We start from the raw sequence: 55603 nt of genomic DNA, 5'->3' as shown, positions 1-55603 counted from the left end.
GCAGCCCCAACCGGCCAAAGTGTCCCCATTCTCCGCGTCACCACCGAGCCCACTGAGGAAGAACGCGGCAGTGCCGCCGGTGCAACAGAGCAGGAGCAGCATTCCGGTCACGATCGTGGTGATCACCCCGATCCGCAGGCGCCGGCGCAGAGGGGGCGCGCCACCGCCGACGGTCATTGCCGTTCCCAATCCAGCACGTCGACCAGCCAGCCGTCGACGGCGATGACCAACTCCAGCCGAAGCCGACCGGTGTCGAGGGGCAGCAGCACCTCGACGAACGTCTGAGTACGCGCCCGCACCTCCGGTGGCCCGGTGATCTGCTCGGCCGGAACCCCGCCGGGGTCGGCGCCGGACAGCTTCTCGGTCAACGCCGCTGTCGACAACGGACGTAGACCGGCCTGCCACTGATCGGCGGCAATCCCGGGCCGGCCGAGCCAGGCCTTGGCGAACCGGTCGGCGGTCTGCTCCGGTGTGCGGGCACCCGCCGGAGTGACCGGTGATGGCGGAGCCTCGGTGGACATCACACCATCGTCACCGGACGTCGGGTCCACAGTGGTAATCGGTCGATCCGGCCGGTTGCTCAGTCCGTCCGCCGGACCGGGCGGACCGGAGACCAGGCGGGCGGCCCCGATCACGCCGAAGATGAGCACTGCGATCACCAGCGCCACCCCCAGTCGGGACCGCAGCGCCCGGGTGAAGAGGAACTCCAGGGCCCGTCGCATCGCCGTCACCGGGCCTCTGAGCGCACCCGAGGTCCGGTACGGTCCGGCGCGCGCTCAGAGGAGCCCGGTCGGTAGACCACGAACGACGGGTTCTCGGCTGGCACGTCGGGTTCGGTCCAGGTCGCCGGCTGCCGCCGCCGAGGCTGGGGTGGGACCTTACGGCCCCGGCCGCCGGTCTCCTCCCTCGTGGCCTCGTCGGCGCGCTCCTGACCGTCCGGTCGCACGTCGCCGGTGCGTTGGGCGCCGACCGGAGCGGTCGGCGTCGGTACCGGGTCCTCCCTGCGCGCCTCCGGGCGCAGCCGAGTCTGCTCGGCGACCGGCGACCGGCGACGTCCACCCACCGGCTCCGCCGTGCCGCCGGGCTCCACCACATCGAGCCGCGCAGCCACCCGCATGTCCCGGAAGAACCGACGGTGCCAGGAGCCGGCCGAGCTGACCGCCTCGCTGCTGTCCTTGCCGCCGAGCTGGGTTATCCGCCGGTACGGGCGCAGCAACAGCCAGCCGACCACCCCGCAGAGCCAGACCAGCACCACCTGAAGCCAACCGGGCAGGGTGGGCGTGCTCATGATCAAATCGACAGCAAACAGGTAGATGGCGGCTCCGGTGCCGAAGATCGCGATGTTGAAGACCGCGGCGACAACAGCGTTCGCCAAGCGTCGCAGCCCGGCACTGGCCGGCCGAAGCAGGCCGACCGTGCCCAGAATCGGTGCCGCGATCACCGCCCACCGGAAGATCAGGAAGCCCAGCAGGACCAGCAGCGAAGCGGTCAGGTCGAACATCGCGAAGAGCACCGAGGCCAGCACGGCAATGAACCCGGCGCCGACCCGGTCCATGTCCCGCACTCCCTGAAGGTATTCGTAGGCCTCCGGGTCCTCGGACTTGATTTGCTCGGCCACCCGTGCCCACTGCTGCTGCTTGGCCTTAATAGTCGGTTCGCGAGTGGCCGGATTGGCACGCAGCTTCTCGACCTCGTCCCAGGACAGCGCTTTGGCGTCATACAGTGCCGGGCCATATTTCCGAGCGGTTTCACTGTCGGCCGAACCGAGTATCCCTCGCACCCAGTTCCGATAAAGCATGCTCTCGGTCGCGGTGTCGCTGGCTCGGACGGCAGGGGTCCTAAGATCTTTGCAACGATCGGGATCGATGCACCTTCCTGGGTCGGGTTCCCTTGCCTGCGGGCCGACTGCGTCGTGCACCACCCCGAGACTCGTGACAAGAGCGCCATCGGCGACATTGGCTGACTTGACTGGCCACGCGGCCAACGCCGTGACCGCGACCATCACCAGCAAAGCCCACCCGGCGGTGGTCATCGCATTGCTCATGTCCGACTGGCGGGACCGCCATAGGAGGTAGAGCCCTACTACGCACAGGGTGACGATTCCGAAGACGCTGAATACCTTCTCGTACACGGCCTTCGTCGCTTGCTCCACCAGCGGGTCAGCCCAACCCCACATCGAGCCGGGATCCCAGGCGCGCTCTCTGAGCGCGTTCGACGCGCCGATGATGGCCGTCGCGGCCATGAACTCGCCGTTCGCGATCGTTGTGGTGAACTTGTAGTCCGGGTGTAGCACGCTCGATGCGCAGCCACCGTCGATGTCGTAGGTGTTGTAGCTGTAGCCCGCATATCCGTAGAGGCTGTAACGACCAGCTACTCCGCTCGCAGCATCTGTCGGTGGCGCGGCGGCGAACCAGCCGGCGAGTCCGGAATCCGGCGTGCCCGGGGTCGGCGCGTTACGGCACTTGACCTCGTCCTCGCTGACCGCTTGCAACTTCGCCACGCAGGTACGGAAGTCGGCCTGCCACTCCTTGGTCGTGCAGAGGTCGGCGCGGGCCTGAGCGGCGGGCGGTGCGGCCGCGGCCTCCGCGCCGATCAGCGGCCAGGTGACGGTGGCCCCGGCCAGTACGCCGAGGGCGAGCAGGAACGACGCGATCCTTGCCCAGGCCCTCGCCATGTCACGCCTCCAGATCCGGCAGGGAGATGCTCGGTAGCACGCCGGCCGCCGCGGCGATCGCGGCGGGCGTGGTGTCGAGGTGGTCCAGCAGCCCTTCGACGTAGGAGACGTCGACGCGGACCTTCTGCACTCGCCCGTCGACGTCGCGCATCACGAACTCGCGGAAGCCGAGGCGGGTGGCCGAGCTGGTGTCGGCGGCGGAGAGGGAGGCGAGCGTGGCTTCGTATCCGTCGTTGACCGGCACCCGTAGCAGGCGCAGCGCTTCGGAGGCGATCTCGGCGTCTTCGGCGATCCGGCCGACGAAGACGGTGGAGACCAGGTTCTGCACGTCGAGGCCGAGGATGTCGCGGGGGTTCTGCGAGGCGACCAGGGCTGCGAGGTTCCATTTGCGGGAGTCCCGGGCGAGCCGGACCAGGAACGAACGGCCGGACCGCCACCCCTCCATGAAGTGCGCCTCGTCGAGGCCGACCAGCTTGCGTGACGACATCGACCCGCCGTAGCAGCGGCGGACGGCGAGCCGGTGGGCGGTGTGCAGCATCGGCAGGGCCAGCGCCTCTTCGGCGGACCAGTACTCCCGTTCGATCTTGAGGTCGGGCAATCGCAGCCCGGCCATGGTGATCACGGTGAGTGCGGCGTCGGCACCGAGCAGCCCTTCCGGTGGCCGGCCGAAGAAGAGCATCGCCAGCGGCATCTCGGCGGTGTCCAGCAGGAGGTTGGCCAGCTCCTTGCCGGCGTCGTCGTCGAGCCGCCCGAGGCAGCTCACCACGTCGTCCAGGCTGGACGTCTCCTCGGCGGGGACCTGCCGGACCGCGTGCCGGAACAGGGTGGCGGTCGACGCCTCGCGGGCCACCTGCGGCGGAACGAGCATCATGCAGATGTCCTGGACGAGCATCCGCCGCTCGGCCCGGGCGTTGGAGACCGCGATCTCGAACTCCCGGTCGCCAGCCGCGCCGGCAGCGAACTCGCTACGCAGTGGGGTGGGAATGAGTGAGTACGGCGCCAGGGTGCCGTGCTCCGAGCCGGTCAGGTTCAACACCCGGGAGTACGGGCGCAACTCGGGCATCGCGCAGAGGCGGGCCAGCGGGCCGGACGGGTCGAGCAGGGTCACCTGGACACCTCGGCGGGCGGCCAGGTAGCCCAGCGCGCCGAGCAGTGTCGACTTGCCACCTCCCGGTTCGGCGACGAAGACCGCCAGTCCGGAGCGTTCCCGGACCTCCATGGGGAAGTGCAGGTCGAGGAAGACCGGCCGGCGGCAGGTGCCGGCGGTCCGCCCGATCAGATCGCCCCGCCGGTCGCCCACGTTCGAGGCGGCCTGGGGGAGCGCGGCGGCGAGCAACGGCACCGGCATGCGGCGTACGTAGCCGGTGTTGGCGATCGGCTCGCCGGGGATGAACTCGCGGGCCAGCCAGTCCTGGTTCTTCGGGTGTTGCAGGGAGATGCGCAACTCGCGGGAGTAGAGCTGGATGAGCCGGCGGGCGCGTTCCAGGCATTCCTCCCTGGTCCGGCCGCCGACGGCGATCCGGTGCCAGCCGTGTGCACGGGCCGAGTCGACCGGCAGGCCGGTGGTCATCTCGTCGCCGATCACCAGCGCGCGCTTGGCCAGTCGCTCCAGCTCCGGGGGCGCGTCGATGCCGTGCTCGGCGTAGTCGAGCTGCTGCGAGCGGATCATCCGCAGCCGGTGTTCGAGATTGCGGAAGGAGTCACCGGAGCCGAGGATGTCGACCCGGGTGGAGATCTCCATCGGCCACGGCAGCCGCTCGTGGAAGTGCAGCCAGGGCTCGTGCCGCTCGGGGATCTCCAGTGGCTCCATCCGGCCGACGGCGAGCACGGCGACGTGTCGTTCCTCGCCGGTCATCCGGTTGACGAGTTTCACGGTCGAGCCGTACGGGGTGCGGTAGCGCTCCACCTGTTCGGTAAGGGCGAGCAGGTCTCCGCGTTCCCAGCGCCCGTCGGTGACCGGGGAGAGGGTGCCGGGCGGGGACATGCACAGCGCCACCGAGCGGTAGAGCAGCCACTCCAACTCCTGGGCGGTGACCCGCCGGCCGCGCATGCCGAACGCGCCGAGCACCTCGTCGAACTGCTCCACCGTGCGGCCCAGCTTGCGTCGTTCGCCCTCGGCGGTGCCCCGGCCGAAGGTGCGCAGCACCCGCTCGGTGAGCGAGTCGCCGAGGGAGCGGCGGGCGAAGGTGACGCCCAGGTAGGTCTGCCCCTCGGCGTGGTTGACGGCCATCAGGTGCCGCTGGGCGGCGACCAGGTGATCGGCCCAACCGGTGGTGCCGGCCACGTCGGCGAGCGGTGCGGGGGTGTGTGCGTCGATGGTGCGCGCCCACTCGTCGGCGGGGAACGGCCGGGTGGTGCGGCGCAGGTGCAGCCGGAAGCCCGCCAGGCCGGCGTACTGCTCGGAGATGGCTGACAACAGCGCTTCGCGTTCGGCGTCCGGCCGGAATGCCCAGCGGACCTCGGGCAGCCAGTACCAGGCGGTCACGGTGTTGGGGGTGAAGGTCAGGTGACCGGCGATCTCGGTGATGGCCAGCTCGACCGACGGGTCCCGATCCCCGAATTTGATCTTCGGGGCGCGGACCCGGGTCGGTTTGGTCGGTCGGTCCGGTCGGCTCGCGGCACGCTGTCGGGAAGGGGCGATCTCCCGGCCGGTCGGCTCGGTACCCGAGCTCTCGGGCCGATGATCCGGGTCGGCGGCGCGCTGCGGCGCGCGCTCCAGCGCCGGCCGATCCGTCGGGCCGGTGCTGGCCGGCTGCTCGGCGGGGGCCGTCGGCCGGGCCGTCTGAGCTGCCGGTCGGCCTGCCGGCGTCGCTGGGCGACGCTCCGGGGTGGCCGTCGGACGGCGTCCCGCCGTGGTGCCTGTTGGTCCGCCGACGGGACCGGTGCCTGCCGGTGGTGTGGTGGGAGTCCGGTTGGGCTCAGCCGACGGGCGGAGCATCGGCAGCCGATCGCCGGCCTGGTGCGGCACCCGGGACTCGCTGGTCGGGTGGCCACCGCCGGGGCGTGCCTCGACGGACCGGCGGCCGCCGCGGGGCTGGTCGTCGGGCGTCCATGGTGGTTCCAGCTCGGGAACCGGACGGCCCGGCGCCGGGCCGACCTGCGGCGGCGCCTGCGGTGGGATCGCCTGCTGCTCCTGGGTGCTCGGACCGGCCGAAACAGCTCGCGCGGCACCGGGCCGTGCCCCACCGAAGAGGTCCAGGAAGGGGGAGTCGATGTCGGCGTTCTCGCCGGCCGACACCGCGCTGGGCTCGGCGGGTGGCGTTCGGCGGGGGATCGGCCGGGGCGCCTGGAACACGCCCACCGCGCCGGGCGACGTCACCAGCGCAGGATCGAGCGCCACCTCGTCCTCGTCTTCGGCGTAGTCGAATGATTGCGCACGGTGACCGGCAGGCACGGCCGGGTGGCCGGCCGGAGAGCCCGGCGTGGACGAGCGACTCATGCGACCGCCTTCGGGAAGGGCAGCAGGCTCCCACCCGCGTCGTGGAACGAACCGATCGACGTACGCCCGGTCATGCCAGCTCCTCCCGGATCCTGATCCGGCTGCCGACCAGGCGCGGGTCGCGCTGCTCGATCGCCGGCTCCCGGGTGCGTCGCCAGTCGGTCAGCGCGGTGCGGATGACCACCCGCGCCGGCCGATCGGGGTCGACGTGCCGGAAGATGAACGACGTGGTCACGATGGCGAGCGCGATCTCCCAGGCCGGAAAGAGCTCGACGGTGAACGTGAACAGCCAGTGGATGAACATGTAGAGGGGGACCAGCAGCATGAAGAGCCCGTACTGGGCGTAGGGCAGGTGGACCGGAAGGGTGTAACCGGGCGGCCCGAGGTAGACCAGGCGGGCCCGGTAGATGTCGTCGTCGGTGCGCAGCCGCATCTGGTAACGCGCCTATTCGAAGATCAGGTCGATCAGGTAATCGCCGACGAAGAAGAGTGTTGCCGCGCCGGCGATGAAGGCGAGCCCGACGATCGCGATCGCGGAGCTGGTCAGCACCTTGGAGATCTCGCCTCGGCTGGCTCGGCCGATGAAGATGACGCCCAGGACGGCGAGCAGGATCGGCGCGATCTTGCTGGCGAAGAAGGTGACCACACTGTTGGTGTCGATCCCCTTCGGTGCCGGCTCCGCGAGCGGAGTCGACGCCAGGGTGGAGAGCGCGTGGGCGACGCCGGACGACGCCGTCTCCATGAGCTCGAAGGCGATCACTGGAACCTCCCCATAGCGCGGCCGGCGGTGCCGCGGCGGTGCGATAGGCAAGCCGGACGGGAAATCTGCCTCGCAGGGCATGGCGTTCTTGACCCTGCGTTCGTTACTCACCACGGAGGGTGGCGAGGTTTGGGCGGATTTTCCCCGCTTCGGCCCTCCCTCCAAGCTTCGCCATCTCGATGCTGGCCAATTCCAAAGCGTACGGCCCGCCCCGGATTGCGACAAGCCGCGAAGGGACGGCCTGATACTGCCCGGATGACCGATCGTACACCTGTTCTAACTAGCACGTCAGGGGTGGTCGGTTGAGCTGACCCGGGTCGGTTGGCGCCGCGGCCGCGACCGGTACCGTCTAGTCGTGACCGATCTGGTGCGGGCCTCGGGCCCGGTGGTGATGGGCGTCCTCAACGTCACGCCGGACTCCTTCTCCGACGGCGGACGGTACGCCGACCTCGACTCGGCCGTCGGACACGGCGTCCGTCTGCGCGACGCCGGTGCGGACCTGATCGACATCGGCGGCGAGTCGACCCGGCCGGGCGCTGAACGGATCGATGCCGCCACCGAGGCCGCCCGGGTGTTGCCGGTCATCCGCGAGCTGACGGCCGCCGGCGTGGCGGTCAGCATCGACACCAGTCGCGCCCGGGTGGCGGAGGCCGCCCTGTCGGCCGGGGCGGCGGTGGTCAACGACGTCTCCGGCGGGCTGGCCGACCCGGACATGGCCCGCGTGGTTCGCGATGCGCGCTGCCCCTGGGTGTTGATGCACTGGCGTGGCCACTCCCGCGCGATGCGCGAACTGGCCAGCTACGGCGACGTGGTGGCCGACGTCCGGGCCGAGCTGGCCCAACGGATCGACGCGGCGCTGGCCGCCGGGGTGGCCGCCGACCGCCTCATCGTCGACCCCGGGCTCGGCTTCGCCAAGACGGCCGCGCACAACTGGGAACTCAGCGCGCGTCTGCCGGAGCTGCTGGATCTCGGCTGTCCGCTGCTCTTCGGTGCCAGCCGCAAGTCGTACCTCGGCAGGTTGCTCGCCGCCCCGGACGGCACTCCACGACCGACCGCCGAGCGGGAGGCGGCCACGGTGGCCACCAGCCTGCTGGCGGTCGCCGCGGGCGCCTGGGGCGTCCGCGTGCACGACGTGCGGGCCACGGTCGACGCCCTGGCCGTCTGGGTCGCGACCGGCAGGCCGCGCCTGGCCATGCCGTCGCACGACCGGGAGCGGACACCACACGATCACGAGCATGGGGTACGGCGATGACGACCGACCGGATCCACCTGACTGGCCTGCGGGCGCACGGCCGGCACGGGGTGTACGACTTCGAACGTGAACAGGGGCAGGACTTCGTGGTCGACGCCGTCCTGGAGCTGGACCTCGGCCCAGCCGCCGCCAGCGACGACGTCGCCGACACCGTCCACTACGGCGAGTTGGCCGAACGCCTGGTCGCGGTGGTGACCGGCGAGCCGGTGAACCTGATCGAGACCCTCGCCGATCGGCTCCTCACGGTCTGCCTGACCGACGAGCGGGTGCGCACCGCCACCATCACCGTCCACAAACCGGAGGCCCCGGTGCCGCACACCTTCACCGACGTGGCCGTCACCATGACCCGGACGCGGGACCGGTGACCAGGGCCGTGCTGTCGCTCGGCAGCAACCTGGGCGACCGCCTGGAGCACCTGCGCACGGCCGTCGCCACGTTCGGCGACGCCGTACTCGTGCTCTCCGGGGTGTACGAGACTCCACCGTGGGGTGACCCCGACCAGCCCGCGTACCTCAATGCGGTGTTGCTCGCCCAGGACGCGAGCGCGACCCCCCGCGACTGGCTGGAGCGGGCTCGCGACGCGGAGCGGGCGGCCGGCCGGGTCCGTGACCCGCGGCGGCGGTTCGGGCCGCGCACGCTGGACGTGGACGTGATCGCGGTCTGGGGCGACGACGACGAGCCGGTGTTCAGCGACGAGGAGGAGCTGACCCTGCCGCACCCCCGGGCGCACCTGCGGGCCTTCGTGCTGCGGCCGTGGATCGACATCCAGCCCTACGGTCGGTTGCCCGGCCACGGCTGGTTGACCGACCTGCTCACCACCGGGCCGGCGGCGGACGACGCGCTGGAACTGCGTCCCCGGCCGGAGTTGGCGTTAGAGTCGACGGCATGACCGAGCGGAGCCGGCCGGCATGACCCAGGCGAAGTCCCCACCACCGGGCGGGTCCGACCCGGACCGGTCCCGGATGGGCCCCACCCGGATTTCGACACTGGTCGTGGCCGCGCTGGCCGCGGCGGCGGTGGCCTGGCTGCTGATCAGCAGCCTCTACTACAGCGGCGTCCCCCGGTTGCCCTGGCTGCCGGTGGTGACGCTGGCCGGGCTCGCCGTGCTCGAGGGGTACGCCGCGATCAACACCCGGGGTCGGATCGAACGCAAGCCCGGCCGGGACGCGGTCGATCCACTGCTGGTCGCCCGCCTCGTGGTGCTCGCCAAGGCGTCGGCGCTGGCCGGAGCCATCTTCGCCGGCTTCTACGCGGGGCTCACCGGCTGGCTGTTCCTGGAGACCACCCGCGCGGCCCTGGACGATCGACCGGCCGCGGGCGGGGGTCTGCTCGCCTCGCTGGCTCTGGTCGGCGCCGCGCTGTGGCTGGAGCGCTCCTGCCGGGTGCCGGAACGCCCGGACGACGAACAAGAGCAGGACCCGCGGGAGAGCCGCCCCGGCCAGCGCTGAGCAGGGGGTTACGCCCGGCTCCGAGCGCGGGTACGGTGCCTGCGATCGGAGAGCAAGGGCCGCCCAGCGTCCGTCCGCGCGCCGGACCGGGGACGGCCGGCCACTGGGGAGGCGGCGTGATGGGTTACGAAGAAGCGGGCCGGGACCGCTCGGCCGAGCCCTCGTCCGGGGTGCCGGCCGCCGTTCTGGAGAACGTCTTCGACGACCCCACCCACGGTGAGCCCGGCCGGGATCGGATCGGCGTGCAGGTGGGCTGGGAGCTTCTGCTGCTGGCCGCGGTGGCGGCGGTGGGTTGGCTGCTCTGGCAGGAGGACCAGGGCGCCCTGCGCGCCGACAACCTGCGCACGCTTCTCGTCGACGCGGTCGGGTTGGGGTTGCTCGCCCTGGCCGCCGGGCTGAGCCTGCGGACGGCGGCACCGAACCTGGCCGTCGGGCCGGTCGCGGTCGCCACCGCCCTGCACTACGCCGAGCAGGGTGATCGGGGCCTGCCCGCGTCGGTCGGCCCGGCCGTGGCGGTCGCCGCGCTGGGCGGGCTCGCGCTGGCGCTGGCCGTGGTGGTGCTGCACGTGCCGGGCTGGGCTGCCAGCCTGGCCGGCGCCGCCGGCGTGGTGGTGTTCATCGAACGCCGTTCCGCGCCCGTGCTGGTGCAGGGTGACTACGACCCGGGGCGCAGCGCCGGATACCTGTTCGCCGGCTTCGCGGCGGTGGCCGCCCTCGGCGGGTTGTTCGGCGCGATCCGGGCGATCCGCCGGATGGTCGGCAGGTACCGGCCGATCGCCGACCCGGCTCGACGGCGGGGCGCGGTGGCTGCCGTGGTCACCGCGGTCGCGCTGGTCTGCTCCACGGTGCTGGCCGCCCTCGCCGGTGTCCTGGTCGCCGCCAACCATTCCGGGTCGGTCGCGGAGCCCAGGTCGGTCGCACCCACCTCGGGGCTGGACTGGACGGTCCTGGCGATCGGGGTGGCCCTGCTCGCCGGCACCAGCGCGTACGGGCGGCGCGGCGGTGTGCTCGGCACCGTACTGGCGGTCAGCCTGGTCACCGTCTTCCAGGCGTACGCGCCGGAGCGTGGTTGGACGCTGAGCACCTGGGCGGTTGGTGGCGCCGCGCTCGGCGTCGGGTTGCTGGTCACCCGGCTGGTCGAGACGTTCGGTAGGCCCCGACCGGGCAACACCGAACCACCCGAACCGGTCACCGACGGCACGATCAGCACGGGTTGGACCATGCCGCAGTCACAGTCGGTGGACAACTGGCCGCCGACGCTCCCGACGCCGGCCGCGCCGCAACCGGTCGACCCGTGGCGGGATCCGCGCTGGGAGGACAGCCCGCGTCGGTGGGACGCCGACGAGCGGTGATCAGGGTGGCGTCCACCGAGCCGGAGCTGATCTCGACCGTTAGGCTCGGCGACATGACCGACACACCTGCCGCCACCCCCGGCGGAACCTCGTTCGCCGAGCTTGACGCGCTGTCCACCGAGGAGTTGCGGGAGCGGGCGTTCGCCCTGGCCCGGGAGCGTCGCGACGTCAAGTTCTACTGGTCGGTGCTGCGGCGCCTGCCGAACGCGGACGAGGCCACGGTGCTGGACGGCGCACCGAACTCGATCGGCCCGACCATCGACGAGGCCAACGCGCTGTGGCGGGAGCTGACCGGTCATGGTTACGAGGAGTCCGCGCCGCTGCTGCGGGCCGCCTTCATCGACTACCTGATGAAGCACTGAACCGCTCGGGGCAGCCCAGGTCCGCTCGAACGACCGGTTCGGGGCCTGGGCGGATGGCGTCGATCTTCCACCGCTCCGGTCCGGTCAGCCGCTACGGCACGGCCGCCGGCACCGGCGCGCTCGCCGTGTTGTTGCTGGTCGGGATCTGTGGCAGTCCGGCGTACACCGGTTGGGCCGCAACCCAGACCGACCCGGAGTCGGCCGGCGCCTTCTATCTGCGCCTGCTCGCGTGGCCGGCCTGGCGGCTCGACGCGGACGGGCAGGCCGGGGGTCTGTTCGCCGCCGACCTGCGGGCCGTGCTCCTGGTGGTCCTCGCGGTCGCCCTGCTCTACCTGTTGCCCGCCGCGCAGGTGGCCCGGGTGCCCGGCTCGGTCAGCCAGTTCCTCTCCGGCTGGGCCGCCTATGTGCTCGCCGGCGGGCTCGCCGCCGTGCTGGCGGCCCTGCTCAGCCCGGATCCGTCGCTGCTGGGTGCCCTGCGGGACGCCAGCACCGGCGCCGGCTACGGCTTCCTCACCGGGTGGATCATCGGCACCGCCAGCCTCGGCGGTCGCGCCTGACCTGGTCCGACGCTGTCGCGCCTGACCTGGTCCGGCGCTGTCGTTTGGGGGCGGCCGGGAGCGGGCCGCCGACGGCGGCAGCCCGGTCGCCGTCCGGTCAGTTCGCCGGTCGGCCGAGGTCGAGCAGGCGGTGTCGGCTGAGCGCACCCACCGGTCGGCCGGCGTCGGTCACCACGAGCTGGTCCCGTCCCGAGGTGAGCAGCACCGCCAGCGCGTCGTAGGCGGTGCCGTCCAGTGCCACGGTGGGCAGGTCCGCGGCGGCGTCACCGGGTACGGGCTCCAGCGAATCCCGGTCGAGTGGGGTCACCGCCAGCCGGCGGATGCCCCGGTCGGCTCCGACGAACTCGCGGACGAACGGGGTGGCGGGTGCGCCGAGCAGTGCGGCCGGTGTGTCGTACTGCTCCAGGTGCCCACCCTCGGAGAGCACCGCGATCCGGTCGCCGAGCCGGACCGCCTCGTCGAGGTCGTGGGTGACCAGTACCGTCGTCTTGCGGACCTCGGCCTGAAGGCGCAGGAACTCCTCCTGTAGGCGGGTACGGACGATCGGGTCGACGGCCGAGAACGGTTCGTCCATCAGCAGCACCACCGGGTCGGCGGCGAGCGCGCGGGCCACCCCGACCCGTTGCCGCTGGCCACCGGAGAGCTCGTGCGGGTAGCGGCCGCCGAACTGGGCCGGGTCCAGGCCGACCAGGTCGAGCAACTCGTCGACCCGGTCCCGGGTCTGGCGCTTGGGCCACCGCAGCAGTCCCGGCACGGTGGCCACGTTGGCCCGGACCGTCTGGTGTGGAAACAGGCCGACGTTCTGGATCACGTAACCGATGCGGCGGCGCAGCCGGACCGGGTCGACGTCGGTGACGTCCTCGTCGCCGAGCGTGATCCGGCCGGCGGTCGGCTCGATCAGGCGGTTGATCATGCGCAGTACCGTCGACTTGCCGCAGCCGGACGGGCCGATCAGCACCACCAGCTCGCCGGCCCGGACGTCCAGGCTGAGCTCCCGGACGGCCTCGGTGCCGTTCGGGTAGCGCTTCTGGATGCCCTGTAGGGAGATCGACGCCGCGCGAGGGGATCGGGCCGCGTCGGCAGCCTTCGGGGTAACGTCCACGTATGTCCTTCCGCCTGAGCTACCGGGCCGACCCGGGTAACCCCTGGTTCTCCTGGCAGTACGTGCGGGACAACTCTGACACGATCCTCGCCGCCGTGCGCGAACACGCCTCCCTCACCGGGCGGGCGGTGCTGCTCGCGGTGTTGATCGCGCTGCCGTTGTCCGTGTTGGCGTACTGGTTCCGGCCGCTCGCCGGGCCGATCCTGGCCGTCAGCGGGATCGTCTACACCATCCCGTCGTTGGCGCTCTTCGCGTTCGTCGCGCCCTACCTGGGCACCGGGACCACCACCGTACTTGTCGGGCTGGTCCTCTACGCGCTGCTGCTGATCGTGCGCAACGTGGTGGCCGGCCTCAACCAGGTGCCCCCGGAGGTCGGTGAGGCCGCCGAGGGGATGGGGTACGGCCGCTGGGGGCGGTTGTTCCGGATCGACCTGCCGCTGGCGCTCCCGGGCATCGTGACCGGCGTACGGCTGGCGACCGTCTCGACGGTGGCGTTGGTCACAGTCGGCGTGCTCGTCGGGCATGGCGGCCTCGGGCAGTTGATCTTCGCAGGCTTCCAGAACAACCTCTACAAGGCCGAGATCATGACCGCCGCGCTGCTCTGTGTGGCCCTCGCGCTCGTGCTCGACCTCCTGCTCGTCCTGGTCGCCCGGCTGGTGACCCCCTGGTCCGCCCGGAGGGCACGGTGACCGTCGAGGCGAACCCGATCGGCCAGGCGATCACCTGGATCAACGACCCACTCAACTGGACCAACCCCGGCGGCATGCTGGACCGGCTCGGTGAACACCTGACGATCTCGGCCCTGGCGGTGGCGCTCGGCTGCCTGGTGGCCTGGCCGCTCGGGCTCTGGCTGGGGCACCTCGGCCGGGGCGGTGGCCTGGTGGTGCTGGTGTCCAACGCGACCCTGGCCATCCCCACCCTGGCGCTTCTCACCATCCTGCCGGTGGCCTTCGCCAGCGGCTTCGGGCGGACGCCGGTGGTGGTGGCGCTCGCCGTCTTCGCCGTGCCGCCGCTGCTGGCCAACGCGTACACCGGGGTGCGGCAGGTGGACCCGGAGGCCCGCGACGCGGCCCGGGGGATGGGCCTGTCCGGCGGGCAGTTGCTGCGCCGCGTCGAGTTGCCGCTCGCGGTGCCCTACCTGGCAGCCGGCTTCCGGACCGCGACGGTCCAGGTGATCGCGACCGCCGCGCTCGCGTCATTCGTCAACGGCGGTGGCCTCGGTCAGATCATCCGGACCGGCTTCGGCATCGGTATCGCCGCCGGGGGCGGCCAGATCGTCGCCGGCGGTGTGCTGGTGGCCGGGCTCGCGCTGCTGGCCGAGGTGGTCCTCGGCGGTGTCGAACGCCTGGTCACCCCTCGTCCGCTGCGCCGGGGACGACAGCGGCTCGGTCGGCCCCGAGCCGCGGACGCCACCGGGCGCGCCTGACCCGTCCGGGTGAGCCCCACGTCAGGTCGGCCACCGAAGGTGGTCCGATCGGTGACGATGAGGTGACGAAGTCCATCCCAGGTTGTCGGTCGGTTGCGGAGCATGTTGGGTGGACATTCGCGGGCGACCGACAGTCAGGATCGCCCGTCGGACACGCGGCCGGCCCGGGACGGGCCGCGCCGGGACACGGAAGGCGGGCACATGCGCGCACGTACACGTCTGGCGATCGGCGCGATCGGCGCCGTCGCCGGGGCAGCTCTTCTCACCGGCTGCGGTGACGCCGGCTCGTCCGGCACCGATGCACCCCAGTCGAGCGCCTCCGGCGCCGGATGCGCTCCGGTCGCCGGTAAGCAGCTCATCGCTCTGCAGGATGACAAGAAGCTCCAGAACTCCGACAACGTCATCCCCGCGGTCAACAGCAAGGCGGCCAACCCGCAGCTGCTCGCCGCACTGGACAAGGTCTCCGCCGTACTCGACACCCCGAAGCTGATCCAGCTCAACAAGGCGGTCAACGAGGACCGCAAGACCGCCAAGGTGGCGGCCGAGGAGTTCGCCAGCGCCAACAACGTCACCGCTGGCATCGCCAAGGGGTCGGGCGGCGACATCGTGGTGGGCGCCGCCAACTTCGCCGAGAGTCAGATTCTGGGCGAGCTGTACCGGATCGCGCTCACGGCCGCCGGCTACCAGGTCAAGGTGCAGCAGATCGGCAACCGCGAGCTGTACGAGCCGGCACTGGAAAAGGGTGAGATCCAGGTCGTCCCGGAGTACGCGGCGACCATGGCCGAGTTCCTCAACACCAAGGCCAAGGGCGGCACTCCTCCGCCGATCTCCTCGCCCGACATCAACACCACGGTGACCGCGCTCAAGGCCGAGGGCGGCAAGGTGGGCATCACCTTCGGCACCCCGGCCGCCGCCCAGGACCAGAACGCCTTCGCCGTCACCCAGGAGTTCGCCGACAAGTACGGCGTGCGGACCCTGTCCGAGTTCGCCGCCAAGTGCTCCGGCAGCGCGACCGTGCTGGGTGGCCCGCCGGAGTGCGAGCAGCGGGCCTTCTGCAAGCCGGGTCTGGAGAAGACGTACGGGCTGAAGGTCGGCTCGTTCTCCTCCCTGGACCAGGGTGGACCGCTCACCAAGAGCGGTCTGCGGGACGGCACGATCAGCGTGGGCCTGATCTTCTCCTCGGACGGCGCGTTCGCCACCAGCTGAGCCCTCCCCGGGCGTGCTGAGGACGCCCCCGCCCCGACCGGGCGGGGGCGTCCGCCCGTACCGGGACCCCGTTCCCTCCGATGAGGCTCGTCGGTAGGCTGCACATCCATGCCAGCCCCGGCCACCTCCGACGCCCGGCGTCGACCATCGCTGCTGACCGTGCTCTTCTGGGCGGGCGTCGCTCTCGCGCCGGTGGCGGCGCTGATCCTGCTGGTCGCCGACGGTAACGGCCCGCTGCGCTTCGCCGCGGTGCTCGCCATCGTCGCGGTGGTGCTGATCGGCCTCTCCATCGCACTGCGGCCCGACGGTGAGGGCGCGCGAGCCGACGAGCTGCTCGATGAGATCGAGGAGCTTCGCCGGGAGCTGCGGACCGAGATCGCCGCCGCCACGCAGCGCGGTAGCCAGGCGCTCGACCAGGCGCACCGGGCACAGGAGGGGATCGCCGCGGTCCGTCGCCGGCTGGACGCCAGCGGTGCCGCTCTCGCCGGTGCCGCCCCCGCCGGTGCCGCTGCCCCCGTCGGTGCTGCCGCCCGCGTCGGTGCTGCCGCCGCCCCCGTCGCGGAGCCGCCGGGCCCCGGCCGGGCGCGGGTACCGAGTGTCGAGCCGCCGGTGGACAACGCGGCGGTGGCCCGTAGCCGTGTCCAGGCGCCGGGTGACGCACCGCCGGGCCGGGCCCGAGTGTCCGGGGCGGACGACGCGTCCCGCTGGGGCCGTCCCGCGCACCCGGACGACGACGAGCCCGCCTACCCCCGGGAGGCCGCGGAGCCGCGGGCGGCCGCGAGGACGTACGGCGCAGCGCGCCCAGCCGACCCCGGGCACGGGTCGGCCCGCCCCCGGGAGCACGACCGCCCCGAGCCGGCGCACCGGCCGGTCGGCGTGGTCCGGCACACCGAGACCGTGCACGTCACCACCCGGCACACGGTGGTGGACGGCGGGCCGGCCGAGCCGACCGGGCGCTACGACGGCGAGTACCCGGGCCGGTGGACCCCACCGGCGCAGGAGTGGACCCGGGGCGGTGGAGCAGACGAGCGTGCCCGCGCGGCCGGCCGACCGAGGGGTGAGGCGGCGGAGCGCCCTCGAGCCGGGTACGACGACGACCGACGCCCCGGCGACGACCGTGCCCGCCCCGGCGATGACCGTGCCCGCCCCGGCGATGACCGCGCGTGGGGGGCGCAGCGCCCGACCGGTGGGGAGCCCGAGTGGAGTGGCGCGCGGGAGGCGTCGGGTCGACGCGCCGACCGGCACGGTCCCGACGGCAACGAGCCGGGCTGGGCGGGTCGCCCCGACGAGCCGGAGTGGACCGATCCGCGCGACAGGTACGCCCAGCCCGACGAGCCCGGCCCGGCCGCCAGGTCGCACCACGCGCAGGAGAGGGCGACCTCGGGCTCCTGGGACAGCCCGGACGATCGCGGCTGGTCGGCCCAGCGCGATCGGGCCGGTGCGGCCGCTCCTGAGCCTGGGCCGCCGCTGCGGGCCGACGACACGGGCGAGTACTGGTCACAGCTACGGGCCGGTGACCGGTGGGCCGCCGTCCGCGACGACGAGAACGGCCGTGAGCTGCGGGTCGGCGAACGCCGGGCCGAGGTGCGCGCCGACGCCACCGGCACCGAGTACCGGGTGGCCGACCGCTGGGCCGAGGTCCGCCACGAGGAACCCCGCCCGCACGAGCAGCCGCGCCGCCCTGAGGAGTCGCGCCGCCCCGAGCAGCCGCGCCGCCACGAGGAACCCCGCCGCTACGACGAGCCGCGCCGCCCGGAGCAGCCGCGCCAGCAGGACGAGCCGCGCCGCTACGGGGAGCCGCGTCGCAGCGAGGAGCGCGAGTCGTACCACCGGGCCGAGCCGGCGGACCGGCCGGCGCTGCCGGTGGGCGGCGTTCCGGTGCCGGACGAGTGGCGCCCGCCGCGCCAGCGCGGTCACCAGGCCGAACCCGCGCCGGAGCGGACCGGCCGGCGGCGAGTCGACGAGCGCTACGGCTACCCGCCGCAGGACGACGCACCACGTGCCGGTGGCGCGCCACCCGGCGATCGCTGGCGCTGAGCGGTCAGGCGACCCGGCTCACTTGTCGATGTCGCCGACCACGAAGAACATCGAACCGAGGATCGCGATCAGGTCCGGCACCAGGCAGCCGGGCAGCAGGGTGGCCAGCGCCTGCACGTTCGCGTAGGACGCGGTGCGCAACTTCAACCGCCACGGCGTCTTCTCACCCCGCGACACCAGGTAGTAGCCGTTGATGCCGAGCGGGTTCTCCGTCCAGGCGTACGTGTGCCCCTCCGGCGCCTTGAGCACCTTCGGCAGGCGGGTGTTGATCGGCCCGGTCAGCTGGTCCACCCGGTCCAGGCACTGCTCGGCGAGGTCCAGCGACGCGTACACCTGGTCCAGCAGCACCTCGAAGCGGGCGTGGCAGTCTCCGGCGGTCTTGGTGACCACCGGCACGTCCAGTTCGTCGTAGGCCAGGTACGGGTCGTCGCGGCGGAGGTCCAGGTCGAGCCCGGAGGCGCGGGCCACCGGCCCGGACGCCCCGAACGCGGCGGCGTCGGCGGCGGAGAGCACGCCCACGCCCACGGTGCGGGCCAGGAAGATCTCGTTGCGCCGGATCAGGTGGTCCAGGTCGGGCAGCCGCCGGCGTACCTCGCCGATCGCCGCGCGGGCACGACCGGTCCACCCGTACGGCACCTCCTCCTTGAGGCCGCCCACCCGGTTGAACATGTAGTGGATCCGGCCGCCGGAGACCTCCTCCATCACCGCCTGGATGGTCTCCCGTTCCCGGAAGGCGTAGAAGATCGGCGTGATCGCCCCGATCTCCAGCGGGTACGAGCCGAGGAACATCAGGTGGTTGAGCACCCGGTTCAACTCGGCGAGGGCCATCCGCAGCCAGGTGGCCCGCTCCGGCACCTCCATGCCCATCAGGCGTTCCACCGCGAGCACCACACCCAGCTCGTTGGAGAACGCCGAGAGCCAGTCGTGCCGGTTCGCCAGCACGATGATCTGCCGGTAGTCGCGTACCTCGAAGAGCTTCTCCGCGCCCCGGTGCATGTAGCCGATGATCGGTTCGCAGGAGACCACCCGCTCACCGTCGAGCACCAGCTTGAGTCGCAGCACGCCGTGTGTGCTGGGGTGCTGGGGGCCGATGTTCAGCACCATGTCGGTGCCGAGCTGCTGATCACCGGTGCCGGCGATCAGGCCGGCCCCGGTGCCGACGGTCAGTTCACGGAGGTCCCCGGCGTCGGTCATGCCCGTCATCGTGCCACGGCCGGGCCGAGCGGGATGCCGACCGGTTGGCGCAGCCACAGGTGCCCGCCGAGCCCGGCCGGGTCGGTCAGCTCGGCCACCGCCGACGCGGCGGCCAGCGCCCGCACGTACCCCGCCGGGTCGGTGCCGGCCAGGCTGAGCGGCGGTCGGCCGCCGTCGGCCCCGAGCGCCCGCAGCGCCTCCCGCTGCGAGACCAGGGAGTACGCACACCGGGCGACCGCCGCACCGGCGGAGGCGACCGAGTCCATGGCGACGTGGGCGGTGACGTCACTCGACCCGTCCGGCACCGGAGGCACCTGCCGCCCAGCCCGGTAACCCGTCAACGTCCCGTGCACCGGCCGTGCCTCCCGCAGGTGTCCGTAGTCGACGGCGACCGCGAGCCCTCGGCTGATCTGTCGTACCGCGTTGGCCCATGCCTCGTCGCGGGTCCTTCCGATTTCGGCTCGCGGGTAGTCGCCGTGGGGGGTTTCGGGGCAGCCCGGCCGGCTCCGGGCGGTCAGGCTTGATCCCTGCGCCGGCCGGGCTGCCCCGAAACCCGACTCGCTTCCGCTTGTCGCGTCCGGCCACGTCACACCCAGATCCGGCTCACTGGCCGCACTCTGCGTGTTTGTGGGGCTGGGCCACCACTTCGTCAGCCAGTCAAGATCATCAGGGCTGGGTGGATCACCGATCGTCTCGGTGCCGCTCTCGGGGTCGACCAGCAGGTATCGCCAGCCGTCCTCGGTCTGTACCGCTATGTCCAGGGGGACGTTGTCCAGCCACTCGGTGGCCAGTAGCACTCCGGTGATCTTGGTCGGGATCTCGGCTGTCCAGTTGATCTCTTCGGGCAGGTTTTTCGGGCGGTCGGCGTACTCGACTGCTGTGAGGCGCACGCGTTCCGCGAGCGACGGACGGACCGTGCCGGACGACGGCTCCTCTCCCAGCGGACGGGCGGAGGCCGCAGGAGTCAGGGTTTCCGGGGAGCCCGCCCGCGCAGGGATCAAGCCTGACCGCCCGGAGCGGGTGGGCTCCCCGGAAACCCCCACCGCAACCCCGACGAACGCCAGCAGGCGTTGCAGCAGCTCCCCACGCCCAGCCCCGACATCGACCACGTCGAGCCGTGGCGGATGACCGAGTGCGGTGTCCACCTCCGAGATGAGGCGCAGCAGGGCGGTGGCGAAGGCTGGGGAGGCGTGCACGCTGGTGCGGAAGTGGTCGGCCGGCCCGGTGCCGGCGACGAAGAAGCCGCCCGGCCCGTAGAGGGCTCGGCTCATCGCATCCTGCCAAGAGATCGACATCAGTTCACTCCGGGTTCAGGAGGCGTCACCGTGCCGACCCTACGGCCACCGATGGTGCGACGACTCCCGTCCCCCGCCCGGGTCGGCCTCTGTTCAGGCCTGGAAGTAGTGCCCTTCGTCCAGGTCGGCGATCAGGCCGGGGTGGGTGGGGACCCAGCCCAGCAGTTCGCGCGTGATCGCGGATGACGTCGGGTTGTCCATCTGCGCGAACGACCCGAGGAAGCCGAAGTAGTCGTTCGCCTCGTCGGGGCCGATGCTCCGGACCGGGATGTCGAGGTTGCGGCCGATGGCAGCGGCGATCTGCTGAAGGGGAACGCCTTCGTCGGCTGCTGCGTGCAGGCGCGTACCGGCCGGGGCCTTGTCGAGTGCGAGCCGGTAGAGCTCGGCCGCGTCGAGCGTGTGCACGGCCGGCCACCGGTTGGCGCCGTCGCCGACGTAGGCGGCGTACCCGTGCTGCCGCGCGGCGGCGACGAGAACGGTGATGAAGCCGTAGTGGTCGAGCGAGCTGTGCACGGTGGGCGCGAGCCGGATGACGGAGGCGCGCACGTCGCGGGAGGCAAGGTCGGCGACGAAGTTCTCCGCGTCGATCCGGTAGCCATTCGGGAAGGTGTCGCGTTCGGTGCCGGGGCGGCCGACGACGCCGCCCAACGCGAGCATGGCCGTCCCGCTGGTGCCGATCAGCGGTTTGCCGGAGCCGTCCAAGCCGTCCGCGAGCGCCTTGAGTGCGTCCAGGTCGACCTCGGCCGCGCCGGCCATGTCGCCGGTCGTCATCAGGTCGTGGCGGAACGCCAGGTGGATCACCCCGTCGGAGGCGGCCGCTTCCGCACGGAGCAGGTCGAGGTCGGAGAGGTCGCCGCGGCGTGCCTCGGCGCCGAGCTTCTCGATCGCGGCGGCGGACGTGTCGGAGCGGGCCAGGCCGACAACGTCGTGTCGGGCGGAGAGCAGTGCTGGTACGACCGCGGAGCCGAGATGACCGGAGGCACCTGTGACGAATACGCGCATGGCAGTTCCTTCGTGGGAGGGTGATGTCACCTTGCGACATGACCGTACCTCGTGATGTCGCAAGACGACATGGGTTCGGACGAAAATAATGTCGCAGTGTGACATCAGATACCATTGCCGGATGGCCCGCTGGCAACCTGACGCGCGCGGCCGCCTGGAGGCGGCCGCCCTCGAGCTGTTCCGTGAGCGCGGCTTCGAGGAGACCACCGTCGCCGACATCGCCACCCGGGCCGGCGTCGACAAGCGCACCTTCTACCGGCTCTTCGGCGACAAGCGCGAGGCGCTCTTCAGCGGCAGCGGGCAGCTGGAGGAGATCCTGGTCAAGGCGGTGGCCGAGACGGACGCTGCTCCCTTCGAGGCGGTCGTCGCCGCCTTCCGCCAGGTGGCTGAGGAAATCTTCGCCGACCGCCTTGAGCGGGTCCGGATGCGTCACTCCATCATTCAGAGCAGCCCTGAGCTGCAGGAGCGCGAGCTGCGCAAGACGGGCGCGCTGGTGCCTGCGGTCACCGTCGCCCTGCGCGCCAAGGGCCTCGACGAGAGCACGGCCACCCTGGCCACCGAGTCCGGTGTCACGGTCTTCCGCGTCGCGTACGCGCGCTGGGTCGCTCCCGACAGCGACGCCTCGCTCGCCGACCTGATCACCGAGGTGGCCACCGAGCTGCGCGCCGTCACATCCGCCGCAGGGCGGCGTTGACGGGGGCCTTCCGTCAGTGGTGAACGTTTTCACACATGCTTGTCCTGGTTCGGCAGGCCGGGGGCATACTTGCGATCGACCGGTACCCCTCCTCGTGGACTGGATCGTCGTCATGAGCGCACCGTTGCGCCCGCGTCCGGCAGCCCCACACGGGCCTGCCGCATCGCGGGATCGCGCCGTCATCGGCGCCCCCTCCTCCCGCCTGCTCACCGTCGGCGTCGCTGGCGCCGGTCGGGTCGGAGCCGTCCTGGGCGCCGCGCTCGTCGCCGCCGGGCACCGCGTGGTCGCCGTCACCGGCGACTCCGGGGCCAGCCGGGCCCGCCTCGCCCTGCTGCTGCCCGAGGTGCCCCGCCGCCCGGCCGCCGCCGTCGCCCACGCCGCCGCCGACCTGCTTCTGATCGCGGTGCCCGACGACGCGTTGGCGGGTGTGGTGTCCGACCTCGCCGCCCGCGGCGCGCTGCGTCCCGGTCAGGTGGTCGCGCACACCTCCGGCGCGCACGGCCTGGCCGTGCTGTCGCCGGCCGCCGCGGTGGGCGCCCGCCCGCTCGCCCTGCACCCCGCGATGACCTTCACCGGTACGCCGGACGACCTGGCCCGGCTGGACGGCATCTCGTACGGGGTGACCGCCCCGGCGGAGCTACGTCCCCTCGCCGCCCGGCTGGTCGCGGACCTGGGTGGCGTGCCCGAGTGGGTGGCCGAGTCGGACCGCCCGCTGTACCACGCCGCGCTGGCCCACGGCGCGAACCACCTGGTGACCCTGGTGAACGAGGCGACCGATCGGCTGCGCGACGCCGGGGTGGCCCGACCGGAGAAGGTGCTGGCCCCGCTGCTGCGAGCCGCCCTGGAAAACGCGCTGCGGCTCGGTGACGACGCGTTGACCGGCCCGGTCTCCCGGGGTGACGCGGGCACCGTCCAGCGGCACCTGGCCCGGTTGGCCGCCACCGCACCGGAGTCCGTCCCCGCCTATCTCGCGTTGGCCCGTCGTACCGCCGATCGGGCGATCGCCGCCGGCCGACTGCGGCCGGTGGACGCGCAGTCGCTGCTCGGCGTGCTCGCCGACACCTCCCGGGAGGTGGCGGCATGAGCGCGAGGAGTGAGCCGATCTTGCGAGCCCCGCAGTCGCGAACCGAGGGGGCACTGTGACACAGCTCGTCCACTCGCGCGCCGAGTTGGCCGAGGCTCGGGCCGCTCTGAAGGGCACGGTCGGGGTCGTGATGACGATGGGCGCCCTGCACTCGGGGCACGAGACGTTGCTGCGCGCGGCCCGGGAACAGGCCGACCACGTGCTGGTGACGATCTTCGTGAACCCGTTGCAGTTCGGGCCGAACGAGGACTTCGACCGCTACCCACGCACCCTCGACGCCGATCTGGAGGTGTGCCGGCGGGCGGGCGCGGATCTCGTCTTCGCCCCGTCGGTGGCGGATATGTACCCGGACGGCCAGCCCCAAGTCCGCCTCGACCCGGGTCCGCTCGGCGCGGAGTTGGAGGGCGCGAGCCGCCCCGGCTTCTTCCACGGGGTGCTCACCGTGGTGTTGAAGCTGCTCCAGCTCACCCGACCCGACCTGACGTTCTTCGGCGAGAAGGACTACCAGCAGCTCACCCTGGTCCGGCGGATGACCCGGGACCTGGACGTGCCGGTCGAGGTGGTCGGCGTGCCGACCGTCCGGGAGCGGGACGGGTTGGCGCTGTCCAGCCGCAACCGCTACCTGAGCGAGTCGGAGCGGGCCGCGGCGCTGAGCCTGTCCGCCGCGTTGCGGGCCGGTGCGCGGGCCGCCGAGGACGGCCTGGACGCGGGTGCGGTGCTGACCGCCGCGCACGCCGCGTTCGGTGCCGGTACGCCGGGTGCCCGCCTCGACTACCTGGTGCTCACCGACCCCGATTTGGAGCCGGGGCCGGTCACCGGGCCGGCGCGGCTGGTGATTGCCGCCTGGGTGGGCGCGACCCGCTTGATCGACAACGCGGCGATCCACCTCGCCCCCCGCCCCTGACCGGGCCGCACCACCCTCCACCACTTCGTGAAAGGCCACCCCGATGCTGCGGACCATGCTCAAGTCGAAGATCCACCGGGCCACGGTGACCCAGGCCGACCTGCACTACGTCGGTTCGGTGACGGTGGACGAGGACCTGCTCGACGCCGCCGACCTGCTCCCCGGAGAGCAGGTGGCGATCGTGGACATCACCAACGGTGCACGGCTGGAGACGTACGTGATTCCCGGCGTGCGGGGCAGCGGCGTGATCGGCATCAACGGTGCCGCCGCGCACCTGGTGCACCCCGGTGACCTGGTCATCCTGATCTCGTACGCCCAGATGGACAACGCCGAGGCCCGGTCGTACCGCCCACGGGTGGTGCACGTGGACGCCGACAACCGGGTTCTCGAGTTGGGTGCCGACCCGGCCGCGGTGGCACCCGGCACGGCCGGCCACCCGGTGCCCAGCCCGTTGGCCGTGTCCGGAGTCTGATCCCGCGCGAGGCGATTCCGGTCTGTTACCGGAAGGTCATTTCCGGTTACCCTTGGCGCGCTGGCGGAAGCCGGTCGGTGGCTGGGGGAGGCCGCTTATGCGCAGTGCCAGGACGACCGTGTTCGCCGCTGCCGTGACGGTGGTGCTGCTCGCGGGGTGCGCCGGGTCGGGTGACCTGGACGGTGACCTCACCGACGACTGGGCGGCGCTGCCGCAGGCGTCGGCGTTCACCCCGGCCACGGGTGTCTGCCAGGCCGCCGACTTCACCGATGTGGTCACCCTTGCCGCCTACGAGCCGGTGGACTGCGCCGGTCCGCACCGGCTGGAAACGGTGCATGTGGGGGCGTTTCCGGTCGAGCGGGCGAGTGCGCCGGCGGGTGGCTCGGCGGAGTTGCGGGGCGCCTTCACCGAGTGCGACACCCGGGCGACCGGGTACGTGGGCGACGACTGGCGGGCCGGCCGGCTGCGGTTGTCGGTGGCGCTGCCCTCGGGACCGGGCTGGGCGGCCGGTTCCCGGTGGTTCCGGTGTGACCTCACCGAGTTGACCACGGTCGAGGCCGCGGCCACCGTTGTGGTCCGCTCGGGCAGCCTGCGGGACGCGTTGAAGGGGCCTGCCGGGCTGCGCCTCGGCTGCCAGCAGACCCGCACCGCCGCCGGTGCGGGGGTCCGCACGCTGATTCCGGTGGAGTGCGCGCAACGGCACGACGCCGAGTTCGTCGGGGTGTGGCGCGCGCCGGAGATGGCGTACCCGACCCGGGACGCCGACTGGGAGCCGCTCTACACCGGCTGCCGCAGCATCCTCGGCCGGTACGTGGGCGTGCCGGACGACGTCGACCTGCGCTTTCGCACCGGGTTGGTGGTCCGCCCGCCGGGTGCGGGGCGCTGGCGGGTCGGTGACCGGGGTGTCCGCTGCTACCTGTGGCTCAGCGACCGTACGGTGACCGCCTCGTTGAAGGGCACCGGCCCGGCCGGTCTTCCGGTCCGGACGAAGTGACCCGCGGCTGACGGTCGGGGCGGCGCCGGACGGGGTAGCCCAAAACACTCGTCCCGCCCCCGCCGCCCCGAGCGAGGACGGTTCGGGTTGACTGGGGGGATGGACCTTCCGACCGTCGACCTGCCGGCCCTGCCCGCGTTGCTGGCCGCGCCCGCGCCCGGCTGGGTGGAGACCACCGACGTGATCGTGGTGGGTTCCGGCGTGGCCGGGTTGACCGCGGCGCTGCACCTGCGTGAGGCGGGCCTGCACGTCACGGTGGTCACCAAGGTCAACATCGACGACGGCTCGACGCGATGGGCACAGGGCGGCATCGCCGCCGTGCTCGACCCGACGGACACCCCCGCGGCGCACGCCCGCGACACTCAGATCGCCGGGGTGGGGCTCTGCGACCCGGCGGCGGTACGGGTGCTGGTCGAGGAGGGTCCGGCCCGGTTGCGGGAGTTGATGCGCATCGGCGCCGAGTTCGATCGCCATCCGGACGGATCGTTGATGTTGACCCGCGAGGGCGGCCACCGGGCGGACCGGATCGTGCACGCCGGCGGTGACGCCACCGGCGCGGAGGTGCAGCGGGCCCTGCACGCGGCGGTGCAACGCGACCCGTGGATCCGACTTGTCGAACACGCCCTGGTCCTGGATCTGCTGCGAGCGCCCGGCGACGGCCCGGACGGGCTCGGCCCGGCCTGCGGGATCACCCTGCACGTGCTCGGCGAGGGCAGCGAGGACGGCGTCGGCGCGCTGCTGGCCCGCGCGGTGGTGCTCGCCACCGGCGGGATGGGGCAGATCTTCGCGGCCACCACCAACCCGGCGGTCTCCACCGGCGACGGGGTCGCGCTCGCGATGCGGGCCGGCGCGGCGGTGACCGACGTGGAGTTCGTCCAGTTCCACCCCACCGCCCTGATCACCCCGCCCGGCGCGGGAGTGCCCGGTGCCGGGCACGCGCAGCAGCCGCTGGTCTCCGAGGCGCTGCGCGGTGAGGGCGCGTACCTGGTGGACGCCGACGGCAAGCGGTTCATGGTGGGCCAGCACGAGTTGGCCGAGCTGGCACCCCGGGACGTGGTGGCCAAGGGCATCCACCGGGTGTTGCTGGCCACCGGCGATGACCACGTCTTCCTCGACGCACGGCACCTGGGCGGCGACTTCCTGGCCGGCAGGTTCCCCACCATCGTGGCGTCCTGCCTGGCGATCGGCGTGGACCCGGCGACCGACCTGATCCCGGTGGCGCCGGCCGCCCACTACGCCTCCGGTGGTGTCCGGACCGACCTGCGTGGCCGCACCTCCATCCCGGGCCTGTACGCCTGCGGCGAGGTGGCCTGCACGGGGGTGCACGGCGCGAACCGGCTGGCCAGCAACTCGCTGCTGGAGGGTCTGGTCTTCTCCCGGCGGATCGCCGAGGACATCGCGGCGGGCCTGCCCGAGCAGGTGCAGCCGGCGGACACCGGTGCCTGGCGCGGAGGCGAGGGCTGGGTGCTGCCCGCGGCGGCGACGCCGACCCTGCAACGGGCGATGACCCGGGGGGCCGGGGTGCTCCGATCCGCGGCGACGCTGGCGGGGACCGCCGGAAGCCTGCGGGAGTTGGGCGTTGCCCGGGGTCGGCCACGGACCGCCGACTGGGAGGCGACCAACCTGCTCACGGTGGCGTCGACGCTGGTGGCCGCCGCGTACGCGCGTGGTGAGACCCGGGGCTGCCACTGGCGGGAGGACTTCCCGACGGCCGACGAACGGTGGCTGGGTCATCTGGTCGGGTCGGTCGGGGCGGAGGGCCGGGTGGGCCAACAGTGGGAGGGGAACTCACAGTGAGCGCGAGGAGTGAGCCGGTTTCGCGAGCCCCGCAGTCGCGAACGGAGACGGCATTGACGGGTTCGACAGAGGCGGCGTTGCGGGCGGGCGGACTGGATCCGGCGCAGGTGCGGCAGGTGATCGAGACCGCGCTGGTCGAGGATCTGGGTCCCGATTTCCTGGACGTCACGAGCGTGGCCACCATTCCGGCGGGACAGACCGACACCGCCGACCTGGTGGCTCGCGCGGATGGTGTGCTGGCCGGGATGGCGGTGGCCGCCGCCGTGTTCGAGCTGGTGGGCGAGGTGACCGGCTTCGGTCGTACCGTCGAGGTGTCGGTGTTGGCCCACGACGGTGAGCGGGTGGCCCGCGGCGCGGTGCTGGCGACGGTGACCGGCCCGACCCGGCTGCTGCTGACGGCCGAGCGGACGGCGCTGAACCTGCTCTGCCGGATGTCCGGGGTGGCCACCCACACCCGTGCCTGGGCGGACGCGTTGGCCGGCACGAAGGCGATGGTGCTGGACACCCGCAAGACGACGCCGGGCCTGCGGGCGCTGGAGAAGTACGCCGTGCGGGCCGGTGGGGGCACCAACAAGCGGATGGGCCTCTACGACGTGGCCATGATCAAGGACAACCACAAGCTGGCGGCGGGGGGCATCACGGCGGCGTACCGGCGGGTCCGGGAGGCGTTCCCGGAGGTGCCGGTGCAGGTCGAGGTGACGACTGTCGACGAGGCGGTCGAGGCGGTGGAGGCCGGGGCGGATTTCCTGCTCTGCGACAACATGACGCCCGAGGTGCTGGCCGAGGCGGTGGCCGCCGTGGGCGACCGGGCGGAGTTGGAGGCGACCGGCGGGTTGACCCTGGAGGTGGCGGGCCGGTACGCGGCGACCGGCGTCGACTTCCTCTCGGTGGGCGCGTTGACCCACTCGTCGCCGATCCTGGACATCGCGCTGGACCTGCGCACCGACTAGTTGTCTAGGCTGCGTGCGTGCTGCTCTGCATCGACATCGGAAACACCAACACCGTGCTGGCGACCTTCGACGGCGACAAGCTGGTGCACTCCTGGCGGATCAAGACCGATGCCCGCTCGACGGCGGACGAGTTGGGCCTCATGTTCCGAGGGCTGCTCGCCGGGGACAACGTCGAGATCACCGGCGTGGCCGCCTGCTCGACCGTGCCGGCCGCGCTGCGCTCGCTGCGCACCATGCTCGGCCGCTACTACGCCGACCTGCCGAGCGTGATCGTCGAGCCGGGCGTGCGGACCGGGGTGCAGTTGGCGATCGACAATCCGAAGGAGGTGGGCGCCGACCGGGTGGTGAACACGCTGGCCGCGTACTCCCTCTACGGCGGGCCGTCGATCGTGGTGGACTTCGGCACCACCACCAACTTCGATGTGATCAGCGGTCGGGGCGAGTTTCTCGGCGGGGCGTTCGCCCCGGGCATCGAGATCTCCTTCGACGCGCTGGCCGCCCGGGCGGCCCAGCTGCGCAAGGTCGAGGCCACCAAGCCCCGCTCGGTGATCGGCAAGAACACCGTGGAGTGCCTCCAGGCGGGCCTCTACTTCGGGTTCGCCGGGCAGGTGGACCGCATCGTCGAGCGGATGACCGAGGAGTTGGGCGAGGTGAAGGCGGTGATCGCCACCGGCGGGCTGGCCTCCCTGGTGATCAACGAGTGTCGCACCATCACCCACCACGAGCCGATGATCACGCTGATCGGCCTCCGGATGGTCTACGAGCGCAACCTCTGACGCCGCCGGCGGACCGGTCAGCGCCGGCGGGCTCGGAAGACGAGCGTCCGGTACGGCAGCTCCACGCGGTCCCGTCCGGCCAGGTCCGGATGGGTGGCGAGGAGGTCGCGCAACTCCCGCTCCACCGCCTCCTGGCTCGACCGGTCGGCGGTGAGGTAGTACGAGCGGGTGCGCATCATGCCGACGACCTCGTCCACGGTGAGGGCGGTGCGCTGGCTGAACTCACCGAGCTCCACGTCGCCGAACGCCGGGCCGAACGTGGTCACCGACTCGATGAGGTTGTCGGCGTTGCTGTCCATGTGGGCGATTCGACCCAGCTCGGCCACCCACTCGACCCGATCGTCCCGGGTGTTCCAGATCGGGGCGAACGTGCCGTCGGTCCGGAGCACGCGGGCGATCTCCGCATGTGCCCGCTCCCGGTCGAACCAGTGGTAGGCCTGCCCGACCAACACCGCGTCCGCCGCCCCGTCCGGCAGGGGAACGGACTCCGCTCCACCGGCCAGGGACTCGACACCCGGGGTGGCCGCCGCCAGCTGGGCGCGCATACCCGGATCGGGCTCCACCGGGGTCACCTCGTGCCCGAGGGCGAGCACCTCGCGGGTGAGGATGCCGGTGCCGGCGCCCAGGTCGACGACCCGGGCGGCGTCGCCCAGCCCCTGCAGCGCCCAGCGGACCGCGGCCTGCGGGTAACGGGGTCGAAGCCGGTCGTACTCCGCTGCCGCGGCACCGAACGACAGGGCCTGAGTGTGATTCACCATGACGGGCAGGTTATCCGGTAACGACCCTCTGGCGGCATGAGTACGCTCAGGGGCTGACCCCGCCGAAAACTCCCTGAGGAAGCGTGCCGTGAGCGAGCAGAACGTCGTGCCAGTGGACCCCGCCGACGACCTTCCCGAGCAGATGAAGGTCCGCCGGGAGAAGCGGGACCGGATGCTCGCCGAGGGCATCGAGCCCTACCCGGTCGGCTTTGCCCGGACGGCCACCCTGGCGCAGATCCGGACCCGCTACGCCGATCTGCCGACCGACACCGCGACCGGCGACCAGGTCGCGGTCACCGGCCGGGTGATCTTCGTACGCAACACCGGGAAGCTGTGCTTCGCGACCCTGCGCGACGGCGACGGCACCGAGTTGCAGGCGATGCTCTCGCTCGACCGGGTCGGGCCGGAGCGGCTGGAGGCGTGGAAGCGCCTGGTCGACCTCGGCGACCAGGTCGGCGTCACCGGTGAGGTGATCACCAGTCGCCGGGGTGAGTTGTCGGTGCTGGCAGAGCAGTGGGAGATGACCGCCAAGGCGCTGCGACCGTTGCCGGTGGCACACAAGCCGCTCTCCGAGGAGGCTCGCGTCCGGCAGCGTTACGTCGACCTGATCGTCCGGCCGCAGGCACGGGAGATGGTCCGTACCCGAGCCGCCGCCGTGCGCAGTCTGCGCGATTCACTGCACGGGCAGGGCTTCATCGAGGTGGAAACGCCGATGCTGCAACTGCTGCATGGTGGCGCGACGGCCCGCCCGTTCGTGACCCACAGCAATGCGTTGAGCACCGATCTGTATCTGCGAATCGCGCCGGAACTGTTTCTCAAGCGCGCTGTGGTTGGTGGCGTCGACCGCGTCTTCGAGATCAACCGCAACTTCCGTAATGAGGGGGTCGACTCTTCGCACTCGCCGGAGTTCGCGATGCTGGAGACGTACCAGGCGTACGGCGACTACGACACGATCGGCGAGCTGACCCGTAATCTCGTGCAACAGGCGGCGATCGCGGTCAGCGGTTCGATGGTGGTGACCCACGCCGACGGACGCGAGTTCGACCTGGGTGGCGAGTGGCGGTCGGTGACACTCTTCGGTGTGCTTTCCGAAGCGCTCGGCGAGGAGGTCACGGTCCGCACCGACCGATCCCGCCTGGTGGAGTACGCGGACAAGGTGGGATTGGCGGTCGACCCGAAGTGGGGGCCGGGCAAGCTGGCCGAGGAACTGTTCGAGGAGCTGGTCGTCCCCAGCCTGGTGGCACCCACCTTCGTGCGGGACTACCCGGAGGAGACCAGCCCGCTCACCCGGGGCCACCGCAGTGAGCCGGGGCTGGCCGAGAAGTGGGACCTCTACGTGCTCGGATTCGAGCTGGGCACCGGATACTCCGAGCTGGTGGACCCGGTGGTGCAGCGGGAGCGGCTGGTGGCCCAGGCGCAGCTCGCGGCCCGTGGCGACGACGAGGCGATGCGCCTCGACGAGGACTTTCTCCGGGCGATGGAGTACGGAATGCCGCCGGCCGGCGGTATGGGAATGGGAATCGACCGGATGTTGATGGCCCTGACCGGCCTCGGAATTCGGGAAACGATCCTCTTCCCGTTGGTCCGCCCCGAGTAGGGCTCGCCCGGCTCACCCCACGCCGTAACGGCATCCTATTGACGCGGCAAGTACTGCGGGGGTTATTGTGCTCTCGTTAGCAGGAGTGCCCTGCTCGAAAGGAATGTGGGACGTGGCCAAGCAGATCATTCACAAGCTGGTCGATGACCTGGACGGCGGGGACGCGGACGAGACCGTCAAGTTCGCCCTCGACGGCGTTCAGTACGAGATCGACCTGTCGAGTGCCAACGCCGCTAAATTGCGCGACGCTTTTGCCTCGTACGTGGGCGCCGGCACCAAGGTCGGCCGGGGCGGCGTGGTGGTCGGTGGGCGTGCTGCTCGCGGTCGGGGCGGCGCGACCGCCGATCGGGAACAGAACAAGGCGATCCGGGAGTGGGCCAAGAAGGCCGGCAAGGACATCTCGGACCGGGGTCGTATCCCGCAGGAGATCGTTGACGAGTACCACGCGAAGCGCTGATCCATCAGCGGTGGGTGCCAGTCGCCCCCCGCAGGCGACACCGACGCCGGGCCGGAGGAGTTCTCCGGGCCGGCGTCGCCGTGTCCGTGCTCCGGGGTGCGGGAAGCATTCCGCTTCCACCGACGTTGTCCACAACCAGTGGAGCAACCATCCACAGCCTGTGGACAACCTTCCCCAGGGTTGGGCGCAGCGGTCGTCGCAAGCCCGGTTTACCCCCTCCGGGGGCTTCCGGAGCGCTTCCGAGGCCCGGATCGGGCTCCGGTCGTGCCAGTCGGATTTCGCTCTGCGCGTAGCGACAGGACTACCGGAACACCTCCTGAGCGCGGACGGTTGTCCAAAACGACGCGGAACCGACCCAGACCGGAGACACACGACCTCAGCTGAGTCGGTCAGCGACGATAGAGTAAGGAGGCACGGACGCCCGTCCCGGACGTTCGTGCACCGGCCCCGCCAAGATCTTGACCATCAAGGCGCACGGCACGTGAGGAGCACGAGGGCATGTTCGAGCGGTTCACCGACCGAGCGCGACGGGTTGTCGTCCTGGCCCAAGAAGAGGCCCGGATGCTCAACCACAACTACATCGGTACGGAACACATCCTGCTGGGCCTGATCCACGAAGGTGAAGGCGTCGCGGCAAAGGCCCTGGAGAGCCTCGGCATCTCCCTGGAGGGCGTCCGCCAGCAGGTCGAGGAGATCATCGGCCAGGGCCAGCAGGCGCCGAGCGGGCACATCCCGTTCACGCCGCGGGCCAAGAAGGTGCTGGAGCTGTCGCTGCGCGAGGCGCTGCAGCTCGGCCACAACTACATCGGCACCGAGCACATCCTGCTCGGGCTGATCCGCGAGGGCGAGGGCGTCGCCGCCCAGGTGCTGGTCAAGCTCGGCGCCGACCTCAACCGGGTCCGCCAGCAGGTGATCCAGCTGCTCTCCGGCTACCAGGGCAAGGAGCCTGCCGCGGCGGGCGCCGCGCCGGGTGAGGCCGCGCCGTCGACCAGCCTGGTGCTGGACCAGTTCGGCCGCAACCTGACCCAGGCCGCCCGCGAGGGCAAGCTCGACCCGGTCATCGGGCGCGAGAAGGAAATCGAGCGGGTCATGCAGGTGCTCTCCCGCCGTACCAAGAACAACCCGGTCCTGATCGGTGAGCCCGGCGTCGGTAAGACCGCCGTGGTGGAGGGGCTTTCCCAGAAGATCATCAAGGGCGAGGTGCCCGAGACTCTCAAGGACAAGCAGCTCTACACGCTCGACCTGGGTGCGCTCGTCGCCGGTTCCCGCTACCGCGGTGACTTCGAGGAGCGCCTCAAGAAGGTGCTCAAGGAGATCCGCACCCGCGGCGACATCATCCTGTTCATCGACGAGATCCACACCCTGGTGGGTGCGGGTGCCGCCGAGGGCGCGATCGACGCCGCGAGCATCCTCAAGCCGATGCTGGCCCGTGGTGAGCTGCAGACCATCGGCGCCACCACGCTCGACGAATACCGCAAGCACCTGGAGAAGGACGCCGCTCTCGAGCGTCGGTTCCAGCCGATCCAGGTGGGTGAGCCGTCGCTGGCGCACACCATCGAGATCCTCAAGGGCCTGCGCGACCGGTACGAGGCGCACCACCGGGTCTCGATCACCGACGCCGCCCTGGTGGCGGCCGCGACGCTGGCCGACCGGTACATCTCCGACCGCTTCCTGCCGGACAAGGCGATCGACCTGATCGACGAGGCCGGCGCCCGGATGCGGATCCGTCGGATGACCGCGCCGCCAGACCTGCGTGACTTCGACGAGCGCATCGCCCAGGTGCGTCGCGACAAGGAGTCCGCGATCGACGCGCAGGACTTCGAGCGTGCCGCCCAGCTGCGCGACAAGGAGAAGCAGCTGCTCGGCCAGAAGGCCCAGCGGGAGAAGGAGTGGAAGGCCGGTGACCTGGACGTCGTCAGCGAGGTTGACGACGAGCAGATCGCCGAGGTGCTCGGCAACTGGACCGGCATCCCGGTCTACAAGCTGACCGAGGAGGAGACCTCTCGCCTGCTGCGCATGGAGGACGAGCTGCACAAGCGCGTCATCGGCCAGGAGGATGCGGTCAAGGCGGTCTCGAAGGCGATCCGGCGTACCCGGGCCGGCCTGAAGGACCCGAAGCGCCCGTCGGGCTCGTTCATCTTCGCCGGCCCGTCGGGTGTCGGTAAGACCGAGCTGTCCAAGGCGCTCGCCGAGTTCCTCTTCGGCAGCGAGGATGCCCTCATCCAGCTGGACATGTCCGAGTTCCACGACCGTTACACGGTCTCCCGGCTCGTGGGTGCCCCTCCCGGCTACGTCGGCTACGACGAGGGCGGGCAGCTGACCGAGAAGGTGCGGCGTCGGCCGTTCTCGGTGGTCCTCTTCGACGAGATCGAGAAGGCCCACCCGGACGTGTTCAACACGCTGCTCCAGATCCTCGAGGACGGTCGGCTCACCGACGGTCAGGGTCGGATCGTGGACTTCAAGAACACGGTCATCATCCTGACCACCAACCTGGGCACCCGTGACGTCGCCAAGGCGGTGTCGCTGGGCTTCCAGGCGTCGGAGGACTCCGAGTCCAACTACGACCGGATGAAGCAGAAGGTCAACGACGAGCTCAAGCAGCACTTCCGGCCTGAGTTCCTCAACCGGATCGACGACACCATCGTCTTCCACCAGCTGCGTCAGACCGAGATCCTCTCGATCGTGGACATCATGATCCAGCGGATCGAAGGCCAGCTGCGCAACAAGGACATGGGTCTGGAGCTGACCGACAACGCCAAGAAGTACCTGGCGGCGAAGGGCTTCGACCCGGTGCTCGGTGCCCGTCCGCTTCGTCGCACGATCCAGCGCGACATCGAGGACAACCTCTCCGAGCGGATCCTGTTCAACGAGCTGACCCCGGGTCAGATCGTCGTGGTGGACTGCGAGGGCGACCCGAACGACATCGACAAGTCCAAGCTCGTCTTCCGGGGCGCGGAGAAGCCGGTCGAAGTTCCGGACGCCGTGCCGGCCGACCTCGGTGGCACTGCCGCTGGCACCGCCGCAGCGGCCACGGACGAGTAGCACAACCAGCAACAAGGGGCGGGGCCTCGGTGGCGTGAGCCATCGGGGCCTCGCCCTCGTTGCGCTACCCGGAGGTCACCCACACCGCACCCGCCGGCGCCGTGCCAGCGCCCGCGCCGTGCCAGCGCCCGCGCCGTGCCACGGCCGGCGCCGTCGCACTGCCATGCCACCCTCAGGCAAGATCTACGCAACATCAGGGAAAGTGCTGCCTCAGCGCGTCCGGAGGCAGCACTTTCCCTGATGTTGTGGGTGGAAGAAGGGACGGGGCCGGAGTGCGGGGGCGGAGTGTCGAGGTCAGGTTGGGGCGTGGCCTCCCGACGGAGCACCCCGCCGCACGATCACACAACCCCCCAGCGAGGGCCGGTGGGTCAGGTGGTGAGGTCGGCGGTGGTGCATGACGGGCCGTCGCCGGCGAGGCGGAAGGAATCGGTGTCGGCCGGTTCGACCAGCCCGTCCTGCACCAGACCGGCCAGGGCTCGGGCGCGTTGCACGTCGTCGGTCCAGACCTGGTCCAGCCGTTCGTGTGGTACCGGACCGGTGGCGTCCCGGAGCACCCCGAGCAGCAGGCCGCGTACCTGTCGGTCGGTGCCGGCGTACCGCTGGGGTCGGCGGGTTGGACCTGTTGGGGCCTCCTGGCCGGAAGCCCGCCACGCGCAGATCGACTCGACCGGGCAGGCCGGGCAGCGCGGCGACCGGGCGGTGCAGATGACCGCGCCCAGTTCCATGAACGCGGCGCTGGCCAGAGCCGCCGCGGCCGGTTCCGTCGGGAGTAGCTCTTCGGTGGCGACCAGGTCGGCTGGCCGGGTGACCGGTCCGGCGTCCGGCTCGCCGGCTACCGCCCGGCAGACCACCCGTCGCACGTTGGTGTCGACCACCGGGTGCCGCTGCCCGTACGCGAATGCGGCCACCGCCCGTGCCGTGTACGTGCCGACTCCCGGCAGGGCCAGCAGTTGCTCAAGGCGGTCCGGAACCTGGCCGCCGTGCCGGTCGACGATCGCCACCGCGCATTCCCGCAGCCGAACCGCCCGACGGGGGTAGCCGAGGCGTCCCCACATCCGGATCGCCTCGGCGGGGGAGTCCGCCGCCAACGCTGCCGGGTCCGGCCAGCGGGCCAGCCACGCCTGCCAGGCCGGCACCACCCGGACCACGGGTGTCTGTTGAAGCATGACCTCGCTGACCAGGATGGCCCACGGGCTGGTGTCCGGTGCACGCCAGGGGAGGTCACGGGCGTGTTGCTGAAACCATCGGCTGACCAGGGTGGCGAAATCGGGTTGAGTCATGGCGTCGTCGATGATGTCACGCGCTGGGGTCCCGCTGGTTGGGCGGCTCGGGCGGGGTGTCACGGCGGCGCGTCCCGGATCGGAGAGAATGCGCGGATGAACGAGCTCGCGATCACCGTCATCGGTCGGGACCGGCCGGGCATCGTGGCCGACGTAGCCGAGGTGTTGGCTCGACTGGGCGCGAACCTCACCGACAGCACGATGACTCGGCTGCGGGGACATTTCGCGATGACCCTGATCTGCACCGGGCCGGCCGCCGCCGAGGTTGAGGCCGCGCTGGCGCCGCTGGCCGCCGAGGGTCAACTGCTGGCGACGGTACGCGCGGTCACCCCGGACGGTGAGGTGCCCGCGGTGGGTGAGCCGTACGTGCTGGCGGTGCACGGTTCGGACCGGATGGGCATTGTCGCGGCGATGACCCGGGCGCTTGTCGACGCCGGCGGGAATGTCACCGACCTGAGCACCCGGTTGGCGGGTGCGCTCTACGTGGTGCTGGCCGAGGTCGAGTTGCCGGCGGGCGTGGCCGACGCGCTCGTGGACCGGCTGCATCGGACGGCTGCTGACCTGGGCGTGGAGGTCACGCTCCGGCCGGCGGACCCGGATCTGTTGTGAGCGGCGCGGAGAGTGTGCCGTACGCCGGTCTGGGTGGCTGGACGCCGGAGGCGTTGGCCGCGTCGGGTGCGGTACGGGCGGTGATGTCCGCCCCGCATCCGGTGCTGAGTCGGGCCGCCGGAGAGGTCGATCCGACGGCGGACGAGACGGTGCAGCTCGCGGCAGACCTGGTGGCGACGATGCGGGTGTCGCCGGGTTGTGTCGGGTTGGCCGCCCCGCAGGTCGGGGTGGGTGCTCGTGTCTTCGCCGTCGACGTGACCGGGCACCCGAAGGCGGTGACGGTGCACGGGGCCTTCGTGTTGTGCAACGCCCGCGTGGTAGAGGCGACCCGGTGGAAACCGGGCCGGGAGGGGTGCATGTCGGTACCGGACCTGACCGGTGACGTGAAGCGGGCCAGCCGGCTGGTGGTGGAGGGTGATCTGCCGGGCACCGGCGGGCCGGTCCGGTTGGTGACCGACGGCTTCGAGGCGCGGGCGTTGCAGCACGAGATCGACCACTGCTCGGGGCTGCTCTTTCTGGATCGGGTGGCTGGTGCGCACGCCGTCTATCAGCGCAAGGTCTACCTCTGAGCGGGTGCCGGACGATCGAGATCTCCGTCCAGAGTGGAGGGTTCTGCTCGCGTCCCGGCAGGGCTCCGGCGCGTCGCGCCACACTGGCGGGCGCAGCGCGGCTACGGTGGGGGGCATCATGCGTCTGACGGTCGGCCCCCTGCCACCCGCCGTGTACTGGCGGCGTCGCGTCGTCGTACTCGGAGCGGGGCTTCTCTTCCTGATTGTCCTGCTCTATTCCTGCACCAACTCGGGTCGCTCCGACGACCCGAAGGCTGCGGGGTCGCCGACGGCCACGCCCACCGGGGCGGCCGGTCCGGGCGCCCCGGTGCTGACGCCACAGACCGGCGCTCCGCCGCCGTCCGCCTCCGGCGACCCGGATGCGACGACCCCGGATGCGACGACCCCGAGCCCCGCGATCACCAGCAACGACCCTCCGCCGGGCACGGTGGCCAATTCGGTGGACGACGGCACCTGCACCGATGCGGAGATCCGCGTGGTCTCGATGGCGAGCCCGACCTCGGTCCAGCGTGGGGCGGTGGCCGACCTGCAACTCAAGATCAAGAACACGTCGGACCGGACGTGCAGCCGCAACGTCGGCGCCGACCTGCAAGAGATCTTCATCAAGTCCGGTGCCGAGAAGATCTGGTCCTCCGACACCTGCGGCAAGGTCCAGGGCTCGGACGTGCAGTCCTTCACCCCGAACTTCGAGCGCTCCTACCAGGTGGTGTGGAACGGGCGGGACACCAGTCGGTGCGACGCCAGTGGGTTGGCCGCCGGGCCGTTCCCGCCGCTCGGCGCGTACGAGGTGTTCGCCCGGGTCGGCACGAAGCTCAGCGCACCGGTCAAGCTCACCGTCACCGGCTGAGCCGGATCAGACGTACCGTTCCAGGATCGACGCCTCGGCGAGGCGGGACAGCCCTTCACGGACACCGCGCGCCCGGGCGTCACCGACCCCCTCGACGGCCTGTAGGTCCTCCACGGTGGCGCCCAGCAGCCGTTGCAGGCTGCCGAAGTGCACCACCAGGCGGTCGACCACCGCCACCGGCAGCCTCGGCACCTTGGCCAGCAGTCGGAAGCCGCGCGGGCTGACCGCCGCGTCCAGCGCGTCGGACGCGGCCGGGTAGCCGATCGCCTTGGCCACCGACACCAGGTCGATCAACTCGGTGGCACCGAGCAGGTCCAGCTCGACAAGTGCCTCGTCGAGGGTGCGCGACTTGCGGCCGACCGGGAGGTAGTCCCGGATGACGAGCGTCCGATCGGCGTCCACGCCGGCCATCAGCTCGTCGAGCTGCAGGGCCAGCAGGCGGCCGTCGGTGCCCAGCTCGACCACGTAACCGGCGATCTCGTCGGCGATCCGGCGGACCATCTCCAGACGCTGCACCACGGCCACCGCGTCCCGTACGGTGACGAGATCCTCGATCTCCAGGGCGGAGAGCGTGCCGGAGACCTCGTCGAGCCGGAGCTTGTAGCGCTCCAGGGTGGCGAGCGCCTGGTTGGCCCGGGAGAGGATCGCCGCCGAGTCGTCGAGCACGTGTCGTTGACCGTTGACGTAGAGGCTGATGATCCGCATGGACTGGCTGACCGAGATGACCGGGTAGCCGGTCTGCCGGGCCACCCGCTCGGCGGTGCGGTGTCGGGTGCCGGACTCTTCGGTCGGGATGGACGGGTCGGGCATCAGGTGCACGGCCGCCCGGACGATCCTGGTGCCGTCGCTGGAGAGCACGACGGCGCCGTCCATCTTGCACAACTCCCGGACCCGCGTCGCGGAGAACTCCACGTCCAGCGGAAAACCGCCGGTGCACAGGCCCTCGACGACCTTGTCGTAGCCGAGCACGATGAGCGCACCCGTGCGGCCACGCAGGATGCGCTCCAGCCCGTCGCGCAGGGCGGTGCCCGGGGCCATCAGGGCGAGGTTGGCGCGCAGTGGATCGCCGGCACTCCCGGTGGCTCCCGCGGTCACGCTCACGCTGATCGGGCGGGCGGGCGAGCCCACGGCGCCGGTGCGGGCCTGGGGCGGCGCGCCGGCTGGCTTGGTGGTATCGCGGTCGATCGGCACGGACACAGTCTACGGACTGCCGTGCGGTGGGTGCTGTCGTGGTTACTGTGATGTGTCACGATGCGGCCCTTCCAACCCGTTTCCCGCTTGCGGCGTGCTGTCCGGTTTTGCCGTCCCCGTCGGCACGCTGGGTCACTCGGCGGACGCGCGGGCAGCATGGTGCAGCGCCGAACGGACGTCCGTGACCTCGGTCACCCGCATCTGCTGGGGGCCGGCGCCGGTGCTGGTCGGGCCGCAGCCGGGCGGCACGAGGGCCACCTTGAACCCCAGCCGGGCCGCCTCGGCCAGCCGGCGGGGCACCGCCCCGACCCGGCGTACCTCGCCGGTCAGACCGACCTCGCCGATCGCCACCAGGTGCGGTGCGATGGCCAGGTTGAGCCCGCCGGAGGCGACCGCCAGCGCGACCGCGAGGTCCGCGGCCGGCTCCACCACCCGGATGCCGCCCACCGTGGCGGCGAAGACCTCCCGGTCGTGCAGGGTCAGCCGCTCGGTGCGTCGTTGCAGCACCGCGAGCACCATCGCCAGTCGCGCCGAGTCGAGACCGGAGACGGTACGCCGGGGAGAGCCGGCAACCGTCGCGCCGATCAGCGCCTGCACCTCGGTGACCAGGGCGCGCCGCCCCTCCATGGCCACCGTGACGCAGGTGCCCGGGACCGGTTCCGCGTATCGGGTCAGGAACAGCCCGGACGGGTCGGCCAGGCTGCTGATGCCGCCCTCGTGCATCTCGAAGCAGCCGACCTCGTCGGCCGCGCCGAACCGGTTCTTCACACCGCGCACCAGACGCAGCGAGGAGTGCTTGTCGCCCTCGAAGTGCAACACCACGTCGACCAGGTGCTCCAGCACCCGAGGCCCGGCCACCTGGCCGTCCTTGGTGACGTGCCCGACCAGCACGGTGGCGATGCCCCGCTCCTTGGCGACCGAGACCAGCGCGGCGGTGACCGCGCGCACCTGGGTCACCCCACCGGGCACCCCCTCGGTGCCGGTGGTCGAGATGGTCTGCACCGAGTCGAGCACCAGCAGACCCGGCTTGACCGCGTCGAGGTGACCGAGCACCGACCCCAGGTCGCTCTCCGCCGCGAGGTAGAGCTGGTCGTGTAGGGTGCCCATCCGTTCGGCACGCAAGCGCACCTGACTGACCGACTCTTCCCCGCTGACGACAAGCGAAGGGCTGCCGGCGCCGGCTGCCCACTGCTGGGCCACGTCCAGCAGCAGTGTCGACTTGCCGACGCCGGGCTCGCCGGCGAGGAGCACCACGGCACCGGGCACCAGACCACCGCCGAGCACCCGGTCGAGCTCGCTCACCCCGGTGGGCACGGCGCGAGCCGGGGCGGCGCTGATGGTGGCGATCGGCCGGGCCGGCTCGGCCGGCATCCGGGAGCTGACCACCCGACCGGCCACGGTCGGGCCGGTCGTCGTGCTCTCGACCACCGCGCCCCACTCGCCGCACTCCGGGCAGCGCCCCACCCACTTGGGCGGCTGGTGCCCACAGGCGTCGCACTGGTACGCCGGGCGCGGCTCGCGGGCGGCGGACCGCCCACGCGCGGCACCGGCCGTGCCACTGCGCGAAGGAGTCGATCGGGAGGTGGTCACATCAGGACGCTAGCCCTCTCGTACGACGAAAACACCCCGGCGTGGTGGTCACCACGCCGGGGCGTCTGTCGATACGGAGGTTGCGTCACTCGTGGGTCGTGCCGCCCTCGTTGCCCTCGTAGCCGCCCTCGCGCTCGATGAGCGGCGAGGGAGGCGCCGCAGGGGTGAGCGGCACCGCGATCGGCGCCTGGCCGGTCACGGTGTTGCCGTTGCCGAAGTCGAAGGTCACCGAGACGTTCTGGCCGGAGCGCAGCGCCTCGGTCAGGCCGATCAGCCGGAGCTGCGAGGTGGCCTCGGAGTTGAGCTGGATGTAGCTGAGCGGAGCCAGCTCGATCCGGGCCAGCTGGCCGGGGGCGGCCGGACTGGCCGAGCCCGACGCGCGCGCCGACTCCGGGGCGGACGGCGTGGCCGAGGACGAGCCGGTCTCGGACGGGGTCGCCGACGGGCTGGCCGAACGGGACGCGGGGGTCGACGGGCTCTGCGAGCCGGACGGGGACGCGCTGCCCGACGGAGTCGCGCTGGCCGAGGCGGACGCGCCGGCGGAGGCGCTGGCCGAGGCGGACGCGCTGGTCGAGTCGCCGCCGATGCGCACCTCGCGGGCGTTCTCGGTGGTGACGGTGACGGTGACCGTCTGCTTCGAGTCGTTGTAGATCACGGCGCTCAGCGGAGCGTCCTGGCCGGCCCGGTAGCCCTCGGTGCCCGGGTATTCCACCAGCAGACCACGCACGGAGAAGGATCCGTTGTTGGTGGTGAGGTTGACGCCCTGGACCGACGGCTCCTTCAACGCGGTCTCGGCGATCTGACCGGTGCCGCATCCGGACGCCAGCAGGCCGGTTGCCGCAATCCCGGACAGCAACAGGGCCGCCCGCCGGGATCCCCTGATCGAGCGCGTCACGTCGGTCCTCCTCGTCACAATCCCCACCCGGGCCGCACGCCCGGGCACGGTGGCCATACCCGCGCAGACCGCGCTCCAGGGTAGTTGGGGCTGATCGAGGCCCGCACGCGGACCCGGCAATGCCACCTGGCCGGGTGGCGCTCACACCACCCGACCGCTCGCCACCAGCAGGACCACGTCGATCAGGGCCACCAGCATGACCGCCCGGAAGGCCGCCACCGGCCGCCGGCCGGCCCGGACCGCCGAGCGTCCGGCGTACCAGCTCAGTGCCGGCACCACGGCGGCCGTGCCGACCGCGGCCAGCCCGATGGCCGACGGCGGCCCGGGTGGTCCGAGGACCAGGGTCGCGGTCGCCGCGAGGAGCAGACCGGCCGCCGCCGCCCGACTCCCGGCGGACCCCAGCCGATGCGGCAGACCGCGCACCCCGGTCCGGGCGTCGTCGGCCAGGTCGGGCAGGACGTTGGCGAAGTGCGCGCCGGCCCCCAGGCAGGCCGCCGCGACCAGCAGCCAGGCGGGCGGGGTCGGTTGACCGGGCAGCGCGAGCACCACGAAGGCGGGCAGCGCGCCGAAGGAGACGGCGTACGGCACCACCGAGAAGGCGGTGGCCTTGAGCGGCCAGTCGTAGAGCAGCGCCGAGACCAGGGCGACGGTCAACCAGAACGCCGCCGTCGGGTTCGTGGTCAGCGCCAGCAGTGGACAGGCCACCGCGGCCGCCGCCGCGGCCCAGGCCGTGGTGCGCCGGCCGACCGCGCCGGCGGCGACAGGTTTGTCGGTACGCCCCACCGTGGCGTCCCGCTCGGCGTCCAGCGCGTCGTTGGTCCAGCCCACGGCGAGCTGGCTGGCCAGCACGGCGAGCACCACCGAGACGATTCCGGACGGCCGGTGACCCACTCCCCAGGCCAGTAGGCCGGAAACCGCGGTGACCGCTGCGGCCGGTTCCGGATGGCTCGCTCTGACCAGCCCTAACACCCTTGACGACATAAGGGAAGTCTGGTCGTTACCGAGCAGTCGTGCCACGCTCGTGCCATGCGAGACGTGGCTGCGTCCCCGGCGTCCACCGGCCCCCGGGTGCTGCCGCGAAACGACCCGCGCCAGTACGACGACCTGGCCGCTGAGTGGTGGCGGCCGGATGGCGCGTTCGCGATGCTGCACTGGCTGGCCGCGGCCCGCGCGGCGCTGGTGCCACCGGCGACCCGTCCCGACGAGCTGCTGGTGGACCTGGGTTGCGGTGCCGGTCTGCTCGCGCCGCACCTGGCCGGCAAGGGCTACCGCCACGTCGGTGTGGATCTGACCCGCTCGGCGTTGCTGCAGGCAGCCGAGCACGGGGTGCGCGTCGTTCAGGGTGATGCGACAGCGGTCCCGCTCCCGGACGGGTGCGCCGACGTGGTCTCCGCGGGCGAGTTGCTGGAGCATGTGCCGGCCTGGCCGCGGGTGGTCGCCGAGGCGTGCCGGCTGCTGCGTCCGGGCGGCCTGTTGGTCCTGGACACCCTGAACGACACGGCCCTGGCCCGGCTCGTCGCGGTACGGATCGCCGAGCGGTTGCCGACGGTGCCGCGCGGCATCCACGACCCACGGTTGTTCGTGGACGCGCGGGCGCTGGTGGCCGAGTGCGCTCGGCACGGCGTGGACCTGCGGGTGCGCGGCATCCGTCCACAGGTCGGGGGCATGCTTGCCTGGTTGCTGCGCCGGGCCCGCACGTCCGGTGCGACGTCCACCGGCCGCGCGCCGCGCATCGTGCCGACCCGGTCCACCGCCGTGCTCTACCAGGGCCGGGGGGTCCGCAAAGGATAGTCCGGCCGTGGCGGGGTATGGGACGCCGAGGAGGAGACGATATGACGGTGCAGGCGCTTGAGGCGGCCCGCCGGTTGGCGCCGCGGTTCGCCGCGCGCGCGGCGGAGCACGACCGGGACGGTTCCTTCCCCATCGAGGACTTCCGCGACCTGCGGGAGGCTGGCCTCTTCGGGTTGATGGTGCCCCGGGCACTGGGAGGCATGGGGGCCAGCTTCGCCGAGTACGCCGCGGTGGCCACTGAGCTTGCCCGAGGCAACGGCGCGACGGCCCTGGTGTTCAACATGCACGCCTCGGTGACGGGTGCCCTGGGAGCGGTCACCGAGGAGCTGGCCGAGGCGTTGGGTGTGCCGGACGAGGCGTTGGCAGCTCGGGACCGCCTGCTCACCGCCGCCGCGCAGGGCTCCTGGTACGCGGTCGCGATGAGCGAGCGCGGCGCCGGTGCCCGGCTGTCCCAGCTCACCACGGCGTACCAGGAGACCGACGAGGGTTGGCACCTCAAGGGCAGCAAGACGTTCTGTTCCGGCGCCGGTCACGCCGACGGTTACCTGGTGGCGGCACGCAGCGCGGCCGACCAGTCGGTGGTCTCGCAGTTCCTGGTGCCGGCCGGTGACGGGTTGACCGTGGAGCCGACCTGGGATTCGCTCGGCATGCGCGCCACCTCCTCGCACGATCTCCACCTGGATGTCACGGTGCCCACGGACCGGCTGCTCGGCGGCGTGGAGGGGCTGGCGCTCGTGGTCGCCCAGTTGATGCCGCACTGGTTGGTGGCCAGTTACGCGGCCGTCTACGTGGGGGTGGCCCGGGCGGCGATCGACGCGGCGGCCGAGCACCTGAACGCCCGCAACCTGGCCGGCCTGCCGGCGGTGCGGGCCCGGCTGGGGCGGGCGGACGCCACGACCGCCGCCGCGCAGCTGGTGGTCGCCGAGGCGGCCCGTCGGGTGGACGACGCGCCGGGCGACGAGGAGACCAACCGCTGGGTGTGGCGGGCGAAGCTGCTCGCCGGCACCACGGCCGCGGAGGTGGCGGCGTCGGTGTTGGAGGCCGCGGGCACCTCGGCGACCCGACGTGGTCATCCGTTGGAGCGGCTCTACCGCGACGCCCGCTGCGGCTCGCTGCACCCGGCCACGTCGGACGTCTGCGCCGACTGGCTGGGCATCGCCGCTCTGGGCGGCGACCCGGACCGCGACGGTTTGGCACCGCGTTGGTGAGGCGGCTCCGCGGGTTCGGCACGGAAGATGGGCCAGCCGAGGCGGCTGGTGGGACGGCCAGGGGGAGGACAGCATCTGACGAGAGGTGGGGATCGTGTCCGTACCAGTGATCGCGGGGCTCGGGACTGCACAGCCGCCGTCCGCTTCGCAGGACGAGTTGTGGGAGGGCTTCTTCTCCCGGCACTTCACCGGCACCACCCGGTCGTTGGCCCAGCGGATCTTCGCGAACTCCGGGGTGACCCGGCGTCAGGCTGCGGTCAACCCGCTGTTGGAGGACGTGTCGGACTGGCCGACCGAGCGCCGGATGCGCCGCTACCAGGTGGAGGCGCTGCCGCTGGGAAAGGAGGCGGTGGGTCGCGCCCTGACCGCCGCCGGGTTGGACGCCGGCGACATCGGCATGTTCATCGTCTGTTCCTGCACGGGCTACGCCACCCCCGGGCTGGACATCCTGCTCGCCCGGGACCTTGGCATGGCGGCGGACACCCAGCGGATGTTCATCGGCCACATGGGCTGTTACGCGGCGCTGCCGGGGCTCGGCGCGGCGAGTGACTTCGTCACCGCACGGGGGCGGCCGGCGCTGCTGCTCTGCGCGGAGTTGACCAGCCTGCACATCCAGCCGTCCAGTGCCAGGGTGGACACCCAGCAGATCGTCTCGCACGCGCTCTTCTCGGACGCCGCGGTCGCCGCCGTGGTCGTGCCGGGTGGTCCGGGGTACGCGTTACGCGAGGTCACCTCGGTCACCGACACCTCGACCGCCGATCACATGACCTGGGACGTCACCGATGCCGGCTTCCGGATGGGGTTGTCGCCGAAGGTGCCGCAGGTGCTGTCGAGGCACGTACGCGGGTTGGTCGACGACCTGTTGGCCCGGCACGGCGTCACCAGTTCCGAGGTGGACGGTTGGGCCGTGCACCCGGGCGGGCCGCGGATCCTCAACGTGGTGGAACGGGAGTTGGCCCTCCCTCCGGAGGGGCTGGCGGCGTCCCGGGCGACGCTCGACGAGCACGGCAACTGCTCGTCGCCCACCGTGTTGCTGATCCTGGACCGGTTGGGCCGTTCCACACCGGCGGCCCGACGCATCGTCATGCTGGCGTTCGGCCCCGGCCTCACCCTGTACGCCGCCCTGCTCGATCGACAGGAGTAAAAATCCGCCCCTGGCGGCGTTACGCTCGATGGATGGATGCGACGGCGGAGGGGCGGCTGCGCTCGGCGGTGCTGTTCGGCGCGACGGCGGCCCTCCTGGTCGCCGGTGGCTGGTGGTGGCGCTCCGCCGCGCCCGCTCCGGTGGCTCGGCCGCCCGGGACGGCGGCGACGCCTGTCGCGGGGCCCAGCGTCAGCACGCCGTTGGAGCGCGCCCTGGTCCGGGGTATTGGGGCGACCGCGCGGGTGGATGGAGAGACGGGGGCGGTCGTCCGGGCGGTGGATGCCCCGCGGGCGGTGCTCGACCCGGCCAGCGGTGAGATCATCGACATCGAGGGTGATCCGAGCTGGCTCTTCTTCCAGGGCGAGCTGCCCTCGTTCCGCGAGACGATCTGGCAGGAGCGGGCGGTGCTCGTGCCGAGACAGCGCATCGTCCGGCAGGCGGGCGGCGGCGACTCCCGCTACCTGCTGCAGTACCGGTGCACCAGGCCGGGCACCCTGTCGGTGACGGTCATCGAGGCCGAGTCGGCCGGGCCGTCCGAGATCGACTGCGACGGCACGATCACCAGCGCCGAGGTTTTCTCGCACGGCAGGCCGTTCCGGGTGTCGCTGTCGACCGGCGGGGTGCGCGAGATCGATATCGAGGCGCAACTCGTCGGCCTGCCCCGCTAGGTGTTCTGCCCTCGTGGCGTCAGCCGGCGAGGGCGCTCAGGTCGTTGCGGTAGGAGTCGACCGTCCCCAGTTCGGGCAGCACCCGGGTCACTGTGCCGGTGCGGTCGACCAGCAGTGCGGTCAGGGTGCCGGCGTGGACCGGTTGGCCCAGGAACGACCGCAGTCCGCCAGCGGGGTCGGCAAGTGCCCGGACGCCGGTGCTCGCCGGCGGCGAGGTTTCGACCCTCCGCCCTCCGGCCACGGTGATCACCGCGATTCCGGGGGGCGCCGCCGTCGCGGCCTCGTCGATCCGCTCGGGGCAGGGGCAGCCGTCGACCAGGATGATCATGGCGGGCAGCAGGCCGCGCAGCGGCACCGGCGCCTGGGCGGCGTCGACCAGGTCCAGCGCGGGCAGTGCCCGGCCGGCGACGGTCGCGGGACGCGCGTACGGGGCTGGGGTTGGTCGGTCGGTGCCCCGGCTGGCGCGGGGCCAGGCGACGGCGAGCAGGCCGGCCATCGTGGTGAGCAGAGCGACAACCAGCACCAGTAGTGGCAGGGCCAGGCGGCCGGGGCGGTCGCCGGCGGCACGGCGCAGTTCGCGACGAAGTTGGGCGGCCTCGTCGGCGAGCGCCGAGGCGTCGTCCGGAACCACGATGCGGCCCCACTCGGGCGGTAGGCCGGGCAGGCCGTCGGCTGGCCCGTGGCCCTCGGCATCCGGCTTGCCCATCGGACCTCCTGGAAGGGGCTCGAGAGCGGTGTGCGGCTCGGCCTCCAGGGTCCCGCACCAGGGGCACCTCCCGCTACACCTGGGCGCATTCTCGCCAACCGCGATACCATGGGAGAAGCGCATAGCCCTTGATCTCGACGTTCTGTTCACTAGTGCCGGGCAGTCATCCGCACGTTACGGAGCGTGTTCGAACCATTGGTTTGACCGCCTGTCAAGCTGAAGCAAGACCTCTCACAGGGCCCCTGAGCTGCGCCAACGGTCAGGACATCGGTGAGACATCGGTGCCTGAGCGTGTTACCCTAGACACAGCGAAAGGGGTTTCGAACCTATGGTTTTCAGTGTCGGCGAGACCGTTGTCTACCCCCACCACGGGGCCGCACTCATCGAGGCAATCGAGACTCGGGTCATCAAGGGCGAGCCTAAGCAATACCTCGTCCTGAGGGTCGCGCAGGGTGACCTGACGGTCCGGGTGCCGGCCGAGAACGCCGAGATCGTGGGCGTCCGTGAGGTGGTCGGCGAAGAGGGCCTCGGTAAGGTCTTCGACGTTCTGCGGGCTCCGCACACCGAGGAGCCGACCAACTGGTCGCGGCGTTACAAGGCCAACTTGGAAAAGCTGGCCTCCGGCAATCCGCTGAAGGTCGCCGAGGTCGTGCGCGACCTGTGGCGCCGGGAGCGGGAGCGGGGCCTCTCCGCTGGCGAGAAGCGGATGCTGGCCAAGGCCCGCGACATTCTCGTTGGTGAGGTCGCGCTGGCTGAGAAGAGCACCAAGGATGAGGCGGAGACGCTGCTCGACAAGGTCCTCACCGAGGCCTAGTCCGCAGAGCATCGTCGTCCCACCAAGTAGCGAAGAAACCACCGAGGACCGCGACGTGACCGCGCAGCTCAATCCGCGCGGTGACGTCGCGGTCCTCGTGCCTGCGGCGGGTGCCGGCGTACGGCTCGGCCCCGGCCGACCCAAGGCGCTGCGCCTGCTCGCCGGCGAGCCACTGTTGGTGCATGCCGTGCGTCGACTGGCCGCCGCACCGTCGGTGCACACGATCGTGGTGGCCGCGCCGGTCGCCGACGTGCAGGCCGTTCGCGAGCTGTTGGCCCCGGTCGCACCGGTGATCGTGGTGGCCGGCGGTGCGGAACGGCAGGCGTCGGTGGCCGCCGCGCTGGCCGCGGTGCCCACCGGCCCGACGATCGTGCTGGTGCACGACGCCGCCCGCGCGCTCACCCCACCCGAACTCGTCGAATCCGTCGCGGCGGCGGTTCGCGACGGGCGGGACGCGGTGATCCCGGTGCTGCCGGTCGTCGACACGATCAAAGAGGTGGGCGCCGACGAGGTGGTGCTCGGCACCGTCGACCGTTCCGCCCTGCGCGCGGTGCAGACCCCGCAGGGTTTCCGCCGGGCCGTGCTCAGCGCCGCGCACGCCGCGGCCGGCGATCCCCTCACCGACGACGCCGGGCTGGTCGAGAAGCAGGGCGTCGTGGTGAGCTGCGTGCCGGGCTCCGAGTACGCCCTGAAAGTCACCAGGCCGTTCGACCTGGCGCTGGCCGAGCACCTGCTTGCCGCCTCCGGTTGACGCGTACTCTCGGATCATGATCGTTCCCCGGGTCGCCATCGGCACCGACGTGCACGCGTTCGAGCCCGGCCGGCCCTGCTGGGTCGCGGGCCTGCTCTGGCCCGACCAGGACGGCCTCGCCGGGCACTCGGACGCCGATGTGGTCGCGCACGCCGCCTGCAACGCGCTGCTCTCCGCCGCCGGCCTCGGTGACCTCGGCTCCGCGTTCGGGGTGGACCAGCCGGAGTGGGCCGGCGCGTCCGGGGTGGCGCTGCTGACCGAAACGGCCCGCCGGGTACGCGACAGCGGCCTGGAGATCGGCAACGTGTCGGTGCAGGTGATCGGCAACCGACCCAAGATCGGCCGCCGCCGGGCAGAGGCCCAGGAGGTGCTGTCCGCTGCCGTCGGCGCCCCGGTCACCGTCTCCGCCGCGACCACCGACGGTCTTGGCTTCACCGGCCGCGAGGAAGGGCTGGCCGGCGTCGCGGTGGCCCTGGTGTACGACGCGCCGGCCGCTTAAGCTCGCCGCGATGTCCAGCGACCCAGCCCCCGACCAGTCCGCCGCCGACGGCTACCTCCAGCGGGCCCAACTTCTCGCCGAACTCGGGCGCCACGACGAGGCGGCCGGGGAGCTGGCCTACGGGTTGGCCCTGCAACCGGATGACGCGGACGCGCTCACCACGCTGGCTCGGGTGCACCTGGCCGCCGGTCGCCCGGCCGAGGCGCTCACCGCCGCCGACACGGCCGTGGCCGCCGCACCGGAGGCCCTGCCACCGCTGGTCGCCAGGGGCATGGCGCTGGCCGACCTGGAGCGCTACAGCGAGTCGGCGGCCACCGCCGACCGGATCCTCGCCCTCGGCCCGGCTGACGCGTACGCCCAGCGGAGCGCGGCGGCGCTCCTGGCGGACGCCCGCAACGGCCAGCCGGCGCTGAACGCGGCGTGGCGTGGTGTCGAACTGGCACCGGAGGAGCCGCAGGCGCACCTGGTGCTCAGCCTGGTCGCCGCCCGGCTGAACCTGTTCGACCTGGCCGAGCGGGCCTACCGGGAGGCGTTGCGGCTCGACCCGCGCGTCGCCGAGGCTGGGCACGACGTGGGTGTCCTGAGGTTGGAGCAGCGCCGCTGGTCGGAGGCGTTGGCGCACGTCGCCGAGACCGTCGCCATCAGCCCGAGTCGCATCGAGTCGCCACGGACGCTCGCGCACGGCCTGCACCGCCTGGTGCTCTACGGCGCGGGTTGGTCGCTGGTGGCGGCGGTGCTGGTGGCCTTCACGGCGTCGGCGAGCGACGGGTTGTCCCGCGCCCTGGCGGTGCTCGCCGCGCTCAGCGGGGGGAACGTGGTCTGGCAGCTCGCGGCCCGGTTGCCGGGGCTGACCCGGACCGTCCTGCCGGCCCTGCTGCACTCGGACCGGGCGATCGCGCTGGCCGTCTACGCAGTGGCGGCCGCGCCGCTGCTGCTGCTGATGTACGCCGTGGTCGGCTCCCCGTGGCCCCTGGTGCTGGCCATCGCCGTCACGGCGGTGGCCGAGTTCGCCATCTTCACCAGAACCGCCCTGCGCTAGGGCGTGTGTCAAAGTCCTCGGTCGAGCCGAGGCGGAGTCCAGACGGCGGTCCGGCAAGGCGGAGATTGGCCCGGATACCGGTGTTGTATCCGGGCCAATCTCCAACGCGGCCGGTCGTCGTCTGGGCACGCCGCAGGCCGGCCAGGGGGCTTTGACACACGCCCTATCCGCGACGCGCCCAGGTCCAGGCGTACCCCTCGTCCTCGCAGCCGCTGGCGGCGTCGCAGAGATCGAGGGGGCGGAAGGTGTCGACCATGACGGCCAGCTCGTCGAAGTAGTCGGCGCCGATGGAACGCTCGGCGGCACCGGGCTGGGGGCCGTGGGTGAAGCCGGACGGGTGCAGCGAGATCGAGCCCTGCTCGATGCCGGAGCCGCGGCGGGCCTCGTAGTTGCCGCCGGTGTAGAAGAGCATCTCGTCGGAGTCGACGTTGTGGTGGTTGTACGGCACCGGAATCGAGTCCGGGTGGTAGTCGACCTTGCGCGGCACGAACGAGCAGATGACGAAGTTGGGACCCTGGAAGGTCTGGTGCACCGGCGGGGGCTGGTGGATGCGGCCGGTGATCGGCTCGAAGTCGTGGATGGAGAACGCCCACGGGTAGAGGTGCCCGTCCCAGCCGACCACGTCGAACGGGTGCTTCGCGTAGACGTAGCGGGTCCAACCACGACGGTGGCGGACCAGCACCTCGACCTCCTCGCCGTCGACGAGCAGCGGGGCGTCGGGACCGCGGACGTCGCGCTCGCAGTACGGCGAGTGCTCCAGGAACTGGCCGCGGACGGAGAGGTAGCGCTTGGGTGGGCCGATGTGCCCGGACGCCTCGACGGCGAGCAGCCGGACGGGCTGGTCGCCGGTGGGCACCAGCCGGTGGATGGTCGAGGTGGGAATGACGACGTAGTCGCCCGCGACCGCGTCCAGCACCCCGAACGGGGACTCGACCCGCAGGGTGCCCGACTCGACGTAGAGGCAGTGGTCGCCGGTGGCGTCGCGGAACAGCGGCGAGGGCCGGTCGGCGAGTACGTACCCGATCCGGACGTCGTCGTTGGCGAGCAGGTACTGCCGGCCGAGGATGGGGTCGGACCCACCGGTGTCCAGTTTGTGGGTGCGCAGGTGGCGGGGCTTGAGCGGCAGGTTCGGTGCCCGGGTGAACGCGGGCGGGGTGAACTCGTCGGCGGCCAGGATCGCGGTGGGCGCGTGCCGGTGGTAGAGCAGGGACGAGTCGGAGGAGAAGCCCTCCTGGCCCATCAACTCCTCGGCGTAGAGGCTGCCGTCGGGTTGCCGGAACTGGGTGTGGCGCTTGCGCGGCACCTCGCCGACGCTGCGGTAATACGGCATTTCGCCTCCCGGGATGTCCCGTCCACCGGCCAGGTGCGTCCGATAATCGGACGTTGTTGTCCGTTCCTCGTAGCGTCCCGTACATTCTTGTTCCGTGTCAACGCAGGTGCCCGCACTCCTGGCCGGCCTGGTGGACGACGCCGCCGTCTTCCCGCCGGGCAGCGCCACGCTGCACGACGCCCTGGTCGCCCACCGCCAACACCGCGCCGCCTGGTACGCCGACCTGGTCGGCCCCCTGTTGATCCCCGCCTCGACCGTCTCGGCGGGCGAGCTGAGTGCTCTGGTCGACCCGGGTGAGGGCCTGGTGGTGGGCGTGATCGGTGACACCGGGGTCGGCAACCTGCCGTTCGCGCTCTCGTTCCTCGCCCCGGACGGCGTGACCGCACGGCAGGTCGAGGTGGCGGTCGCCAAGCGGGGCGAGGACCCGCTGCCCGGCATCGGCGAACTGCTGCGACTGACCGACACCATGCCGGGCGTCGAGGCCGTGTACGCCGAGCTTCCGTTGACCTTCGGCCTGATGGGCGCGCTTGACGCGATCGCCGCAGCCCGCGCCGACGGCGTGCCGATCGCCGCCAAGTTCCGCACCGGCGGACTGGCCGCCGAACTCTTCCCCACCCCGGCCGAGCTGGCCGCCGTGATCTGCGCCTGCCGGGACCGGGACCTGCCGTTCAAGCTCACCGCAGGGCTGCACCAGGCGGTCCGGCACCTCGACCCGGAGACCGGCTTCACCCACCACGGGTACGCCAACGTGCTGGCCGCGACGCTTGCCGCCGCCGCCGGCGAGAGTGTGGGCCGGGTCGCCGAGCTGCTGACCGCGCTCGACCCGCGCCCCCTGTTGGAGCGCGCGACCGCGCGGCTGCACGAACCCCGCCCGCTCTGGGTCGGCTTCGGCTCGTGCAGCATCCTGGAACCACTTACCGATCTGATCCGGCTGGGGCTGGTGAACGGGGGCTACGACGCATGACCTGGGTGACCGGCGTTGACGGTTCGCCGTACGGGGTGACGAACCTGCCGTACGGGGTCTTCCGGCGGGACGGGGGTCGGCCGCGGATCGGCGTACGGATCGGGTCCTGGGTGTTCGACCTGGCCGCGGCGGAGGCCGCGGAACTGGTGCTGGCGGCCGGTGCGTTGTGCCGACCCACCCTCAACGACTTTCTGGCGCTGGGGCGTCCGCAGTGGATCGCGGTGCGGCAGCGGATCACCGAGTTGTTGACCGACCCGGCGCACCGGGCCGACGTGGAGCCGATGCTGGCGCCCCTCGACGACGTGGAGCTGTTGCTCCCGATCGAGGTGGCCGACTACGTCGACTTCTACTCCTCCGAGCACCACGCGTCGAACGTCGGGCAGATCTTCCGCCCCGGTCAGCCGCCGCTGCTGCCGAACTGGAAGCACCTGCCGATCGGCTACCACGGGCGGGCCGGCACGGTCGTCGTCTCCGGCACGCCGGTGACCCGGCCGACCGGCCAGCGGGCGTCCGCCGAGGGACCGGTCACCGGCCCATCGGTACGCCTCGACATCGAGGCCGAGGTCGGCTTCGTGGTGGGCGTACCCAGCCGGTTGGGTGATCGGGTGTCGGTCGACGACTTCGCCGACCACGTCTTCGGGGTGGTGCTCGTCAACGACTGGTCGGCCCGGGACATCCAGGCCTGGGAGTACCAGCCCCTCGGCCCGTTCCTCGGCAAGTCGTTCGCCACCTCGGTCTCGGCCTGGGTGACGCCGCTGGACGCGCTCGGCGATGCCTTCGTGCCCGCCCCCGACCAGGACCCGCCGGTGGTCGACTACCTGCGCGACGTGCCGCACCTGGGTCTCGACCTCCGGCTGGCGGTCGAGTGGAACGGCGAGCTGGTCAGCGAGCCGCCGTTCGCCACCATGTACTGGACGCCGGCACAGCAGTTGGCCCACCTCACCGTCAACGGCGCGGCACTGCGCACCGGCGACCTGTACGCCTCCGGCACCGTCTCCGGCCCCGACCGTACGCAGGTCGGCTCGTTCCTGGAGTTGACCTGGGGTGGGGCGGAGCCGGTGACGGTGGGCGACGAGAGCCGCACCTTCCTCGCCGACGGCGACACGGTGACCATCACCGCCACCGCGCCCGGCCCGGACGGCACGACCATCGCCCTCGGCGAGGTCAGCGGCACCATTCGTCCGGCCAACTGAGCGGTCGCATTCCCTCCGTCTCGTGCACGGGACCGGTGATCGCACAGCCGGTGCGATAACCCGGCCGGGTTGGCCCGTTGATCGTCCGGATCCCGTTGCCTCGCCGCGCGATCCGAGCCGGGCTCAACCCGGCTGCCAGCGGTGGGGCGTCCATCGCACACGGAGGTAACGACGATGCACGATCTTGCGGGCGCGATCTGGCGTACCAGCAGCCGTTCCAACGACCAGGGGCTCTGCGTGGAAGTGGCGGACAACCTGGTCGACGTCCACGGTCTGGTCGCGGTCCGCGACTCCAAGGACCAGGCCGGCCCCACCCTCGCGGTCAGCCCGCCTGGGTGGACAGCCTTCATCGGCGCGATCCGGGCCGGTCGCTTCGAACACTGACCGGAGCATCGGCGCCTGTCGACGACGCCCGGTGCCGAGCAATGGTCCAATCGGACAGCGTGGCCTCCGGGAGGTGGAAAATCCGTCCCGGGGGCCCCGGCCGGCCCTTACTCCGCGTACCGTCGGGGACACGGGAGGCGGGCATGTCGACGGTGGCGGTTACCAGGTTCATCGAGGCGCACGCTGTCGATGTCTGGGGTCTGCTGACCGACCTGCCCGGCCGTGCGGCCCGGCTGACCGCCGCCGGCCCGATCGAGGTGCTCACCCCGGGTCCGTTCGGTCCGGGCACCGCCTGGCGTGAGGAGCGTGCCCAGCCCGGCGGCGGCACACTCACCGAGGAGTTCCTGGTGGTGGAGGCAGTCGCCCCGCACCGGTTGGTGCTCTGTTCCTCAGGTGCTGGCGTGGACTACCGGATCACCTGGAGTCTGCGACAGGTCCGGCGTCGCCGTCGGGGTTGCACGGCGGTCACCGTCACCCACGAGGCCGTGCCGACCGCTCCGTACGGCCGGGTGGTGGCGCTGCTGCTCGGCGGCCTCGCCGCGCGGGCGGTCGAGGTGGCGCTCGGCCGCGACCTCGCCGACCTGGCCGTGGCGGCCGGTGCCGGCGCCGTCGAAGCCGCCTGAGCGCTGGCCGATCACCTCCGTCTCCGCTTCCGCGCGTGGTCGCCGTGACCTGCGCGGGGTCCGGCCGGTTCCGCTGGGTAGGGTGCCGGGCGGAGGTGCGGCATGGGGATCCCGAGGGGCCGACGACGGCTCGCGATGGCGGTCGCGGCGCTGCTCGCGACCGTGGCCGTCGCCGTCATCGTCCACCGGGTGCTCGCGCCGGCCGAGGTGAGCACGGTGGCCCAGGCGGACTATCCGCAGGCGGCCCGACCGGCCGCCGGTGTGGTGGGTCGACTGCCGGTCGCACCGTTGATCGTGGACGGGAGGCTGCGGGTGTACGCCGCGCACCGCCAGGTCTACGCCGACCGGCCGGTCGACGGTCGGCACCGGACCACCCCGTACTGGTCGTACCGGCGCTGGCCGGCGGAGTTGACCGGGGTGGTGGCCAGCGGCCGGACGGTGGTCAGCCGCTGGTCCGACGGGCAACTGGTCGCGCTGGACGCGCCGACCGGGCGGGTGCTCTGGAGGGCCGACGGCCCGGAGCCCGCGGAGAGCGATGCGGTGGTACGCCGTACCGGTGCGGCCATCGTCTGGGACCCGCGCGGGCTTCACCTCGCCGACCTCGCGGACGGCCGCACGGTGGTGGTGGTCAGCGGGGACGCCGAGGCGCGCGGGGTCGAGGTGAGCGGCGGTCGGCAACTCTGGCGGGTCGTGCTGCCCGGCCGGTGCCGCAGCGACGTCGGCACCACGGTCGGCGGACAGCTGATCGGTCTGGACCGGTGCGCCGGACCCGCGACTGTCGAGTTCCGGGACGCGGCGACCGGTGCGGTGCGCGAACGGTGGCGACCGCCGGGTGGGTCCGACGAGTTGGTGGTGACTCCGCTCGGTTGTCGTACCG

Annotated in this window: 56 protein-coding genes (2 of these 56 cut by a window edge); 38 read left to right on the top strand and 18 right to left on the bottom strand. The window is 72.0% G+C overall.

The features are described 5' to 3' along the window. The 6 genes from AB0C25_RS08175 to AB0C25_RS08150 all read right to left on the bottom strand — a co-directional run. On the bottom strand, window positions 1–177 hold the start of the coding sequence (locus AB0C25_RS08175) for a M23 family metallopeptidase (protein WP_357370813.1). It extends 999 nt beyond the left edge of the window; only the first 177 of its 1176 coding nucleotides appear in the window; the start codon lies at window positions 175–177; the stop codon falls past the left edge of the window. Further along, window positions 174–731, bottom strand: coding sequence for a hypothetical protein (locus AB0C25_RS08170; RefSeq protein ID WP_357370811.1), 558 nt, complete (start codon window positions 729–731; stop codon window positions 174–176). The genes AB0C25_RS08175 and AB0C25_RS08170 overlap by 4 nt, the downstream gene beginning before the upstream one ends. Next, on the bottom strand, window positions 728–2674 hold the full coding sequence (locus AB0C25_RS08165; protein WP_357370809.1) for an MFS transporter: 1947 nt from the start codon (window positions 2672–2674) through the stop codon (window positions 728–730). The genes AB0C25_RS08170 and AB0C25_RS08165 overlap by 4 nt, the downstream gene beginning before the upstream one ends. A gap of 1 nt (window position 2675) precedes the next feature. Beyond that, window positions 2676–6113 carry an ATP-binding protein gene (locus AB0C25_RS08160; RefSeq protein ID WP_357370807.1) on the bottom strand — a complete coding sequence of 1146 codons (3438 nt, stop codon included), beginning with the start codon at window positions 6111–6113 and terminating at the stop codon, window positions 2676–2678. A 70-nt stretch (window positions 6114–6183) separates the two neighbouring features. Beyond that, complete coding sequence (locus tag AB0C25_RS08155) at window positions 6184–6546, bottom strand: hypothetical protein (RefSeq protein ID WP_357252872.1); 363 nt, start codon at window positions 6544–6546, stop codon at window positions 6184–6186. A gap of 12 nt (window positions 6547–6558) precedes the next feature. After that, a complete protein-coding gene (locus tag AB0C25_RS08150) occupies window positions 6559–6873 on the bottom strand; it encodes a hypothetical protein (protein WP_074315118.1) in 315 nt (104 codons plus the stop codon). A 355-nt stretch (window positions 6874–7228) separates the two neighbouring features. Between AB0C25_RS08150 and folP the strand changes: the two genes are divergently transcribed. The 7 genes from folP to AB0C25_RS08115 all read left to right on the top strand — a co-directional run bounded on the left by folP (window position 7229) and on the right by AB0C25_RS08115 (window position 11844). Further along, on the top strand, window positions 7229–8125 hold the full coding sequence (folP, locus tag AB0C25_RS08145; RefSeq protein ID WP_357370805.1) for a dihydropteroate synthase: 897 nt from the start codon (window positions 7229–7231) through the stop codon (window positions 8123–8125). Then, window positions 8122–8490, top strand: a complete 369-nt coding sequence (folB, locus tag AB0C25_RS08140) for a dihydroneopterin aldolase (RefSeq protein WP_357370803.1) — start codon at window positions 8122–8124, stop codon at window positions 8488–8490. The genes folP and folB overlap by 4 nt, the downstream gene beginning before the upstream one ends. Continuing rightward, window positions 8487–9014, top strand: a complete 528-nt coding sequence (folK, locus tag AB0C25_RS08135; RefSeq protein WP_357370801.1) for a 2-amino-4-hydroxy-6-hydroxymethyldihydropteridine diphosphokinase — start codon at window positions 8487–8489, stop codon at window positions 9012–9014. Before folB ends, folK begins: the two co-directional genes overlap by 4 nt. A 19-nt stretch (window positions 9015–9033) precedes the next feature. After that, complete coding sequence (locus AB0C25_RS08130) at window positions 9034–9573, top strand: DUF3180 domain-containing protein (RefSeq protein ID WP_357370799.1); 540 nt, start codon at window positions 9034–9036, stop codon at window positions 9571–9573. Window positions 9574–9692: 119 nt separating this feature from the next. Further along, the gene (locus AB0C25_RS08125; protein WP_357370797.1) at window positions 9693–10925 is read left to right on the top strand and encodes an ABC transporter permease; all 1233 of its coding nucleotides are present in this window, start codon (window positions 9693–9695) and stop codon (window positions 10923–10925) included. Between the two features lie 53 nt (window positions 10926–10978). Further along, window positions 10979–11287: a hypothetical protein gene (locus AB0C25_RS08120; protein ID WP_357252855.1), complete on the top strand. Its 309-nt coding sequence runs from the start codon at window positions 10979–10981 to the stop codon at window positions 11285–11287. A 53-nt stretch (window positions 11288–11340) separates the two neighbouring features. After that, a complete protein-coding gene (locus tag AB0C25_RS08115) occupies window positions 11341–11844 on the top strand; it encodes a hypothetical protein (protein ID WP_357370795.1) in 504 nt (167 codons plus the stop codon). Window positions 11845–11941: 97 nt separating this feature from the next. Here the strand turns inward: AB0C25_RS08115 and AB0C25_RS08110 are convergent, their stop codons facing one another. Beyond that, entirely contained in the window at window positions 11942–12946 is a 1005-nt protein-coding gene (locus tag AB0C25_RS08110; protein ID WP_357370793.1) for an ATP-binding cassette domain-containing protein, read from the bottom strand. A 2-nt stretch (window positions 12947–12948) separates the two neighbouring features. Here AB0C25_RS08110 and AB0C25_RS08105 point away from each other — a divergent pair, with 2 nt between their 5' ends. The 4 genes from AB0C25_RS08105 (at window position 12949) to AB0C25_RS08090 (ending at window position 17615) form a co-directional block, all read left to right on the top strand. Continuing rightward, window positions 12949–13635 carry an ABC transporter permease gene (locus tag AB0C25_RS08105; RefSeq protein WP_357252846.1) on the top strand — a complete coding sequence of 229 codons (687 nt, stop codon included), beginning with the start codon at window positions 12949–12951 and terminating at the stop codon, window positions 13633–13635. Continuing rightward, window positions 13632–14372, top strand: coding sequence for an ABC transporter permease (locus AB0C25_RS08100; RefSeq protein WP_357370791.1), 741 nt, complete (start codon window positions 13632–13634; stop codon window positions 14370–14372). The genes AB0C25_RS08105 and AB0C25_RS08100 overlap by 4 nt, the downstream gene beginning before the upstream one ends. A gap of 201 nt (window positions 14373–14573) precedes the next feature. Further along, window positions 14574–15578 (top strand): glycine betaine ABC transporter substrate-binding protein, encoded by a 1005-nt coding sequence (locus AB0C25_RS08095; RefSeq protein ID WP_357370789.1) that lies wholly within the window; start codon window positions 14574–14576, stop codon window positions 15576–15578. Window positions 15579–15686: 108 nt separating this feature from the next. Further along, window positions 15687–17615 (top strand): hypothetical protein, encoded by a 1929-nt coding sequence (locus AB0C25_RS08090; RefSeq protein WP_357370787.1) that lies wholly within the window; start codon window positions 15687–15689, stop codon window positions 17613–17615. An 18-nt stretch (window positions 17616–17633) separates the two neighbouring features. Here the strand turns inward: AB0C25_RS08090 and AB0C25_RS08085 are convergent, their stop codons facing one another. The 3 genes from AB0C25_RS08085 to AB0C25_RS08075 form a co-directional block, all read right to left on the bottom strand. Further along, complete coding sequence (locus AB0C25_RS08085; RefSeq protein WP_357370785.1) at window positions 17634–18818, bottom strand: NADH-quinone oxidoreductase subunit D; 1185 nt, start codon at window positions 18816–18818, stop codon at window positions 17634–17636. After that, window positions 18815–20104, bottom strand: coding sequence for an SAM-dependent methyltransferase (locus AB0C25_RS08080; protein WP_357370783.1), 1290 nt, complete (start codon window positions 20102–20104; stop codon window positions 18815–18817). The genes AB0C25_RS08085 and AB0C25_RS08080 overlap by 4 nt, the downstream gene beginning before the upstream one ends. Before the next feature lie 93 nt (window positions 20105–20197). After that, the gene (locus tag AB0C25_RS08075) at window positions 20198–21106 is read right to left on the bottom strand and encodes an SDR family oxidoreductase (RefSeq protein ID WP_357370781.1); all 909 of its coding nucleotides are present in this window, start codon (window positions 21104–21106) and stop codon (window positions 20198–20200) included. 121 nt (window positions 21107–21227) lie between these two features. Between AB0C25_RS08075 and AB0C25_RS08070 the strand changes: the two genes are divergently transcribed. The 8 genes from AB0C25_RS08070 (at window position 21228) to AB0C25_RS08035 (ending at window position 28777) form a co-directional block, all read left to right on the top strand. Further along, window positions 21228–21800: a TetR family transcriptional regulator gene (locus tag AB0C25_RS08070; protein ID WP_357370779.1), complete on the top strand. Its 573-nt coding sequence runs from the start codon at window positions 21228–21230 to the stop codon at window positions 21798–21800. 112 nt (window positions 21801–21912) lie between these two features. After that, window positions 21913–22884 (top strand): Rossmann-like and DUF2520 domain-containing protein, encoded by a 972-nt coding sequence (locus AB0C25_RS08065; protein ID WP_357370777.1) that lies wholly within the window; start codon window positions 21913–21915, stop codon window positions 22882–22884. 55 nt (window positions 22885–22939) lie between these two features. Further along, on the top strand, window positions 22940–23788 hold the full coding sequence (panC, locus tag AB0C25_RS08060) for a pantoate--beta-alanine ligase (protein ID WP_357370775.1): 849 nt from the start codon (window positions 22940–22942) through the stop codon (window positions 23786–23788). A gap of 43 nt (window positions 23789–23831) precedes the next feature. After that, window positions 23832–24260: an aspartate 1-decarboxylase gene (panD, locus tag AB0C25_RS08055; RefSeq protein WP_357252815.1), complete on the top strand. Its 429-nt coding sequence runs from the start codon at window positions 23832–23834 to the stop codon at window positions 24258–24260. A gap of 97 nt (window positions 24261–24357) precedes the next feature. Then, window positions 24358–25254, top strand: a complete 897-nt coding sequence (locus AB0C25_RS08050; protein ID WP_357370773.1) for a septum formation family protein — start codon at window positions 24358–24360, stop codon at window positions 25252–25254. A 99-nt stretch (window positions 25255–25353) separates the two neighbouring features. Next, a complete protein-coding gene (locus tag AB0C25_RS08045; RefSeq protein ID WP_357370771.1) occupies window positions 25354–27051 on the top strand; it encodes an L-aspartate oxidase in 1698 nt (565 codons plus the stop codon). Between the two features lie 53 nt (window positions 27052–27104). Then, window positions 27105–28001, top strand: coding sequence for a carboxylating nicotinate-nucleotide diphosphorylase (gene nadC / locus AB0C25_RS08040; RefSeq protein ID WP_357370769.1), 897 nt, complete (start codon window positions 27105–27107; stop codon window positions 27999–28001). A 17-nt stretch (window positions 28002–28018) separates the two neighbouring features. Next, window positions 28019–28777 carry a type III pantothenate kinase gene (locus AB0C25_RS08035; protein ID WP_357067967.1) on the top strand — a complete coding sequence of 253 codons (759 nt, stop codon included), beginning with the start codon at window positions 28019–28021 and terminating at the stop codon, window positions 28775–28777. 17 nt (window positions 28778–28794) lie between these two features. On the opposite strand, the gene AB0C25_RS08030 is transcribed toward AB0C25_RS08035, so the two are convergent. Beyond that, window positions 28795–29535, bottom strand: a complete 741-nt coding sequence (locus AB0C25_RS08030; RefSeq protein ID WP_357370767.1) for a methyltransferase domain-containing protein — start codon at window positions 29533–29535, stop codon at window positions 28795–28797. Window positions 29536–29623: 88 nt separating this feature from the next. On the opposite strand from AB0C25_RS08030, the gene lysS reads away from it, so the two are divergent. The 3 genes from lysS (at window position 29624) to AB0C25_RS08015 (ending at window position 34631) form a co-directional block, all read left to right on the top strand. Further along, entirely contained in the window at window positions 29624–31132 is a 1509-nt protein-coding gene (gene lysS / locus AB0C25_RS08025; RefSeq protein ID WP_357370765.1) for a lysine--tRNA ligase, read from the top strand. Between the two features lie 112 nt (window positions 31133–31244). After that, complete coding sequence (locus AB0C25_RS08020) at window positions 31245–31589, top strand: Lsr2 family protein (protein WP_357370763.1); 345 nt, start codon at window positions 31245–31247, stop codon at window positions 31587–31589. Window positions 31590–32087: 498 nt separating this feature from the next. Next, window positions 32088–34631: an ATP-dependent Clp protease ATP-binding subunit gene (locus AB0C25_RS08015; protein ID WP_357370761.1), complete on the top strand. Its 2544-nt coding sequence runs from the start codon at window positions 32088–32090 to the stop codon at window positions 34629–34631. A gap of 368 nt (window positions 34632–34999) precedes the next feature. On the opposite strand, the gene AB0C25_RS08010 is transcribed toward AB0C25_RS08015, so the two are convergent. Continuing rightward, window positions 35000–35911 (bottom strand): A/G-specific adenine glycosylase, encoded by a 912-nt coding sequence (locus AB0C25_RS08010; protein WP_357370759.1) that lies wholly within the window; start codon window positions 35909–35911, stop codon window positions 35000–35002. Between the two features lie 96 nt (window positions 35912–36007). On the opposite strand from AB0C25_RS08010, the gene AB0C25_RS08005 reads away from it, so the two are divergent. The 3 genes from AB0C25_RS08005 (at window position 36008) to AB0C25_RS07995 (ending at window position 37936) form a co-directional block, all read left to right on the top strand. Then, a complete protein-coding gene (locus AB0C25_RS08005) occupies window positions 36008–36520 on the top strand; it encodes an ACT domain-containing protein (RefSeq protein WP_357370757.1) in 513 nt (170 codons plus the stop codon). Next, on the top strand, window positions 36517–37089 hold the full coding sequence (locus tag AB0C25_RS08000; RefSeq protein ID WP_357370755.1) for a peptide deformylase: 573 nt from the start codon (window positions 36517–36519) through the stop codon (window positions 37087–37089). Before AB0C25_RS08005 ends, AB0C25_RS08000 begins: the two co-directional genes overlap by 4 nt. 118 nt (window positions 37090–37207) lie before the next feature. After that, window positions 37208–37936, top strand: a complete 729-nt coding sequence (locus AB0C25_RS07995; RefSeq protein ID WP_357370753.1) for a hypothetical protein — start codon at window positions 37208–37210, stop codon at window positions 37934–37936. Window positions 37937–37942: 6 nt separating this feature from the next. Here AB0C25_RS07995 and disA read toward each other — a convergent pair whose 3' ends face one another. From disA to AB0C25_RS07975, 4 genes are all read right to left on the bottom strand, one after another. Next, window positions 37943–39127 carry a DNA integrity scanning diadenylate cyclase DisA gene (gene disA, locus AB0C25_RS07990; RefSeq protein WP_184179279.1) on the bottom strand — a complete coding sequence of 395 codons (1185 nt, stop codon included), beginning with the start codon at window positions 39125–39127 and terminating at the stop codon, window positions 37943–37945. A gap of 132 nt (window positions 39128–39259) precedes the next feature. After that, window positions 39260–40717 carry a DNA repair protein RadA gene (gene radA, locus AB0C25_RS07985; RefSeq protein WP_357370750.1) on the bottom strand — a complete coding sequence of 486 codons (1458 nt, stop codon included), beginning with the start codon at window positions 40715–40717 and terminating at the stop codon, window positions 39260–39262. Window positions 40718–40802: 85 nt separating this feature from the next. After that, a complete protein-coding gene (locus AB0C25_RS07980; RefSeq protein ID WP_357370748.1) occupies window positions 40803–41612 on the bottom strand; it encodes a hypothetical protein in 810 nt (269 codons plus the stop codon). A 141-nt stretch (window positions 41613–41753) separates the two neighbouring features. Further along, window positions 41754–42593 (bottom strand): UbiA family prenyltransferase, encoded by an 840-nt coding sequence (locus tag AB0C25_RS07975; RefSeq protein ID WP_357370746.1) that lies wholly within the window; start codon window positions 42591–42593, stop codon window positions 41754–41756. Window positions 42594–42638: 45 nt separating this feature from the next. Here AB0C25_RS07975 and AB0C25_RS07970 point away from each other — a divergent pair, with 45 nt between their 5' ends. The 4 genes from AB0C25_RS07970 (at window position 42639) to AB0C25_RS07955 (ending at window position 46423) form a co-directional block, all read left to right on the top strand. Beyond that, a complete protein-coding gene (locus tag AB0C25_RS07970) occupies window positions 42639–43403 on the top strand; it encodes a methyltransferase domain-containing protein (RefSeq protein WP_357370744.1) in 765 nt (254 codons plus the stop codon). A gap of 41 nt (window positions 43404–43444) precedes the next feature. Continuing rightward, the gene (locus AB0C25_RS07965; RefSeq protein WP_357370742.1) at window positions 43445–44611 is read left to right on the top strand and encodes an acyl-CoA dehydrogenase family protein; all 1167 of its coding nucleotides are present in this window, start codon (window positions 43445–43447) and stop codon (window positions 44609–44611) included. Between the two features lie 94 nt (window positions 44612–44705). Continuing rightward, window positions 44706–45755 (top strand): type III polyketide synthase, encoded by a 1050-nt coding sequence (locus tag AB0C25_RS07960; protein WP_357370740.1) that lies wholly within the window; start codon window positions 44706–44708, stop codon window positions 45753–45755. Window positions 45756–45787: 32 nt separating this feature from the next. Next, window positions 45788–46423: a hypothetical protein gene (locus AB0C25_RS07955; protein WP_357370738.1), complete on the top strand. Its 636-nt coding sequence runs from the start codon at window positions 45788–45790 to the stop codon at window positions 46421–46423. Window positions 46424–46442: 19 nt separating this feature from the next. Here AB0C25_RS07955 and AB0C25_RS07950 read toward each other — a convergent pair whose 3' ends face one another. Then, a complete protein-coding gene (locus AB0C25_RS07950; RefSeq protein ID WP_357370736.1) occupies window positions 46443–47129 on the bottom strand; it encodes a hypothetical protein in 687 nt (228 codons plus the stop codon). A gap of 328 nt (window positions 47130–47457) precedes the next feature. Between AB0C25_RS07950 and AB0C25_RS07945 the strand changes: the two genes are divergently transcribed. From AB0C25_RS07945 to AB0C25_RS07930, 4 genes are read left to right on the top strand one after another with little or no spacing between them, the layout of a single operon-like run. Then, window positions 47458–47943: a CarD family transcriptional regulator gene (locus AB0C25_RS07945; protein ID WP_007073334.1), complete on the top strand. Its 486-nt coding sequence runs from the start codon at window positions 47458–47460 to the stop codon at window positions 47941–47943. 55 nt (window positions 47944–47998) lie between these two features. After that, window positions 47999–48694 carry a 2-C-methyl-D-erythritol 4-phosphate cytidylyltransferase gene (gene ispD, locus AB0C25_RS07940; RefSeq protein WP_357370734.1) on the top strand — a complete coding sequence of 232 codons (696 nt, stop codon included), beginning with the start codon at window positions 47999–48001 and terminating at the stop codon, window positions 48692–48694. A 13-nt stretch (window positions 48695–48707) separates the two neighbouring features. Beyond that, window positions 48708–49193: a 2-C-methyl-D-erythritol 2,4-cyclodiphosphate synthase gene (gene ispF / locus AB0C25_RS07935; protein ID WP_357371072.1), complete on the top strand. Its 486-nt coding sequence runs from the start codon at window positions 48708–48710 to the stop codon at window positions 49191–49193. Window positions 49194–49203: 10 nt separating this feature from the next. After that, window positions 49204–50232, top strand: a complete 1029-nt coding sequence (locus AB0C25_RS07930; protein WP_357370732.1) for a tetratricopeptide repeat protein — start codon at window positions 49204–49206, stop codon at window positions 50230–50232. Window positions 50233–50395: 163 nt separating this feature from the next. Here the strand turns inward: AB0C25_RS07930 and AB0C25_RS07925 are convergent, their stop codons facing one another. Further along, entirely contained in the window at window positions 50396–51562 is a 1167-nt protein-coding gene (locus tag AB0C25_RS07925; protein WP_357370730.1) for a cupin domain-containing protein, read from the bottom strand. Window positions 51563–51656: 94 nt separating this feature from the next. On the opposite strand from AB0C25_RS07925, the gene AB0C25_RS07920 reads away from it, so the two are divergent. The 5 genes from AB0C25_RS07920 to AB0C25_RS07900 form a co-directional block, all read left to right on the top strand. After that, window positions 51657–52526: a hypothetical protein gene (locus AB0C25_RS07920; protein WP_357370728.1), complete on the top strand. Its 870-nt coding sequence runs from the start codon at window positions 51657–51659 to the stop codon at window positions 52524–52526. Next, the gene (fahA, locus tag AB0C25_RS07915) at window positions 52523–53719 is read left to right on the top strand and encodes a fumarylacetoacetase (protein WP_357370726.1); all 1197 of its coding nucleotides are present in this window, start codon (window positions 52523–52525) and stop codon (window positions 53717–53719) included. Before AB0C25_RS07920 ends, fahA begins: the two co-directional genes overlap by 4 nt. Before the next feature lie 174 nt (window positions 53720–53893). After that, window positions 53894–54103, top strand: coding sequence for a DUF397 domain-containing protein (locus AB0C25_RS07910; RefSeq protein WP_357370724.1), 210 nt, complete (start codon window positions 53894–53896; stop codon window positions 54101–54103). 143 nt (window positions 54104–54246) lie between these two features. Next, entirely contained in the window at window positions 54247–54726 is a 480-nt protein-coding gene (locus AB0C25_RS07905) for an SRPBCC family protein (protein ID WP_357370722.1), read from the top strand. 102 nt (window positions 54727–54828) lie between these two features. Next, window positions 54829–55603, top strand: the 5' portion of a protein-coding gene (locus AB0C25_RS07900; protein WP_357370720.1) for a PQQ-binding-like beta-propeller repeat protein. Its footprint extends 482 nt past the window's final position; the window shows 775 of its 1257 coding nt (coding positions 1–775); it begins with the start codon at window positions 54829–54831; its stop codon lies beyond the right edge, outside the window.

Source organism: Micromonospora sp. NPDC048839 (assembly GCF_040649915.1).
Lineage (GTDB): Bacteria > Actinomycetota > Actinomycetes > Mycobacteriales > Micromonosporaceae > Micromonospora.
This window is presented reverse-complemented; position numbering and strand designations above follow the sequence as displayed.

Bases quoted from the DNA above. Each gene is read 5' to 3' on its own strand.
- AB0C25_RS08130 (WP_357370799.1), top strand. From the start codon at position 9,034: ATGACCCAGGCGAAGTCCCCACCACCGGGCGGGTCCGACCCGGACCGG.
- AB0C25_RS08105 (WP_357252846.1), top strand. From the start codon at position 12,949: ATGTCCTTCCGCCTGAGCTACCGGGCCGACCCGGGTAACCCCTGGTTC.
- folB (WP_357370803.1), top strand. From the start codon at position 8,122: ATGACGACCGACCGGATCCACCTGACTGGCCTGCGGGCGCACGGCCGG.
- AB0C25_RS07925 (WP_357370730.1), bottom strand. From the start codon at position 51,562: ATGCCGTATTACCGCAGCGTCGGCGAGGTGCCGCGCAAGCGCCACACC.
- AB0C25_RS07995 (WP_357370753.1), top strand. From the start codon at position 37,208: ATGCGTCTGACGGTCGGCCCCCTGCCACCCGCCGTGTACTGGCGGCGT.
- AB0C25_RS08015 (WP_357370761.1), top strand. From the start codon at position 32,088: ATGTTCGAGCGGTTCACCGACCGAGCGCGACGGGTTGTCGTCCTGGCC.
- AB0C25_RS08155 (WP_357252872.1), bottom strand. From the start codon at position 6,546: ATGCGGCTGCGCACCGACGACGACATCTACCGGGCCCGCCTGGTCTAC.
- AB0C25_RS08160 (WP_357370807.1), bottom strand. From the start codon at position 6,113: ATGAGTCGCTCGTCCACGCCGGGCTCTCCGGCCGGCCACCCGGCCGTG.
- AB0C25_RS08090 (WP_357370787.1), top strand. From the start codon at position 15,687: ATGCCAGCCCCGGCCACCTCCGACGCCCGGCGTCGACCATCGCTGCTG.
- AB0C25_RS08065 (WP_357370777.1), top strand. From the start codon at position 21,913: ATGAGCGCACCGTTGCGCCCGCGTCCGGCAGCCCCACACGGGCCTGCC.
- AB0C25_RS08045 (WP_357370771.1), top strand. From the start codon at position 25,354: ATGGACCTTCCGACCGTCGACCTGCCGGCCCTGCCCGCGTTGCTGGCC.
- AB0C25_RS07955 (WP_357370738.1), top strand. From the start codon at position 45,788: ATGGATGCGACGGCGGAGGGGCGGCTGCGCTCGGCGGTGCTGTTCGGC.
- AB0C25_RS08010 (WP_357370759.1), bottom strand. From the start codon at position 35,911: ATGACTCAACCCGATTTCGCCACCCTGGTCAGCCGATGGTTTCAGCAA.
- AB0C25_RS07965 (WP_357370742.1), top strand. From the start codon at position 43,445: ATGACGGTGCAGGCGCTTGAGGCGGCCCGCCGGTTGGCGCCGCGGTTC.
- AB0C25_RS07905 (WP_357370722.1), top strand. From the start codon at position 54,247: ATGTCGACGGTGGCGGTTACCAGGTTCATCGAGGCGCACGCTGTCGAT.
- AB0C25_RS07950 (WP_357370736.1), bottom strand. From the start codon at position 47,129: ATGGGCAAGCCGGATGCCGAGGGCCACGGGCCAGCCGACGGCCTGCCC.
- AB0C25_RS08070 (WP_357370779.1), top strand. From the start codon at position 21,228: ATGGCCCGCTGGCAACCTGACGCGCGCGGCCGCCTGGAGGCGGCCGCC.
- AB0C25_RS08005 (WP_357370757.1), top strand. From the start codon at position 36,008: ATGAACGAGCTCGCGATCACCGTCATCGGTCGGGACCGGCCGGGCATC.
- AB0C25_RS08115 (WP_357370795.1), top strand. From the start codon at position 11,341: ATGGCGTCGATCTTCCACCGCTCCGGTCCGGTCAGCCGCTACGGCACG.
- AB0C25_RS08080 (WP_357370783.1), bottom strand. From the start codon at position 20,104: ATGTCGATCTCTTGGCAGGATGCGATGAGCCGAGCCCTCTACGGGCCG.
- AB0C25_RS08165 (WP_357370809.1), bottom strand. From the start codon at position 2,674: ATGGCGAGGGCCTGGGCAAGGATCGCGTCGTTCCTGCTCGCCCTCGGC.
- panD (WP_357252815.1), top strand. From the start codon at position 23,832: ATGCTGCGGACCATGCTCAAGTCGAAGATCCACCGGGCCACGGTGACC.
- AB0C25_RS07945 (WP_007073334.1), top strand. From the start codon at position 47,458: ATGGTTTTCAGTGTCGGCGAGACCGTTGTCTACCCCCACCACGGGGCC.
- AB0C25_RS08120 (WP_357252855.1), top strand. From the start codon at position 10,979: ATGACCGACACACCTGCCGCCACCCCCGGCGGAACCTCGTTCGCCGAG.
- AB0C25_RS07970 (WP_357370744.1), top strand. From the start codon at position 42,639: ATGCGAGACGTGGCTGCGTCCCCGGCGTCCACCGGCCCCCGGGTGCTG.
- AB0C25_RS08030 (WP_357370767.1), bottom strand. From the start codon at position 29,535: ATGGTGAATCACACTCAGGCCCTGTCGTTCGGTGCCGCGGCAGCGGAG.
- AB0C25_RS07930 (WP_357370732.1), top strand. From the start codon at position 49,204: ATGTCCAGCGACCCAGCCCCCGACCAGTCCGCCGCCGACGGCTACCTC.
- AB0C25_RS08085 (WP_357370785.1), bottom strand. From the start codon at position 18,818: ATGACGGGCATGACCGACGCCGGGGACCTCCGTGAACTGACCGTCGGC.
- AB0C25_RS08075 (WP_357370781.1), bottom strand. From the start codon at position 21,106: ATGCGCGTATTCGTCACAGGTGCCTCCGGTCATCTCGGCTCCGCGGTC.
- AB0C25_RS08125 (WP_357370797.1), top strand. From the start codon at position 9,693: ATGGGTTACGAAGAAGCGGGCCGGGACCGCTCGGCCGAGCCCTCGTCC.
- AB0C25_RS07910 (WP_357370724.1), top strand. From the start codon at position 53,894: ATGCACGATCTTGCGGGCGCGATCTGGCGTACCAGCAGCCGTTCCAAC.
- AB0C25_RS07975 (WP_357370746.1), bottom strand. From the start codon at position 42,593: ATGTCGTCAAGGGTGTTAGGGCTGGTCAGAGCGAGCCATCCGGAACCG.
- fahA (WP_357370726.1), top strand. From the start codon at position 52,523: ATGACCTGGGTGACCGGCGTTGACGGTTCGCCGTACGGGGTGACGAAC.
- AB0C25_RS08095 (WP_357370789.1), top strand. From the start codon at position 14,574: ATGCGCGCACGTACACGTCTGGCGATCGGCGCGATCGGCGCCGTCGCC.
- AB0C25_RS08050 (WP_357370773.1), top strand. From the start codon at position 24,358: ATGCGCAGTGCCAGGACGACCGTGTTCGCCGCTGCCGTGACGGTGGTG.